Source organism: Pseudomonas sp. FW305-3-2-15-C-LB1 (genome assembly GCF_058787615.1).
This window is the reverse complement of sequence record NZ_JBYSZX010000014.1, coordinates 1-55466: the sequence shown is the minus strand read 5'-3', so window position 1 is coordinate 55466 and position 55466 is coordinate 1. Positions and strand designations below refer to the sequence as shown.

The window sequence follows — 55466 nt, the reverse complement described above, 5'->3', positions numbered from 1 at the left end:
CACAGGAGGCGACGAAAACAGTCACAACATGATCGCCGACAACCAGATCGTCGACATAAGGTCCGACCGCCATGACAACACCGGCCGCTTCATGGCCAATCACCATTGGCAGTGGGCGCGGCCGCACGCCTTCGATCACGGACAGATCGGAATGACAGATGCCTGCGGCAGCGATCTTGATCAATACCTCACCGGGTCCGGGATCGCCCAACTCGATCGTGGTGATGCGCAGGGGTTGGCTTTGGGCAAACGGTGCGGGCAAACCCATCTGGTCCAGCACGGCGGCTCTGATTTGCATGTGAGGTTCCCTCTGAATCGATTGTTTTTGTGGAGTGAGGTTAACCACTCGTATCGTATCACTGTATTACAATCTTACAGCTTCAACAATGCAGTTGTTGCGCAGCGGCTGTGAAAAAATTGCAATACAATAAGCCGATCAATCAATCAGATCGTAGGTGAGCCTCGTGTCACCAGAAGCCACGGAGAAAGGAATGGAAAATGAAGAAATGCCGGTGATGGGCCGGCCGGAAACCTTGCGCGGTCAAGTTGAGACATTTCTGCGTGAAGCGATCATGAATGGCCGATTCGCGCCTGGCGAACGACTTGTCGAGCGTGAACTGTGCGAGCTGTTGCAGGTGAGTCGACCACCTTTGCGTGAAGCCCTGCGTCGACTTGAAGCAGAAAAGTTACTCGTGATAGTGCCTCACAAGGGGCCTGTGGTCGCCAGTCTGGACATCCGTGAGGCCAAAGAGCTCTATGCGTTACGCGCTTTGCTTGAGGGCTTCGCGGTGCATGAATTTGCGCGCCTGGCGGACGCCGCGCAGATCAAAGCGTTGGAGCGGACCGTGAAGGAGCTGCATGCACAGGCGAAGATTCCCAATCGCCGAGCGCTACTGGTCGCCAAGACGAAAATTTACGATGTGCTTTTAGGTGGCAGTGGCAACCGCCTGATCAATGAGGTGCTCCAGGGGCTTCTGTCGCGCATCAACCTGCTGCGCGCTACGTCATTTTCCCGTCCTGAGCGTTTGGCCGAAAGCCTGGCGGAAATTGACGAAATGGTGGCTCGCATCAAGGCCCGCGATGCCGAAGGCGCTCGTGAGGTTGCACAGCAGCACATCAAGAATGCCGAAAATGCGGCGTTAGGCATGCTGGAAAGTAACGACTGATAGGTTTTATGTAAGATTGACATATTGTAAGACAATGCTTAGGGTGTTCTCACAAAGCAGGCCAAGGTATGTGCACGAAGTGGCCAGAGAATAATTCTACAAGCGAGAAACGATATGAATGACGTTAAGCAAGGCACGCGCCCTACGGTCCTGTTCATTGGTTTGGGCATGATGGGGCGCCCGATGGCGAGTCTTATTGCCAAGGCCGGTTATCCCTTGCTGGTAAGCGACACGAATGACCAGGCCGTCACCGACATGTGCGCAGAAGTGGGCGCCCGACGTCTTGAAAGTGCGCAATCGCTGGCCGACGTCCGTATCGTTATCACCATGTTGCCCAACTCTCGCATCGTAAATCAGGTCCTGATGGGCGAGAACGGCGTCGCCAAGCGCCTGGGGCAGGGAGCTTGTGTTATCGACATGAGTTCCTCCGAACCGCTCGAAACCCAGTCATTGGCCAAACAGCTCAATAGGCTCTCGCTGGATTTTCTCGACGCGCCGGTTTCCGGTGGCGTGAAACGCGCGATTTCAGGGACTCTGCAAATCATGGTGGGTGGGGATGCCGATGTGCTTCAGCAGCACAGCGCGCTGCTAGACGTCATTGGCAGTTCAACCCATGTAGGCCCAAATGGCGCAGGCCATGCGGTCAAGGCGTTGAATAATTTCGTGTCTGCCACTGGGCTGTTAGCCACTGTGGAAGCGCTGCATGTGGGCGAAAAGTTCGGTGTGGACCCAGCCGTCATGACCAGCGTGCTCAATAATGCTTCAGGCGGTAACTTCACCACGGCCAACAAGGTCAATCAGTTCATGCTCAGTGGCACGTATGCATCGGGCTTCGCTTTGCAACTGATGGTCAAAGATCTGAAGATCGCCGTCACCCTCGCAGAACAGATGGGTCAGCAGATGAAGCTCGGTCATGAGTGCCTGGCGGTATGGCAGGAGGCGGCGCAAAGCACCACGCCTCATACCGATCACACCGAGATGTATCGCATCATCGACGCTCACGGCTAGTCGACAACTGCATGCTACCTTCCGGGGTGTCATCGCCGCGCTCCGGCTCTTCGTCCAACGCCTGAGTATCTAAACCATGTACATCGCTTGCGCGATTGAGCCTTTTGATGTGTTCGCGGTGAAATATGCCGAGCATCGGCGCACGGCTTCGTCGAACTTTCTCGGCGGCGACCCGCACGATGGGCCGATGCCCATGGATTATTTTATCTGGGTCGCAACCAACAGCACGGGCACTTGGGTGATCGACACCGGTTTCAACCAGACCACTGCGCAACAGCGCGGGCGAGACTTCATTCGCTGCCCTGCTGAATCATTGCTGATGCTCGGTATTGAGGCGGCCGCCGTCGACAACGTGATCATTACCCATCTGCATTACGACCATGTGGGCAACTTCGATCTGTTCCCCGCGGCGACCTATCACCTTCAAGACAGCGAGATGTTGTTTGCGACCGGGCGGCACATGGCGCACAAGTGCGCGCACGAGGCCTATGACGTCGAAAATGTGGTTGGAATGGTGCGGGAGGTCTACCGCGGGCGTGTGCAGTTTCATGACGGCGACGCCACATTGGCGCCAGGTCTGTCTGTTCACCTGGTGGGAGGCCACACCATGGGCTTGCAAATCGTGCGCATATTCACTCGCCGAGGTTGGGTGGTACTCGCGTCCGATGCCAGCCACTACTACCGCAACTTCATTGAGGACCGCCCATTTCCCATCGTCTTCAATGTGGACGATATGCGCAGTGGCTGGGCTCGGATCAGATCGCTGGCCGATTCCGAGCATCATATAGTGCCGGGCCATGATCCCTTGGTGATGAATCTCTATCCGCGCCTTGCTAACGCGTCCGACGGCTCGATCTGTGTACTCCATGATCATCCCGCAGAGCGTTGATTCCTGATCAATATTATTTGTATGAACAAGCAAATCTTATTGTTTTTATTCTTGTCGCCTGCCCGCTACTGTCCAACCCGCGCGTGACCAAGTCTCAGCCTGACTCAGGGCTACCTCGTTCTACGCAATCCACTAATAAAAATGACTCGATAACACTCTGGAGTGCCGATGAACGTCAAACAGAAATTGACCTGGGCGTTTGTTGTCATCGCCTGCTTGCCTGTCTGCCTGATTGCAACACTGGTCGTCATGGATCTGCGCAATGACGCACGCCATGATTTTATTGAAGGCAGCAGTCGCGAAATACGCCAAGTCGATACCGCGATGCAGTTGTACTTTGAAAGCATTCGTCAGAATGTCGATTACCTCGCCTCTCAGCCGATATTGCGCACTGCTGACGGTAGCCTGAAAAACTACAGCGGAGCCGATGCTCCTAGCATTGCGCAAGGCGCATTGGATAAGCGGATCTTCGATTTCTATGCCCATTTGGCCAATAGCCACTCGGCTTATTCCAACATCATCTTCGGTAACAGCGCCGGCGGTTTCGTTTCCTGGCCCGACAATCCCAATCGCGCTAATTACGACCCCCGCGAACGGCCTTGGTATAAGTCTGCGTTAAGCAGCCCAGGCAAGACTCTGCGTACCGATGCTTACTACTACGCCCCTAAAGATGCGGTGTATGTCAGCGTCGTTCGCAGTATCGATACCCAACTGGGTAGCAACAGCGGCGTGATCAGTATCGACGTATCATTGCAGCAACTCACCGAAATCATTAAGCACATCAAACTCGGCGAGAGCGGCTACTTGATGCTGGTCGAGCGCGACGGCAAGGTCTTGGTAGACCCTCAGCAACCTGATCATAACTTCAAGACCTTGACGCAGATCGGCAGCGGCTATGACCAGTTGGCCAAACCTGGGAAAGGCGCGTTTGAAGTTGAGCTCAATGGTGAGCGCTACATGGCTAACGTCTGGCCCTCCGAGCAACTGGGTTGGAGTTTTATTGGGCTGATCAAACAACAGGAGGTCATGAGTTCCGCGACCCACCTTGCCTGGGTGATTGCGATTATTGCGGGCGTACTGGCGCTGGTATTTGCGCTGGTCGGCGCGAGCTTCGCAGGCTTGATCGTACGGCCAATCCGCGGCGTCGCCAGTGGCTTGCAAGGTATCGCCGAGGGTGATGGCGATCTTACGCAAAGCCTGCACGTGCGTGGCAATGATGAAACCGCGCAGTTGGCCCGTTGGTTCAACCAATTCCTGGCGGCCATCCGCAACATGATCAGCAGTATCGGCCAGGCCGCACATAACATTCTGACGACATCCCAGGCCGCTACGCAGGTTTCCAGTGATATGGCCGACGTGGCCGGGCGACAGCGCGAGGCCGTGGACATGGTTTCAACCGCGTTTCATGAAATGGTTGCCACCGCCAACGAGATTGCGCGCTCATGTACCCAGGCCGCGGAGTCGGCTGACAGCGGTTGGATAAAGGCTCGTGAGGGGCAGCAGCAGATAGACGCGGCGGTCAGCAGCGTTGACCAACTGAGTCATGAAATCGAGAAGTCTGCCGAATCGATGCAACAACTGGAGCGTGATAGCAATGATATCCAGTCGATCCTGAGCACCATTCGCTCGATCGCCGAGCAGACCAACCTGCTGGCGTTGAATGCCGCCATTGAGGCGGCGCGTGCGGGCGAGCAGGGGAGGGGGTTTGCCGTCGTGGCTGATGAGGTGCGCGCGCTGGCCAAGCGCACGGCGGACTCCACCGCCGAGATCGACGGCCTGCTGGGCACCTTGGCCAAGCGCACGGGGCTCGTTACACAGCAGATGCGTGCCAGCCTGGACGTTTCGCAACAGTCGGTAAACCGTATCGGAGTGGCGCGTACCAGCTTTGGACTTATTCGTGATTCAGTGGATGTGATTCGAGACATGAATACTCAAATCGCCACAGCAGCCGAAGAACAACACCAGGTGGCAGAAGGCATCAACCTGCACATCAGTCAGATCCATGGGGATGCGCAACGTGTAGCGGAACTGGCCGAATCGGCGCGGCTTAACTCTTCGGGCCTGGCCGGGTTGTCCGCCGAACTGGACAGCCTGGTCCGGCGTTTCCGTACTTGATAGCCGCGCAGGACGAAGGCCAATATCGGCATTGGCCCTCGAGGTGTGACGTTATTGCTTACTCATACCAGGCAGGGGATTTAAGCGCGTTACGCACGAACTCGGTGCTGTGACCGATCCACAGTTGCGAGTGGGTTTGCTTGAGAAAATCCTCCATGGCCTGTCTCGACTCCGGTGTACCGGCATGCTTTTCCTTATCAGGCATGCGGTTCTTCGTGCGTTCTTCGGGGTAGTGATAAAGATCGCCGGAGATCAGGACCCCACCAAATTGCTTGAGCTTCACATACAGTGATTGGTGGCCGGGGGTATGGCCTGGGGTTTGCTTCAAAATGACTGAGCCATCGCCGAACACATCGTGGTCGCCCTTAAACAATTGCTGTGGGTTGTGTTTGAGTGAGGCAAAAGACGCTGCGTTTTCCGGGGTGGCCTGTGCAGTGAACATGAAGTCCTGCTCTGCTTTGGAGGTCAGCCAGGTTGCGCTCGGGAATTCGCTGATGTTACCCACGTGATCGAAATGCGAATGAGATAGCGCAAGGTAGTTGATGTCCGAGGGTGCGACTCCGATGTCGGCCAGCTGGCTGAGCAGTGTTTTGGTGACAATCTGGCCATAGCCATCGATCGTATTTTCATAAACCGGGCGCCCGATCAACCGGTCGGACAGTCCGGTGTCGAACAACAAAACACCGTTGGGGTGTATCACCAGGTAGCAGGTGACGGGCATGTTAGTGTCGACCACTTCCTCACGCGTCAGATTGTAGGACTCCGGATGGTTGTAAATCAGCTGTCCGCAGTCGAGCACATAGACGCGCGGCGTTTTAACAATCGGCAACGGCGCCATTGCGGGCCGATGCTGTGCCGCAGAGGAGGGGAGCGTTTGGGCGTTAGCCCAGCCTCCACTGCATAGCGCCGCTGCCATGCATAGGCTCAACCCAAATTTATTCGTACTCACTACAGTGCGTTCTTTTTTCATCACGTTCTTCTTGTTTTAAGAGGGGAATGATTTCGCGCTCGTTGCATTTTCAGCATTTCCCAACGGTTGGCTGGGGCAGGTCACCTGAGAGCAAGGACGCCTCGCGCAGACAATAGGCGCGCAAAACAATCTAAATAATTGTATTACAATATGTCAATATTATTGTGTTGTGATTTTGGGGGGCGATGTTTGAACCGGGCATGATTTATTACAACTGGGTTCTGATTCGCGCTATTGACCTCGCGCTCACTGCAGACGACATCAGTCAGCTCAATCAAGTCAGCGAGCTTCCTCCCGAATGCCCGGAATGGATGCTTGAAACTCAATGTGCTGATGGTTTGGGCGATAGGGATCTGTGGGATGCCGTGGCGACCCGCTTCTCTTGAGGAGCAAGCCGCCCAAGCCGCCAAAGGCGCGCTGTATATGCCTTTGTACGTGTCTCGAGCGGGTGTAACGTCCGACCCTTACTTCACTGCATATACCTTGCGTACATACACAGCGCTGCTCCACGCACACGGTGCGCCCTTGGCAACAAAAACGGTGTCGCCGGTACCGACTGTGACTGTTGTGTCAGCGTCGTCTTGTAAGGTAACGCTGCCTTCCAGCAGGTACATCAATTCATGCAGTTTGTGCGGCCGCCCATGGCGAGCGTAGGGCGTCGAATCCCATAGGCCGACGCGCAGTTCGGTGCTGGCATCGTCGAACAGGTTGAGCGCGCGGCACTGTGGGGTGGGACCGATCAGGATCTGTGGTTCTGGCGCGGCGGACGGGTTCAGCTGGGTGTGGGGCGCCAGCAAGGTCAGGCCTGGGCGAGCGGGGACATTCGCAAGGTCGACGGCGCAGAAGGCCCATTGGCTGTCGCTGCTTGCCTGAAGGGTGAGGCGCGTACCAAGGCCGATCACTGCGCAGTCTCCTACGCCAAGTTCCAGCGTCAGTGTTGCGCTGTTCAGCACCACTGAACCCGCGTGTACCACTAGCGTTTCACTGTAAGGGTAGGAGTCGATCACGCTGTTGCCGCTGAACGAAACCAGGCCAGCAGATACGCCGTCGTCGCCTTGCCAGGCAATTTGACGCGTTTCACCGAAGGGGTCGAGTTCGCCCAGCGCTGCGCTTTTGAAAGGGGTAGGGACGCGGCTGCCGTCGGCACGCGCCAACAGCAAAATGCGGGGAGATGACATGGTAATGCTCCGGGAGGAAAGTCAGCCAATCGCCTGGGTAATCAGGGCAAACGGGTGGACGCCGCGGCTGGATTGGGGCGGGGTGCCCAGGGCCATCTGCGCAACGGTGTCGATGTTTTTCAGACCGGCCTGTTCGAGCCAGTCACTGAGGCCGCAGGCGACGGGGATGTCGATGCGTACGAAGGCATCTGGCACCTGCGCCAGCAACACGCCGATCAGGTGCTTGGCCTGGTTGATATTCTCGGCCACCACCGGGCCTATGCAGCGCCCACGCCCGAACGGGCGCAACAGGGCGAAGCCTCGGAGTTCACCGTCGCGCTCAATGCCCACAGCGTGTTCTACCTGGAGGTCGCGCAATACGTCGCGACGGTCCAGGCCACTGGCAGCCTTGGCCAGGGCCAGCAAGGCGGCGTGGTCGTTAGTTTGCAGCGGGCGGCAAGTTTCACCCTGACTCAGCTCCGGCAGCGTAGGCACTTTAATCTGGCCCTGGTGCTGCTGCACTCGCCCAAACTCAACAAAGTCCTGGCTTTCATATAACGGCGCGCCCGCTAGCGTCGCGTTGAGCATTGGCGTACGTGTTCCACAGGCGGCGAGAGCCTTTTCCATCAAGCGGCGGCCTACGCCCTGGCCTTGGTAGTCATTGCTGACGATCACCAAACCGATGGTGGCGTAATCGCCCTGAGGGCATGTAAAAGCGCTGCCGATGAGACGCTCGCCATCGAGTACCACGAAGCCGTCGCTGACCCGTTGCAGCATTGCCCAGTCTTCCAGGCGATGGGGCCATTTGAGTTGTACTGACAGTGCGTGAGCGGCAGGCAGATCAGCCTCGGTCATCGGGCGGTAGACATAAGTAGGGTGCGGCAGGGCGGACATGGCGAGTCTCCATAAACGATGTGTTTGCAGCGCGAGAATGCCTGTATCCCACCTGCCCGAAATGCTGGCAAGAGGGTTAGACACATTCGGCAGATTCCATGTGCCGCACACCACAAGACCATAGTTACTACTTAATTGCACCCTGAGGTCAGCAGCAAATGCCAGGCGTTTTTTTCTACGATGGAGGCCTGCGTTTTCGCGCACCGTGACCCTTCTGGAGTACCCCATGGACAGCTTCGACCCTCGCCTTATCGCTGTGCGCAGCGCCCACTTTTTCGGCGGTCAATACCGTGACGCCGGCCCCGGCATGGAAGTGGTGCGCCCCTCGGATGGCGTGGCTTACGCCGAGCTGCCGGTTGCCGATGCCGACGTTGTGGACGAGGCCGTCAACAATGCCTGGCACGCCTTTACCCACAGCGATTGGGCCAGCCGCCCACCCCGTGAGCGAGCGCGGGTGATGCGTCGTTGGGCCGATCTTATTGAGGCCGACGCGGCGGTGCTGGCACCGCTGGAAGCAGTCGGTTCGACGCGGCCACATAAAGATGTGATTGCATGGGACATTCCCTATGTTGCGGAAGGGATCCGTTTCTTTGCCGAGATGGCTGACAAGCATGGCGGCAGTGTGGCGGCGACCCAGACCGATCGTCTCGGGATGCAGATTGCCGAGCCCTATGGCGTGATCGCTGCGATTGCACCGTGGAATTTCCCCCTGAGCATGGCGTCATGGAAAGTCGCCCCGGCGCTGGCAGCGGGGAATGCAGTGGTGCTCAAACCTTCGGAGCTGACGCCCTTCAGCAGCCTGCGGTTTGCCGAGCTGGCGCTGCAGGCCGGGATTCCTGCTGGCATTTTCAACGTGGTGCAGGGCGACGGTCGCACCACCGGCGATGCGCTGTGTCGCCATCCGCGTATCGGTAAGGTGACCTTTACCGGCTCCACCTCCACCGGCTCCAGCATCATGTCCACTTGCGCGCTGATGGGACCTAAGCCGGTGACATTGGAGTTGGGTGGCAAGAGTCCGCAATTGGTGTTTGCCGATGTGCCGGACATCGCCAAGACCGCACGTACCGTGGCACTGGCAATCACCGGCAATGCGGGGCAAGTCTGCGTGTCGGGCTCACGGTTGTTGATCGAGCGATCGATCATGGCCCCCTTCATCGAGCATTTGCGGGGGTATTTCGAGGGGTTGAAGCCGGGGCCGACGTGGGCATCGGAAAGCACCCTGTCGCCGATTATTTCGAGACTGCAGGCCAGCCGTATCGACGGTATCGTGCAACGTGCACGGCAGGCAGGCGCCGAGGTGCTGACTGGGGGTGGTTTGTTTGAAGGGCTGGGAGGCGCCTATTACCGACCGACGTTACTGACCGGGGTAAATGATTCGAATCCTGCCGTGTGTGAAGAGATCTTCGGGCCCGTGTTGACGATCCAGTCGTTCGATACCGAGGATGAAGCGCTGAGCCTCGCTGCGCATGCCACCTACGGGTTGGCAGCGGGGGTGCATACGGCGGATATCAATCGTGCCCTGCGTCTGGTGCGTGGCCTGGAAGTGGGGACGGTGTGGGTCAATCGCTACGGCCGTAGCAACGACTACATCTTGCCGACGGGCGGCTACAAACGTTCGGGTATCGGCAAAGACCTGGGGCGTGAGGCCTTTGAGGCCAACCTGCGCTTCAAAAGCGTACTGATTGATATCGAAGCACTTTGATCTTCGGGAGCGGGCCTGCCCGCTCCCTGTTTGGACCTCCCCCCCGCAATAGCTTGATATTTCCCTGCGCCGCATAAAAAACTGTCTCCACCACACTTTCTGCCGCTTCAAGCGCGCATTCTTAAGCCTGTGCCTCCCAAAAGCTCCCTTAAAGCGCACAAATACGGGCCCTGCCCAAGCCTGGCACGTACCGCAAACTCTGCTGAGGCCTGCCCTCAAAACGGTGGTTTGTATCGAGCGCAGGTCGTTTTAGACGGCATATGCTGATTTCACAGTGGTGTAATGAACCTGTGCTGCAACGAGGCGATCGGGCCACAAGAGCAGCGAACGCAGGCCACACTCAACGAACTTCAGGACCGCACTCAATGAGCTTTCTTCGTCCCAAATTCATTACGTTCGACTGCTACGGTACGCTGACCAACTTTCACATGGGCACGATGACCCGCGAGCTCTTCGCCGATCGCATCAAGCCCGAGCAGATGGATCAGTTCGTCAAAGACTTTTCAGCCTACCGCCTTGACCAGGTCATGGGCGACTGGCGTCCCTATGATGAAATCCTCAAGACCGCCCTGGCACGTACCTGCAAGCGCTGGGGTGTCGACTACCGCGAAGAAGGCCAGCTGTATTACGACGCTGTGCCGACCTGGGGTCCGCATGCCGATGTGCCGGCCGGTTTGTCGAAGATCGCCGACAAGATCCCCCTGGTGATCTTCTCCAACGCAATGGACAGTCAGATCATGTCCAACGTCGACAAGCTCGGCGCGCCTTTCCATAAAGTGTTCACCGCCCAACAAGCCCAGGCCTACAAGCCGCGTCTGGCGGCTTTCGAGTTCATGCTCGACAACCTCGGTTGCGGCCCGGAAGACATCTTGCATGTGTCTTCAAGCTTCCGTTATGACCTGATGTCGGCCCATGACATGAAGATCAAACACAAGGCCTTCGTTGCCCGTGGCCACGAAACGCCCGCTAACGCGTCATTCGGTTACCAGCAGATCACCGACATCGGTGGGCTGCCGGCGCTGGTCGGCCTGTAATCGCATACCTGGGGGTAAGACATGGGCAGTGAATCCTATTGGCTCGACACCGCACCGGCCTTTACCAGTGCCCAGTTGGGTGGCTTGCCCCGGCAGGTCGATGTGGTCGTGGTCGGCGGTGGGTTCACCGGCCTGGCGGCGGCGCGTGCGCTGGCACTCAAGGGTGCCAGCGTGGCAGTACTCGACGCTGGACGGGTGATCGGTGAAGCCTCAGGGCGCAACGGTGGGCAGTGCAACACCGGGGTGGCTCAGGATTACGCCGGATTGCACGCCAGCCTGGGTGCGGCCAAGGCTCGCGCCTACTACCAGGCCTACGAAAGCGCGGTGCACACGGTGGTTTCGCTGGTGGAGCAGGAAGGGATTGCCTGCGACCTGGTACGTAACGGCAAGCTCAAACTGGCGGCCAAGCCGATGCATTACGAAGGCCTGGCCCGCACCTTCGAGCTGATCCGCCAGGAAGTGGATGCCGACGTCGAGTTGCTCAACGCCGAGCAAACCCGCGCCGAAGTCAATTCGACGCAGTTCCATGGTGGCTTGCTGCAACGCAACGGGGTGCAGATGCACGTTGGGCGCTTTGGTGTCGGCCTGGCCGACGCGGCAGCACGGCAAGGTGCGATGATTTATGAGCACACGGCAGTCAAGGACTGGAAACCCCAGGCCAACGGTTACCAAGTCAACACCGCCAAGGGTTCGTTGCACGCCGGGCAAGTGCTGCTCGCTACCGGCGCCTGTCAGCATGGCGACTTGGGCTGGTACCGCCGACGCATCGTGCCGGTGGGCAGTTTTGTGATTGCCACCGAAGTGTTGCCCCAAACCCTGATCGACCAGTTGCTGCCCCGGCATCGGGCCTATGTGACCAGTCGCATGATCGGCAACTACTTCCGCCTCACCCCGGATAATCGCCTGCTGTTTGGCGGACGTGCGCGGTTTGCCATGTCCGACAGCGTTTCCGACGCCAAGAGCGGCAAGGTGTTGCAAGCCGCGATGCTGAACATGTTCCCGCAGCTGGCGCACGTGAAGATCGATTATTGCTGGGGTGGCCTGGTGGACATGACCTCCGACCGTCTGCCTCGCGCCGGCCAGCATGGCGGTGTGTTCCATTCCATGGGCTACAGCGGCCATGGTGTTCAGATGTCCGTGCACATGGGCCAGGTGATGGCTGAGGTCATGGCGGGTAATACGGCAGCCAACCCGTGGGGCGAACTGGACTGGCCCGCAATCCCTGGACACTTTGGCAAGCCTTGGTTCCTGCCTTTTGTGGGCGCTTATTACCGCTTTCAGGATTATCTGCACTGAGTTCTTGCGTCACCGTCGTTTGCGTTTCCAGGACGCTGTGGACATCTGCAGCACTCGATTCTTCCAATTCTCGACAGGTAGCCTTGATATGACTGACAACAAAAAAACTCCCGAGCTTATCTCCGGCCAAGACAGCCTGCGGGTATTCGAAAGCCTCAATCGTGGCATGTCGCGTCGCAACGCCCTGCAGATGCTGGGCGTTGCCGGTGTGGCCGCCGCCGGCGCAGGCAGCCTGTTCGGCGCCGCCGGCAAGTTGTTCGCAGATGAAGCCGCCAGCCCGGGCAAGGGCAAGCCCGGCGGCAAGATTCGCGTCGCCGGCATGTCCAGTTCCACCGCCGATACCCTCGACCCGGCCAAGGGCGCGCTGTCCACCGACTACGTGCGCCATTACATGTTCTACAACGGCCTGACCCGTTTCGATAAGCACTTGGTACCGCAACTGGAACTTGCCGAACGCATCGACAACAGCGACGCTACCCTCTGGACCATCACCCTGCGCAAAGACGTGACGTTCCACAACGGCAAGGGTCTCACAGCCGCCGATGTGGTGTTCTCCCTCAGCCGACATAAAGACCCGCTCACCGGCTCCAAAGTCATGCCGCTGATGGAGCAGTTCAGTGAGATCAAGGCCAGCGGGCCGAATGAAGTACAGATCCGCCTTAGCGCGCCTAATGCCGAGTTGCCGTCGATTCTCGCGGTGTCGCACCTGTTGATCGTTCCCGAAGGTACCACCGACTTCAATAAAGGCATTGGCACCGGCCCGTTCACTGTCGGTGAGTTCAAGCCCGGCGTGCGTTCGATTGCGGTGCGTAACAAGAACTACTGGAAGCCGGGCCTGCCGTACCTCGACGAAATCGAGTTCATTGCCATCGGCGACGAGCCATCACGTGTCAACGCGCTGCTATCCGGCGACGTGCACATGATCAACGAGGTTAACCCGCGCTCCACGACACGCATTGCTGCCAGTACCAAACACCGTGTCGTCGATGCACCCTCGGGCAACTACACTGACTTGATCATCCGCCAGGATCAGATGCCCGGGAAAAGCCCGGAATTCACCCAGGCCATGAAGCTGCTGCTGGACCGTGAACAGGTCAAGTCCGCAGTGTTCCGAGGCTTTGCCGTGGTGGGGAATGACCACCCGATTGCGCCGGGTTCGCGTTACTTCAATGCCGACTTGCCGCAGACCGTCTACGACCCGGAAAAAGCCAAGTTCCTGCTGAAAAAAGCCGGGATGGAAAGCATCACCATGCCCGTGATGGCTTCACCCGCGGCCACCGGTTCGGTGGACATTGCCGTGCTGTTGCAGCAATCGGCCAAGCAGGCCGGGCTAAAACTGGACGTGAACCGTTTACCGAGTGACGGCTACTGGTCCAACCACTGGATGAAGCATCCGCTGAGCTTCGGCAACATCAATCCACGGCCGAATGCCGATGTGATGTTCTCGCAGTTCTTCCAGTCCAAGGCGCCTTGGAACGAGTCCGGCTGGCAGAACGATCAGTTCGACCAGTTGCTGATGCTGGCCCGTGGTGAGACCGACGACGTCAAGCGCGCCAAGATGTACGCCGACATGCAGACCCTGGTGCATGACCACTGCGGTATCGGTGTACCGGTGTTTATCAGCAACATCGACGGTGTCGACCAGCGCATCAAAGGCTACGACTCCAACCCGCTGGGCGGCTTTATGGGCTACATGTTCGCCGAACAGGTGTGGCTGGACGCTTGAACACAGTGAGGGTAGGGCGATGAATAGCAATACGCTGTGGTTGATCGGCCGGCGCCTGGGCGCCGGAGTCGTGACCTTATTGATCGTGTCCATGGTCGTGTTCGCGATCACGGCGGTACTGCCGGGGGACGCGGCGCAACAGTCCCTCGGCCAGTTCGCCACCCCGGAGCAGGTGGCGGCACTGCGTCTGAAACTGGGGTTGGATCAGCCCGGTGTGTTGCGTTACCTACATTGGTTGATGAGCTTGCTCAGCGGTGACATGGGCGTGTCAGTGTCCAATGCCATGCCGGTGGGTGAACTCATGGCTGGGCGTGTGCCCAATACCCTGATGCTGGCGGCCACTACGGCGCTGGTTTCGGTACCGGTGGCACTTGTACTGGGCATCGGCTCAGCCATGGGGCGGGGCGGGCGCATCGACAGCTTCTTGAGCTTTTTCACCCTGGCCATGGTCGCCGTGCCGGAGTTTCTGGTGGCGACGCTGGCAGTGCTGATCTTTGCCGTCAACCTCGGTTGGTTGTCGGCGCTGTCTTATGCCAGCGACATCACCTCGCCGCTGCAATTCCTGCGCACTTATGCGTTGCCGGTGATGACGCTGTGCTGCGTGATCGTCGCGCAAATGGCGCGCATGACCCGAGCCGCCGTGATCGATCAACTTGACAGTGCCTACGTGGAAATGGCCCGCCTCAAAGGCGTCGGTCCGGTGCGCATCGTGTTGCAGCACGCACTGCCCAATGCCATCGGGCCCATTGCCAATGCTATCGCCCTGAGCTTGTCGTACCTATTGGGCGGGGTGGTGATTGTCGAGACGATCTTTAACTACCCCGGCATCGCCAGCTTGATGGTCGATGCGGTGACGAACCGTGATATGGCGCTGGTGCAAGCCTGCACTATGTTGTTCTGCGCAGCTTACTTGGGCCTGGTTTTACTGGCCGACCTGTGCGCGATCTTGTCCAATCCGAGGCTGAGAAACCAATGAACAACCTCATTGTGAAGTCAACGCCTGCTGCCCCTGATCTATCGGCGGGCAAGGTGGCCAGTGGGCCGTCCTGGCTTGGGCTGGTGGGCGCCGGTGTGTGTGTGATCTGGCTGTTAGTGGCGTTGTTCGGGCCGTGGCTGGCGCCGCACCCCGTGGGTGAAGTGGTCTCTGACAACATTTTCGAAGGGCTCAGCGCTGCGTACCCATTCGGCACCGACTACCTGGGCCGCGACATGCTCAGTCGCATCCTCGTGGGTGCACGTTTCACCGTAGGCCTGGCGCTGGTGGCGGCGATCCTGGCCAGCAGCCTGGGCACCGGTTGTGCGTTGCTGTCGGTGGTGTCGCCTAAATGGTTGGATGAAATCATCAGCCGCCTGATGGACGCCTTTATCTCGATCCCGAGCAAGATGCTTGCGTTAATCATGGTCTCGGCGTTCGGCTCCTCGGTAACCCTGCTGATCTGCACCGCCGTGCTCAGTTTCAGCCCCGGCGCGTTTCGCATTGCCCGCAGCATGGCGGTGAATATCGAAGCCTTGGAGTATGTGCAGGTGGCCCGCACCCGTGGCGAGCGCCGGTTGTACATCGCCTGTGTGGAAATCCTGCCAAACATGCTCAACCCGGTGCTCACCGACCTGGGCCTGCGCTTTGGTTTCATCGTGCTGCTGCTCAGCGGCATGAGCTTCCTCGGCCTCGGCGTACAACCGCCGGATGCCGACCTGGGCTCGCTGGTGCGTGAAAATATTGGCGGCCTCGGCCAGGGCGCACCGGCCATTGTGCTGCCAGCGCTGGCCATCGGCACGCTGACCATTGGCGTCAATTTGTTTATCGACAGACTGTCGTCCCGACGTAGTCGACGCACGGGAGGCCATTGAAATGACTGAATTGATTCGCGTCGAAGACCTGCGCGTAGTCGCCTGTGGCGAGCGCGGCGAGGTAGAAATCGTCAAAGGGGTGAGCTTTTCCCTGCAAAAAGGTGAAGTGCTGGCGCTGATCGGAGAGTCCGGTTCGGGCAAAACCACCATCGCCTTGGCCTTACTCGGTTACGCCCGGCGTGGCTGTCGCTTGTCCGGTGGGGTGGTGCAGGTCGGAGAGCACGACATGCTCGCTCTCAGCGAAAAACAACTGCTGGGGCTGCGTGGCAACCGCGTGTCTTACATTGCTCAAAGCGCTGCCGCAGCGTTCAACCCGGCCAAGAAACTTATCGACCAAGTGGTGGAGGGCGCCCTGATCCACGGCCTTGGCACTCGCGTCGACCTGCAAGCCAAAGCCATCGGCCTGTTCCGTGACCTGGCTCTGCCGGATCCAGAGCGAATCGGTCAACGCTACCCGCATCAGGTGTCGGGTGGGCAGCTGCAACGGGTGATGGCAGCGATGGCGCTGATCAGCGATCCATTGTTGGTGGTACTCGACGAACCGACTACCGCGCTTGACGTGACCACCCAGATTGACGTGCTGCGTGCCTTCAAACGCGTCGTACGCGAACGGGGTGCGACGGCAGTGTACGTGTCCCATGACCTGGCGGTTGTGGCGCAGATGGCCGACCAGATCGTCGTGCTGAATGGCGGCCAGATCCTTGAACAAAGCGCCACTGCACCACTACTCAAGGCTCCGGCCCACGAATATACCCGCAGCTTGTTAGCGGCTGCGCGCCCCGATACCGCTATTCGTCCGCCCTGCGGCATCGCCGAAGAGGTGCCATTGCTGACTATCAGCGCTCTTACTGCCGGTTACGGCAGCAAGAATCAGCAAGGCATGCCGTTGATCCGCGTGTTGGAAGACATCGATCTCACCGTGCACCGTGGTCAGGCCATTGGCGTGATTGGCGAGTCGGGTTCCGGTAAATCCACTCTGGCCCGTGTGGTCGCTGGTTTGTTAACTCCGGCCTTGGGTGGCCTGACGTTTGATGGACAACCTCTGGGAGGCAGTCTGTCCGAACGTACCCCGGAGCAGTTCCGTAGAATCCAGATGGTGTTCCAGAACGCCGACACGGCGCTTAACCCAATGCACAGTGTGGCGACTATCCTCAGTCGCCCGCTGAAGATGTACTTCGGCCTCAAAGGCGCTGCCCTGCAGGCTCGTATCGGTGAACTGCTCGACCTCGTGCGCCTTCCGCGCAGCATGGCCGAACGTCGTCCGAACGAGCTGTCCGGTGGTCAAAAGCAACGGGTCAACCTGGCGAGGGCCCTGGCGGCCAAACCTGACCTGATCCTGTGCGATGAAGTGACTTCAGCCCTCGACACCGTGGTGGGTGCGGCGATCCTTGAACTGCTACGCGACCTGCGCCAGCAATTGGGGGTGTCCTACCTGTTTATCAGCCACGACATTTCTACCGTGCGTGCGCTGTGCGATGACATTGTCGTGATGTACAGCGGCAATAAGGTGCAGGCTGGCAGTCGCCAGTCGTTTGCTGAGGCGCCGTTTCATCCTTACACCGATCTGCTGATCCATTCGGTTCCCGAGCTGCGCCAGGGTTGGCTAGAGAACTGCGGCACCACGTGCGGCACGCTGCCGCCGATTGGCGAGCGAGCCAACGTGCCGCAACTGTGCACCTTTCTCAACCGTTGCCCGGTGCGCATCGACGGCCTGTGCAACCTGACCGCGCCGAACCGCCGCACCTTGGAAAACGGTGGCGAAATCCTCTGCCACCACGACGGCGCTCAACTGCTCAAAACCCAGCAGGGCGCCACTACCATGACCTTGGGAGCCTATGCATGAAGGGGCGTTTTGTAAGGCTGGCTGAACAGGGCCGGCCGACGGTTAACCTGACCGTGGACGGCACACTCATCGAAGCCCTGCAGGGCGATACGCTGATGGTCGCACTGCTGACCCAGGGTAACGCGCTGCGCCAATCAGAATTCGACAGTGGGCGCCGCGCCGGTTTTTGCCTGATGGGCGCGTGCCAGGACTGTTGGGTTTGGACGCGCAGCGGCGAACGACTGCGTGCCTGTTCCAATGAAGTGCGCGAGGGGCTGGATATTGTCACCACACAACCGGAGGCGATATGGCCACTACACGGGTAGTCATCATTGGTGCGGGACCGGCCGGTGTCCGTTGCGCCGAAACCCTGTTGGCGGCCGGTATCAAGCCGATCTTGATCGATGAAAACCGTCGCGACGGCGGGCAGATCTATCGTCGCCAGCCCGAAGGTTTTACCCGAGATTACGCCACTTTGTACGGCAGTGAAGCCGCGAAGGCCCAAGACCTGCACCAGAGTTTCGACCGCTTGCGCGGCGCCATTGACTACCGCCCCGACACGTTGGTGTGGAACCTCACGCCGGGGCAATTGTGCTGTGTGAGCCAGGGCCGTCACAGTGTGGTGGATTACGACGCGCTGATTCTCTGCACGGGCGCCACAGACCGCTTGATGCCGATTGAGGGCTGGCAACTGGCGGGCACCTATAGCCTGGGCGGGGCGCAGATCGCACTGAAAAATCAGGCGGTATCTATCGGCCATCGCGTGGTGTTCATGGGCAGTGGGCCGTTGCTGTACCTGGTAGCCAGCCAATACGTGAAGGCCGGTGCCAGCGTTGCAGCGGTGCTGGATACATCGCCCCTGAGCTTGCGCATCAAGGCGTTGCCCAAACTGCTGGCGCGGCCTGCAGTGTTGTTCACGGGTCTTAAGCTGTTGGCACAGTTGTACCGCGCGAAGGTTGCGGTGCACCTGGGCATCCAACCGCAGCAAGTCTTGGGTGATGCTGACAATGGCGTGATGGGTGTGCGCTTTACGCAAGGCAGCGGGCATATTGAAACGGTGCAGGCCGATGCGGTTGCGCTGGGTTATCACCTGCGGCCCGAGACTCAACTGGGGGATTTGGCGGGTTGCGCCATGGCGTTTGACCAAGCCTCAAGCCAGTGGTGGCTGTCTACGGACGACCTTGGGCGCACCTCGGTCAAGGGCGTCTACGCGGCCGGTGACGGTTCGAAAATTCGCGGTGCCGATGCCGCCGAACACGCCGGGCGCCTGGTGGCAATGGCGTTGTTGGAAGATTTGAAGTTATCGGTGAACGCTGGCTTGCGTGACGAACAACAGCAAGCTCTGGCCGTGATGGATCAATTCCGACTCGGCCTGGCCCAGGCATTCCCGTGGCCGAGCGATCAGGCCAAGGCCTTACCCGACAGCGCCATCGTGTGCCGCTGCGAAATGATCAGCGCTGGTGAACTACGCCGCACGGTTAACGAGAAAGGCGCCTGCGAGGTCAACCGTGCCAAGGCGTTCAGTCGCGTGGGCATGGGCCGTTGCCAGGGGCGTTATTGCTCCCAGGCGGGCGCCGAAGTGATCGCCGCGTGTGCCGGTGTCCCGGTGCAGGAAGTCGGCCGCCAGCGCGGCCAAGCGCCGGTCAAACCGTTGTCGATGCTCACCGAAGAGGTCGCGCCATGAGTGTGCAAAAAGCAGATGTAGTAATTGTCGGTGGCGGCCTGATGGGGGCAGCGACGGCGTTTTTCCTGCGCAGACGTGGGCAATCGGTGATCCTGCTGGAACGCGACCAAATCGGCCAGTACGCCAGCGGCGTCAACTTCGGCAATGTGCGTCGGCAAGGGCGATTTTTGGGGCAACTGGCCTTGGCCAACCGTTCCTGGGCGCTGTGGAAACGCCTGCCGGAGTTGATCGACGATGACCTGGAATTCATCCCCAGCGGGCATATGCGAGTGTGTTATCGCGAAGACGAAATCGCAGAGCTCGAAACCTACGCCGCCGCACCGGAAGCTGCGCAACTGGACTTGAAGATCTATCGCGGTGCTGAGCTGCATCAACGTTTCGGCTTTCTCGGTCCGGATGTGAAAGGGGGGTCCTACGCGCCTCACGACGGTCATGCCAACCCGCGGCTAGCTGCACCTGCGTTTGCCCGTGCGGCTATTCGCCTGGGCGCACAGATCGAAGAGCGCACCGAAGTGGCTGAAGTGCAGAAAGTGGGCGGTGATTTCCAGGTTACCACCATCGACGGCCGTCAATTCCACGCCGCACAATTGTTGATCACCGCGGGCGCATGGGGCCAGAAGCTCTCGGCGCAGTTCGGTGAACCGGTGCCTTTGGACACCCACGGTCCGCAAATGGCGGTGACCGAACCGGTGCCCTACGCGCTGCCAACCGTGATCGGCGTGTACACCAAGATCCCCGAGGAAGTGATCTACTTTCGCCAGATCCCTCGGGGCAATATCGTCATCGGCGGCGGTTACCGCAGCAAGCCGGACATGCTCAACCGGCGCGCCTACGTCGAACCACGCAGTATCCTCAACCAGATCAGCCAGATGCGCCGTCTGCTGCCGGGTGTTGGCAACCTGAACATCATCCGCGTGTGGAGCGGCATCGAAGGCTATCTGCCCGACTCGTTGCCGATCATGGGGCCCAGTGGCACGGTCGACGGGTTGTTCTACGCGTTCGGCTTCTGCGGCCACGGATTCCAGCTTGGCCCTGGCGTCGGCGATGTGATGGCCGAACTGCTGAGTACCGGCGTCACCAGTACGCCCATCGCGCCGTTTTCTATCACGCGTTTTGCCCTTCCAGACGTACAACGGAGCCAGGCCTCATGACCCCCCGCGTTCTCGACATTCTCAAACACCTGATGGCCTTCGATACTGTGTCGTCGGAGTCCAATCTGGCCCTGATCGACTATGTGCGTGATCTGCTGTTGACCACAGGCATCGAGTCTCTGATCGTCAAAGATGAAAGCGGCAAGAAAGCCAATCTCTTTGCCAGCACCGGGCCTAAGGAACAACCCGGCGTATTGCTGTCCGGGCATACCGATGTGGTGCCGGCGGCGGGGCAGGCGTGGACCTTTCCCGCGTTCGCCGCCACTGTTCAAGACGGGCGTATCTATGGCCGTGGCAGTTGCGACATGAAGGGCTTTATTGCCCTGGCTATCGACGCCATGCTTGAGGCCGCCGACCATCACTTGATGCGACCGCTGCAGCTTGCCCTGTCGCATGATGAAGAGATCGGTTGCGTCGGCGTACGTCGACTGCTGGACGTGCTGCACCTGGCACCGGTGCGCCCTTTCCTGTGCCTGATCGGTGAGCCCACCAATATGCAGTTCGTGCTCGGCCATAAGGGCAAGGGCTCCTACCGTACTTACTGCCGTGGCCTGGAAGCACACTCGTCCCTGGCGCCACGTTCGGTCAACGCCATCCATGTGGCGTGTGATTTTATCGCCGCTCTGCGCGAGAGCCAGCAGCAACTGCAAAAGCACGGCGCCCAGGATAGCGACTACGACGTGCCCTATAGCACAGTGCATGTGGGCCAGATTGTCGGCGGTAAGGCGCTGAACATCGTGCCCAACCTGTGCACCCTGGATTTCGAAGTGCGTAACCTGCCGGCGGATAATCTGGACCAGTTCCTGGAGCAAATGCGCGAGCGCGCCGAAGTCATCGTGCGAGAGGCGCAGAAACTCTCCAGCGTGGCGGCTATCGAGATCGAAACCCTCAATGTCTATCCAGGCCTGGATACCCACCCGAGCGTCGAGGCGGTACGGTTCCTCAAGCAGTTCGCTGCACCGGATACCGGTACGTCGAAGGTCTCTTTCGGCACCGAAGGCGGTCTGTTCAATCAGCGCTTGGATGTGCCGGTGGTGGTCTGCGGGCCGGGCTCGATTGAGCAAGCTCACAAACCCAACGAGTTTATCGAGATCAGCCAGATGGACGCCGGCGCGCACTTCCTGCAAGGTTTGCTCGGTTCGTTGAAGGCGTAGCAGAGCCTGCCGTCCAGCTGTGAATTTCAGCAGGCCGCGCTGCTGTAACCACGCTTTCGGCATCCTCCTCCGTGGCCGCTCCCTAGACTGGAGTTTGTCTCGGAACAGGACTCGACCATGCTCAAGAATCGCTTGCAAGACCCCAGCCTGCTGGCTGAACTCGGCTACGTAGATGGCCAGTGGATCGCTGCCGACAGCGGCGCCACCCTGGACATCCGCGACCCAGCCACTGGCCAAGTGTTGGCTCAGGTCCCGGCCATGGATGCCTTGGACACCCGTCGCGCCATCGAAGCCGCCGAGCGCGCCTGGCCTGCCTGGCGCGCACGCCCGGCAGCAGAACGTGCATCGTTGTTGGAGCGCTGGTTCCACGCGATGATCGACAACCTCGATGACCTCGCGCTGATCATGACCAGCGAGCAGGGCAAGCCCCTCAACGAGGCCAAAGGCGAAGTGCGCTACGGTGCCGGTTTCGTCAAGTGGTTTGCCGAAGAAGCGCGGCGGATCTACGGTGAAACCATGCAGGCCCCCAGTGGTGATCGTCGTCTGTTGACGTTGAAGCAACCGGTGGGTGTGTGTGCGGCCATTACCCCGTGGAATTTCCCCAATGCGATGATCACCCGAAAATGCGCGCCGGCATTGGCTGCTGGTTGTCCGATTATCGTCAAACCATCGGACCTCACGCCGTTGTCAGCCCTGGCCCTGGCGGTGCTGGCCGAGCGCGTCGGCATTCCTGCTGGCGTGTTCAACGTGATCACGGGGCTGCCTGCCGGCATTGGTGAAGAACTGACCGGCAACCCGACGGTACGCAAGATTTCCTTCACCGGCTCAACTGCCGTTGGCCGCCTGCTGATGCGCCAGAGTGCCGAGCACATCAAGCGGCTAAGCCTGGAACTGGGGGGCAATGCGCCGTTTATCGTGTTCGATGATGCCGACCTGGAGCAGGCAGTGGCCGGGGTGATGATCAGTAAATTCCGCAACGCCGGGCAAACCTGCGTGTGCGCCAACCGCATCCTCGTGCAAGACGGCATCTATGACCGCTTCGCCGCGAGACTGGTGGAAGAGGTGGGCAAGCTCAAGGTCGGCAACGGCCTGGAGGAGGGTGTGACCATTGGCCCGCTGATCAACCCCGCTGCGGTGAACAAGGTGGCGCGGCATATCGACGATGCCCTGAGCCAGGGTGCGAAGCTGTTGTGCGGCGCGATCCCCAGCGGCGATAGCCAGTTTGTGCAGCCTACGGTATTGGGCGATGCACACGCCGGGATGCTGTTGGCTAACGAAGAAACTTTCGGTCCGGTGGCGCCGCTGATGCGCTTTACCTCTGAGGCCGAAGCGCTGGCGCTGGCCAATGCCACCCCTTACGGCCTTGGTGCCTATTATTTCACCCAGGACTTGCAGCGCTCCTGGCGGTTTGGCGAGGCGCTGGAGTTCGGCATGGTGGGACTCAATACCGGGATCATCTCGATGGAAGTCGCGCCGTTTGGTGGGATAAAGCAATCGGGCCTTGGCCGTGAAGGCAGCAAATACGGCCTTGACGAATACCTTGAGGTCAAAGCGTTCCACATCGGCGGCTTGAACTGACAATTAATGGGGTGTGCTCAATGAGCAAGGTATTCAGAATCGCCGCGATTGCCGGCGATGGCATTGGCAAGGAAGTACTGCCCGAAGGGCTGCGGGTATTGGAACAGGCTGCAAAAACCTGGGACCTCAACCTGAGTATCGAGGTCCTCGATTGGGCCCACTGCGATTATTACCTGGAACACGGGCAGATGATGCCCGACAACTGGTTTGAGCAGCTCAAGGGTTTCGACGCCATCTACTTCGGTGCCGTGGGCTGGCCGGACAAGGTGCCGGACCATATCTCCCTGTGGGGTTCGCTGCTTAAGTTTCGTCGCGATTTCGACCAATACGTCAACATCCGCCCGGTGCGGCTATTTCCCGGCGTACCCTGCCCATTGGCCGGGCGCGAGCCGGGGGATATCGACTTTGTAGTGATCCGCGAAAACACCGAGGGCGAATATTCGTCGGTGGGTGGCAAGATGTTTGAAGGCACCGAGCACGAGTTCGTGTTGCAGGAGTCGGTGTTCACCCGGCGTGGTGTGGACCGCATCCTCAAGTTCGCCTTCGACTTGGCCCAGACCCGCCTGCGCAAGCGTTTGACGGCGGCCACCAAGTCCAACGGGATCTCCATCAGCATGCCGTACTGGGATGAGCGCACGGCGCTGATGGCGTCTAACTATCCTGAGGTGGCGTGGGACAAGCAGCACATCGATATCTTGTGTGCACGGTTTGTACTGCAGCCGGATCGCTTTGATGTGGTGGTGGCGTCGAATCTGTTTGGTGACATCCTGTCTGACCTTGGGCCTGCATGCGCGGGGACCATCGGAATTGCGCCCTCGGCGAACCTGGACCCGGAGCGGCGGTTTCCGTCGTTGTTCGAGCCGGTGCACGGTTCTGCGCCCGATATTTATGGGCAGAACACTGCGAATCCGATTGCGATGATCTGGTCAGGGGCGTTGATGCTCGATTTCCTCGGGAATGGAGATGAGCGGTATCGGGCTGCCCATGATGGGATTTTGCGAGCGATTGAAGCGGTCATCGCTGAGGGGCCGATTACGCCGGATCTGGGCGGCAAAGGCTCGACTCAGGAGGTAGGACTGGCGATTGCTGCCAGGCTGTAGCTCGCTCAAAAGAGGGGGAGAGCAATACACCCCCCTCTTTTGTATTGTTGTGCATCAGTAGCCCAGTGAACGATCTATCTCACCGACCATTGGCTCATCGCGCTCGAACCGACGGATGTTTTCCAATAGCACGCCAAACGCACTGTGCGGCTGGGTCATCGCGGCAATATGCGGCGTCAGGATAATCTGCGGATGTTTCCAAAACGGATGAGTCGCCGGGGCTGGCTCTTCCTGTAGTACATCCAGCACGGCGCCACTCAAATGCCCAGTGTCCAGCGCCTCCAACAAGTCTGCTTCAACCAGGTGCCCGCCGCGGCCCATATTGATCAACGCTGCGCCCCGGGGCAGTTGGGAAAACAGTCGTCGGTCCAGAATTCCCTGGGTCTGCTCGGTCAACGGCAATACACACAGCAAAATGTCACACTGGCGCAAGAACGCCGACAGTTGTTCCTTGCCCGCGTAACACGTTACACCCGGCACCTGATGCGCACTGCGTGCCCACCCCGACAACGCAAACCCCATTGGCGCCAACGTCGCCAGAATCTGCTGTGCCTGTGCTCCCAGTCCCATTACGCCAACCCGCCGATTCACCGCTGGCTGTAACAGGTGCGCCTGCCAGCACCGCGCAACCTGTTGTTGACGGTATTTCAGCATGTCCCGGTGCAGGCTGAGCACGGCCCAGCTCGCGTACTCGCACATACCCTGGGTGATGCCTGGATCGAGCAGGCGTATCACCGGCAGCTGGGGCGGCAGGCGCGACAGGTCCAACTGATCCACGCCGGCCGACAGGGCAAACAGCACCTTTAGGTTGGGCAGCAAATTTGCCACATCCTCAGGCGCACTCCAGGCGGCGAGGTATTCAATGTCTGCTGGGTTGCCAATGTGTGGCCAGGCGCGCCATTCGATATCCGGTGCATGTTCGGCGAACAGTGCCTGCCAGTGTTCGCCGCGTATCGGGTCAGCTTTGTAGAGCAAGGCCATGGGCATTTCCTGCTGGATAAAGGTAGCGATCATCATCTCCCAAGCCCGGCGCAGGATCTGTTGAAAGGCGGGGTTAAAACAGTCGATCCGAATTTCTCACGGGGCAAGTTCGGCGTAGTGCGTTGCTCACACACCGTAATCTGAACAGCATCGCAACCACCTCCAGGTTGCCGGAATCACAATGGGAAATGCCATGAATAGCAAAGTCGACGAAACCCCTCATTTGCTCCGTCAGCGCGAGCAGTTCGTGCCCCGTGGGCTGGTCACCGCGCATCCGCTGGTGATTGACCGTGCCCAGGGCGCCGAGTTGTGGGATGTGGATGGCAAACGTTATCTGGACTTCGTCGGCGGCATCGGCGTGCTCAATATCGGTCACAACCACCCCAAGGTAGTCGCCGCTGTGCAGGCTCAACTGCAGAAGGTTTCCCACGCGTGTTTCCAGGTGGTGGCCTATAAGCCATACCTCGACCTTGCACAGCGCCTATGTGAAATGGTCGGTGGTAAGGAGGCCTATAAAGCGGCGTTCTTCACCTCTGGTGCAGAGGCCGTGGAAAATGCTGTAAAGATCGCCCGTGCCCATACAAATCGTTCGGCGGTGATTGCCTTTCGCGGTGGGTTCCATGGACGTACCTTGCTGGGCACTACGCTCACGGGGATGAGCCAACCCTACAAACAGAACTTCGGGCCATTCGCGCCAGAAGTGTTCCACACGCCGTATCCGAATGCCTATCGCGGCGTCACCAGCGAGGTGGCACTCAGTGCCCTGGATGAGCTGCTGGCAACCCAGGTTGCACCGGAGCGAGTGGCGGCGATGATCATCGAGCCTGTTCAGGGCGACGGTGGTTTCCTCACGGCGCCGCCTGAGTTCCTCAAGGCATTGCGTGCATTAGCTGATAAGCACGGCATCGTACTGATTCTGGACGAGATCCAGACCGGTTTCGGTCGCACCGGCACGTGGTTCGGTTTCCAGCATGCGGGCATCCAGCCCGACTTGGTCACTGTGGCGAAGAGTTTGGCCGGGGGGGTGCCGCTGTCAGGCGTGGTGGGTAAAGCGCAGATTATGGATGCGCCACTGCCTGGCGGTCTTGGCGGCACCTACGGTGGTAATGCGCTGGCTTGCGCCGCAGCACTCGCGGTCATCGAGGCTTTCGAGCAAGAGCAATTGCTGGCTCGCAGCCAAGTACTGGGTGAGCGCTTGCGCCAAGGTTTGCTTAGCTTGCAGGCGCGCTACCCGAACATCGGCGATGTGCGTGGTACCGGCTTCATGTTGGCGATCGAGTTGATCAAAAAGGACGCCGCGCGCACCCCGGACGCAGACCTTAACCAACAGGTCATCGATGCTGCGCGGGCCGGTGGCTTGCTGGTGATCAAATGCGGCGTGCACCGCAATGTGCTGCGTTTCCTGGCGCCGTTGGTGGCCACTGAAGCCCAGGTTGACGAAGCCCTGGAAATTCTCGACAAGGCCTTGGCACGGGTCTTGAACTGAGGCAGTGCCCGCTACGGGTGAAACGCATCAAGGAGGCTAGACCCACCATGGGGCTGACAGATTATCGAACGTTGCTGATTGATTGCGATGAAGTTCTGGTAGACCGGGATTCGGGGGTGTGGGCGGCATTGCAACCGTTGCTCGACAACCGTGGTGGGCAGCCGTCCAGGGAGCAGGTGCTGACGGAATTCAACGCGATGGTGGCGAGCCTATACCCTCGCTTTGCTGAGCTAGGCTTCAGTGGTGTGTTGTGTTTTGCCCATCGCCAATTGGCTGAAAGCTGGGACCTTCAAGCCAGTTGGGAGGAGGGTATGAGTTTTGCCCGTTCGGCGAGCAACTGGTCATTGTTCGAGGACTCGCCAGGGGCGATGCTGTACTTACGTAAGTTCTATTGCCTCCTGGTGCGCGGAGATCGCGATGCCGAGGACCGTAGTGGGTTGTGCGAGCGGCTGGGGATTGCACCGGAAGATTTCATCTCGCTGGCCGAAGACCCACAATGGCTCAGCCGACAAGGCGTAGATGAACTGCCGATTCTGCATGTCACGCGACCGTCGGTCGGCGCGCAAGTAGCGTTGGACCGTTGTTTGATCGGCCGCAACCGAGCTCGGCAGCCTTCGCCTTGCGCGGCAGACTATTGCATCAGCAGCATGGCGGATTTGGTTGCGCAGCATCAGCTGTCTTTACGGCGCTGATTTTGCTAGAAGATTGTCTTACAAATGGCAGTCAAGAGGTACGCAATGGAAGGGCTAGTCAAGCTGGACCGGATCGACATCAGCATTTTGGTTGAACTGCAAAAGGACGGCCGGATGACCAATGTCAGCCTCGCCGACGCTGTGGGCCTGTCTGCCAGCCCTTGCCTGCAACGGGTCAAACGGCTGGAATCGGCGGGGTATATCTCCAGCTACAAGGCCCACTTGAACCTCGCCAAGATCACCGACTCGGTCACCGTCTTTACCGAGATCACCCTCAGCGACCACAAACGTGAAGACTTTGCCAAATTCGAATCCAATATTCGGCTGGTGGATGAGGTGCTTGAGTGTCACTTGATCAGTGGGGGATATGACTACCTGGTACGCTTCATGACGCGCAGCATTCAGCACTATCAGGAAGTGGTTGAGAGTTTGTTGGACAAGAATATCGGTATATCCAAGTACTTCAGCTACATCGTTATCAAGTCCCCCGTGCTGAAGGAGGGGGTGCCATTGCGCAAGCTGTTGCGCCATTGAGGGCAAACTCGGTTCTTTCCGGTATGGCGCTTTGGCGCACGGAAAATCCCAATCGCCGGCCAGGTCGAGGAAGGCCAGTATTTTCCTCTTGAACACTCCAAATACTTAACGCATTACGGGTGCAATTGTTTAGCCTCCCGGTACTGGCCTGGCGAGGCGCCAAACCATCGCAGGCAGGCTTTATGAAAGCTGCTGAGCTCACGAAAACCCACGGTGAGGGCTATGTATTTAAGGCTTCGCGAGGAGTGCAGCAGTAGCGCGCGGGCTAGCAGCCGGCGACAGTCGTCCTGGAGATGAGTGAAATTCGTACCTTCTTTTTCCAATGCATTCTGAAGGCTTCGTGCACTCCTACCGATATGAGCCGCCGCCATTTCCAATGTATATAGCTATCCTCGCAGCATGGTATCTGACAAGTATCGACGTATTTGCACTTCGGGTGAGCCATTGATCGCCCTCAACTGTGCATCGGCGTAATGGCAATGTATGAGTTCCAGCACGGGGTCTGCGGTTATCAAGGGCAGATCCAGAATGTCACTGCTGAAGATGAGCATGACATGAGGGGCGTTGAAATTCAGGTCGGGGCCAAACGTTTCGAGAATCGACGAACGCAACATGGTGATCGCGAGTGCCTCGGAAGAGCAAGCTCAGGTTGCCCGCGAAGTGGACCGAAATCTGGTTCGCATTCGCGATCTGTCGATCCAGACATCGGCTGGAGCTGAGCAAACGCATTCGGCGAGTCAGGAACTGTCGAAGCTTGCGGGTGACCTGAGCACATTAGTCAGGCAGTTTCGAGTTTGATGGACAGGTGCTCATACCGCTAACCCAATTGCGCGTCTTGGATGGAAACAGTCATTTTCGGACATATCTGAGTTCTTCGCATTGCTCTAAAGTTTCTTGCTCATTCAGACATCCTGGCGCATATGAATCTCTGGTTTCGGCTTCTATTCCTGCTTTTTCGTAGACCCTGGCGTAGACCTGTCGACGGGTTGGCAACGACCGTAACCCGCATGCGGGTCTGGCCTCTGGATCTGGATTTCAATCGGCACGTCACCAATGGTCGATATTTCACGTTGGCCGATGTAGCTCGCATGGATTATGTACTGCGCAGCGGTGCATTTCGGGTCGCGTTGCGTGCAAAAGCGCTTCCTATCGTTGGGGACACATGGGGTAAGTTTCGTCGTGAACTGAAGCTTTTCGAGCCTTTCGAAATTCATACGAGGATGCTTGGCTGGGACGCAAAGTGGAGCTACATCGAGCATCGATTTATCAGTCGTAGACGCGTGGTTGCCGTTGTTGTGATGCGCGGCTTATTTCGCTCTGCAGAAGGCACTATTTCACCTTCTGCCTTTTGCCAGGAATTGGGTTTGCCAGAGGATTCGCCAGGTATGCCGCAATGGCTCATGGATTGGTCGAAAGCCTGTGATGAAATGAGCCAACAACTGCGAAGCGAAGAGGCATTGTGACGTTCCTGAAAGGCTCTTCGCCCTGATTTGAGTCCTGCTTTAAGGATTTGCGAACGACCAAATCACTTCTAAACATCAAGTCGACGCTATTGGTCCGCAGAGCCAGTCGCGCTGACTTGTGCTGGTTTGTAAGCGTCCGGGCATCCCGTCTTGCGCGGCTAAGCCGGTTGCCAACGATGCGGCAACAACTCCCCAATTTCACTCGCCCGCTGCGTCGGCAGGCGATTAAGAACGTCCTTCAGATAAGCATACGCATCATGCCCGTTGAGCTTGGCCGACTGGATCAAACTCATCAACGCCGCCGCACGTTGACCGCTGCGTAGGGAGCCGGCGAACAGCCAGTTTTTTCTTCCAAGAGCCCAAGGTCGAACTTGCTGCTCGATATGGTTGTTGTCTATCGGCACCGTGCCGTCGTCCAGGTAACGGCGCAACGCAGCCCAACGTTTTAGGCTGTAATCCAAGGCTTTGGTAATCCCTAAACCTTCATGCACAAGCTCGCGCTGGGCAATCATCCAGGCATGAAACGCGTCCATCAGGGGCGCTGCTTTTTCCTGACGTATTCGTCGCCGGACATCAGGTTCCAAATCGCGAACTTCGCGTTCAACTTCATATAAAGCCGCGATGTACCGCAACGCTTGCTCGGCAAGCACGCTTTTATTGGTGATGTGCAGGTCGTAAAACTTGCGGCGAGCGTGGGTCATGCAGCCGATTTCGGTGACTCCAAGTGCAAAACTGGCTTTGTAACCGCTGTAATCGTCACAGACCAACTTACCTTTCCAGTCGCCCAGAAAGTTGCGGGCATATTCGCCCGAACGACCAGGATTGAAGTCGTACACCACCGCGCTGATTTCAGCGAACGCGGTCGTGGCATAGCCCCAAACATAAGCACGGTGGGTTTTCTTCTCGCCCGGCGCGAGCATCTGCACCGGCGTTTCATCGGCATGCACCACGTTGTGCTCAAGCACGACTTCGCGCAGGGCATCCACCAGTGGCTGCAATTGCACGCCGCAAGCACCGACCCAACTGGCCAGCGTTGAACGAGGAATCGCGAGACCGGCACGCCCGAAGATTTGTTCTTGGCGGTACAGCGGCAAATGATCGGCGTATTTCGCAATCATTACTTGGGCCAGTAGCCCGGCAGTTGGGATGCCTTTGTCGATGACCTGCGCCGGCACCGGCTCTTGAATCAAGGTTTCGCAGTTGTTACAGACCCATTTGCCACGAATATGCCGTTCAACGCGAAACACGCCCGGCGTGTAGTCGAGCTTTTCGCTGACGTCTTCGCCGATACGCTTGAGGGCGCAGCCGCATTGGCATTGAGTATTTTCGGGATCGTGATTAATCAGTGTGCGAGGAAACTCGGCAGGCAACGCAGTGCGTTTGGGTTGCTGGCGGACTGCTACTTGCGCTGGCTTTGGTGCCAGGATTTCAAGCTCTGCTTCGATGGCGGCCAGGTCGGTCTCAATCAGGTCGTCGAGCAAGCTGGCCTGATCAGGGCTGAACGACTCGGAGCGTTTGGCGAAGCGGTGGCGTTTGAGCTGGGCTATTTCGTGAATGAGTTGCTGGTTGCGGGTCTTCTGATGAAGCACCTCTTTGTCGAGGCTCGCCAGCTGCGAATCTAGATGCTCAACGCGTTTGAGCAACTGCGCAGCGAGGCTGCGCAGTTGTTCGGTGTCGAGCTGATCGAGAGGAGGAGTAGGAATCATGGCGATGACTCTGCCCGATCTGCTGATCGATGTATGTCATCCATGTCTCTTAATGGTTACGGATGGCTCCGTCAGACCCAAGCCGTTGCCAGGGAAGACCGACCACCAGTGCCTGAAGCTGCTCAGTATTTAGCTCCATTTGGTCACCATGTCGATTGCTCGGCCAGGAAAACTTCCCCTGATGCAGACGGCGCGCCGCCAACCAAACGCCCAGGCCGTCGTGAACCAGCACCTTCATACGGTTGCCCCGGCGATTGGCAAAGAGATAAGCGCAGTGCGGCTGCGCCGCACCGAAGACCGCCACGACCCGGGCGAGCGCTTTCTCGGTGCCGGAGCGCATATCCATCGGTTCGGTGGCCAGCCAAATTGCGTCGATGCGGATCACGAAGCAAGTCCACGGACAAATCGGACGCATCCCTCGGGATCGGAAGCTGGCCATTTTACCGTGAAGATTTGCTCGCCAAATGGCAGCTCGATGATCACAGATGACTCGGCCTGCCTTTTCGGGGCGACCTTTACCGGAACGAACGCCGGCAGGGTTGCGGGTGGTTGATCTCGGTAAAGTGGCAGCCACTTACGGATTACGTTGGCATTGATGCCGTGGCTGATGGCAACGCTGGAGATGGAGGCGCCGGGTTGCAGGCATTCCTGAACAACCTGGGCTTTGAACGACTTGGGGTAAGAGCTTCGTTGGCGCATTTAAGGGCTATCGCGTCCGCTTAAAAATAGGCGGACACCATCGCCCTTAATTTGGGAGGCCGGTAGGTGTGTTCACCGTGCGCTTACGCTGGTTTGCATAACCCACCCGGTTATTGCTCCCCAGACTTGATACACCTTTTAAAGCAACCGCAGCAGTTCTTCACGCTCCACCGTTCATCCCTAATTGCTTGAGTGGATGAAAATACAAGTACAACATAGAGTATTGTCACGGTACCAAGAAATTCAAAATTATATATAAAACAATGAGTAAGCCGCCCAGTGCACGTCTCGTTTCCCGCTCCAAACACAAAAAAAAGCCACTCTAACGAGTGGCTTTTTTTTGCCTGCAATTTACTGGGTGGGCGCTTCGTCCTCTTTTTTCGTGACTTTGATTTTTATCGACGTGCACGGGCAAATGGACTCATTTGGTGCAGAGTTGTGTCCGCCATTCGGCCAGTCTCGATTGCCGATTGTTAGCACAGCTCAACGGTCAACGCCTGAAAGCATGCCTCTTGGCCACCGAGACCATCATCAGCGCCGGCAGCAACAACGCCAGCGCTACCCAGGGAATAGCGCTTGCCCCCCAGGTTTCCAAGAGAACGCCACCGATCACACCGCTGCCTGCAAACGCCAGGTTGAAGACGGTGACCAGCATCGATTGCGCAATGTCAGCGCCGTCTCCGGCAACTTCAGCCAAGGCGGTTTGCAGTAAGGTTGGCGCGCCACCGAAGCTCATCCCCCACAAGACCATGCTGATGTAGATCGCACTGGCGGGCAGGTCACCCAGCCCAAGGACAAACGACACCAGGGTGAATGCTGTCAGGCTGAGCAGTACCAGGCTACGAAGCCTGCCATGAATCAGCGTGCCGATCATCCATAGACCGAACAAGGCCGCAATACCGAATGCAAGGAGGCCCTGATCAACCTGATCGGCCAAGCCAACAGAAGCCAGGAACGCAGCAATATAGGTATAGAAGGTGTAATGGGCCAGGATCCAGACCATGACCACCGCCAGTACCGGCCGCACCCCCGGGGTTTGCAAGACCCTGCGCAGCGGCAGGCGTCGATCGGCGCGTTGTCCGGGGTAATCAGGCACTTTCAGATAGATCCAGGCCATCAGCAAAAGGCTGAGTCCTGAGAGCGTCCCGAACACGCATCGCCATCCCAGCAGTTTGCCGAGCCAGGCACCCAGCGGTACGCCCAGGGCAAGTGCCAGAGGGATGCCGAGCATGGCCAGCGCCATAGCGCGACCTTGCAGTGGTGGGGTGACCAACCGTCTGGCGTAGCCGGCCAGCAGGCTCCAGGCCAGACCGGTTGCAATACCCACCATGAAGCGAGCCGCCAGCGTCAATGCAAACCAGGGCGACAGGGCGGTCACCGCATTGCAGGCGCAAAACACCCCGACCGCCAGTAACAGCACCCCGCGCCGACGCCAACCCTGCAACGCGAGCGTCAAAGGAATAGCCGCCAACCCTGAGCCCAGTGCACACAGTGTCACCATCTGACCGGCCCATGCTTGCGACACACCAAATGCTTCGGCGATTTGCGGCAAAAGTCCTGCCGGCACCGTTTCGTTGGCGGTGGCGATAAAGCTACCCAATGTCAGCGCCAACAGGGCCGTCAGTGGGAGACCCTCGGTAGTGAGGTGTTCGATATTGCTCGATGTTGTGAAAGAGCCATTTTCAACCTGTGATTTGCCGGTCATGACTTGTGCTCAATGGGAGAGGAGGCATGAGTGTGATGAATTGCCTACGATTTGATAATTGGCTTAACATTTGATGAGCTATCAAATTTGAATTGAATATGGCCACTGACCGATTGGGTGATATGCGTTTGTTTGTCGAGGCGGCAGCACTCGGCAGCCTGTCTGCCGCAGGGCGCAAACTGGCGCTGTCGCCAGCCGCGGCCAGCGCGCGCCTTATCAAGCTTGAGGCGGCGCTGCGCACCAAATTGTTTGATCGCACAACGCGTCAGTTGCGCCTTACGGAAGAAGGTCGGTTTTACTTGCAGCAGTGCTGGGTCGCATTGCGGGCTATTGATGAGGCGGAAGCGGGGCTTCAAGCCAGTCAAACTGAGGTGCGTGGCAAGGTACGGATATCCGCGTCTGCCGATTTTGGCCGCAATCTTTTGAATGACTGGCTTGAGGCATTCAGTAAGTTGCACCCGGAACTGTCCGTTGCGCTGACGTTGTCGGATTCGGTGTCGAATCTGCTGCAGGACGATATTGATCTGGCAATCCGGTTTGGGCAGCCACATGAAAGCTCGATGATCGCCAGGCAGTTGGCGCCCAACTGGCGAGTACTGTGCGCTTCGCCTGACTATCTGGCGCGATACGGCGAACCGCAGACCCCTGCTGACCTGGTGAACCACAAGTTCATCGTGCTGGTGACTGGCGCAGGGCCCTTGAACACCTTTCACTTTGTGGTGGACGGTCAGGCATGGAACTACACCGTACCTATGAGCCAGGCATGGGAAACCAATGATGGCGCACTCGCGCGCGCATGGGCGTTGGCCGGGCATGGCATTGCACGCAAGACCATCTGGGATGCGGCAGCCGATATCTGTGCTGGACGACTGAACGTCCTGTTGCCTGACTTTTGTGTCCCAGAGGCCGGCGTCTACGCGGTGCTACATGGCAACCGTTACCGGGTTTCCCGCGTGCGTGTATTGCTGGACTTCCTTATCGAACAGTTCGATTGCGCAACCGATCAGTTGTTGTCAGGCCTTGAAATGCCTGATGCCAGGAGGCTGTAAGCCACGCGATCTTATGAAGAGGGATTGAGGGGGAGAACAGGGAGTTGATGTGCGGATAACTGATTGATGTACCACCGGGTGTCTACCCTTGCTTTTTGCTCTTGTTCCGAATTTTTGCACGGACTGCTTATTTTTCAAGGTGACCGGATTGTTTATAAAACTATTCCTTGGTGCCTCTTCACATGACGCACACAACAAGGCGCTAAATTAAATTCAGTTGAAGTTTTTCTTAGGCTGACTTCGCATTTTTTTAACGCATGTTCAGCGAATGTTCAGAATGCCACGGCGAGTTGCCGGGTTGAATGAATACAGTGTGCGGCCTTTACAACTCTTCACTTTTCCAATCTGGAACGCCTGAAAAGCAAAGTGCTAGTCTGCGCTTTTTTCAGGGACGGCAAGGTCGCATGAATAAGCTAAAGGAAGTGGCTGTAAAAAAGCCCTGTTCATTTATTTTTGTGGTCGCGTTTATTGTATTGGCTGTCCTGCAATACAAGCCCGCCGTGCTCAATTACACCACGCGCTTTGTCGACTTTGCCCAATATATGCTTGCGCACGGCGTCACGCTGTTTCCAATCGCCGAAGATCTGCAGCCTTACCCCGATTACACGGTGATCAATACACTCCTGGTTTATCTGGTGTCCTTGCCGTTTGGCCGTGTCTCCATTCTGTCGATGGGCGTGCCTTTTTGCGTCGCTGCCGCGTTGATGTTGGTGTTCATTTATAAATTGGGGGCTTTGCATGAGAAGAAGTGGGGCGCCTACGGGGTGGTGTTTGCGCTGTTCACCTGGTCATTTCTGGACGGCGTGAACTCCCTGGCGCTGGATGTGTACCCGGCACTTTTTACGGTGGTGTGCTTTTACCTGGCCTACGCGGGCGAGGTGCACCAACAGCGTTATCGGTTGCCGCTGGTACTCGCGGGCCTGGCGCTGGGCTTTGCGTTTCGTGGCCCGATCGGCCTGATCGGACCTGCCAGTGTCGTCGCCTCTTATTACCTGTTGAGCCGGCAGTGGCGCATGCTGGTGGTGTTCTCATTATTGGCGGGCCTGGTCCTGGCCACGGGTATCGCGGTGCTGACCTGGGCGGCCTATGTGCAGGGCGGCGATGCTTTTCTGCAAGAGGTTTTGATCATGCAAGGACTCGGGCGGTTCGGCAGTGATCACGCGCCCCGTTATTACTTCTACTTTTCGGCAGGCTTGCTGACCTACGGTTTCACCGCCTTGATTGCAGTGAGTGTGATCATCAGAAAGGGCAAACACTTTTTCGACAGTACGCCTCATGCCGCCACGAACATGCTCCTGTACCTCACCGGCTGGCTCCTTATGATCATTGTGCTGTTCACGATTCCAAGTTCGAAAAAGGCGCGTTACATACTGTCGATCACACCAGCTATTTCGTTGTTGGCGGCCTATGTCTTCGTGGACCGCAGTGAAATGTTTGCAAACACCCGGAAAAAACTGCTTGGGTTCTGCCTGGAGTTGCCGCTGATAGGCCTCGTGATGCTGTTACTTGCCTATGGGTACAGTTTGTATGCGGTGACCCCGCTGCAGCCCAACTACCTCGGTGCCTGCCTGGGTCTGATTACGCTAGTCGCCGTGCGGCCCTGGTTGGAATCACGTTTTCACGGGCATCCCCATCGTGAGTTCGTCATCTTTTCTTTCGGGGCTGTCACCTTTCTCATACTGGATATGTTTTTCTTCAATTGCGTTACTTACCATCTGGAGTTGGCCCATGAGCCGACGCCTAAATTCCTGCCTTATTGGTTCTGGTGAACAGTGGGCATGCAAAACATCGGCAACCGCTCCAGCATCCACGTCAACAATTCCTGAGCGGGCGCCGCAAGCGGTCTTGAGGCCTTCACCAACAGCTTGGCCTCCACCCCCAGCAACAGCGGATGGTCGATCAGCACCGACGCCAGCTCGCCGTTTTCAATTTCTCGATAGGCCGCGAACTCCCCGGCCAGCGAGGCAAAGCCGCCAGTGGCAACCAGGCGCTTGAGTGCCGCCAGGGAGTTGCTGACCAGGGTCGGGCGTACTTCGATCTTCTCGGCGTATTCCAGCAGGGTGATGGCATGGCCAATACCAAATGTGGTCGGCGTCAGCACCAATGGGCATTCCAACACCTCCGTCACGGTCGCCATGGTGCCACGCACCGCCAGTGGATGGTCCGGGCGCACCAGCAACATCACCGGCTGCAGCGAGGCGGCGCGGTAGTCGATGTGTGGATGGGGCGGCGGGTTATAGGCCAGGCCGATATGCGCACGGTTTTCGGCGACTTCGTTGAGCACATCGTCCACCGGCAGGATGTCCAGGGTGACTTCAAGCCTGGGGTATTGCTTGCTGAAAGGCGCGAGCACGTTGTCGACCAGCGCATCCACATAGCCTTCGCTGATCACCACCCGCACATGGCCTTGCTGCAGGCCCTTGATGGCTTGCAACTGGTCTTCGAGTTTTTCCTGGTGCGAGCGATAGCCGCGCCAGAACTCCAGTAGATGCGCCGCCGCCTCGGTGGGCTGAACGCCACGGGCCTGGCGCTCGAACAGCTTGGCGCCCAATTCCTCTTCCAGCAGCTTGATCTGGCGGGTGATCACCGAGGGCGAGGTGTTGATGCTGTCCGCCGCTCCCCTGATCGAACCGTGCACCAGCACTTCGTGGAAGTAGCGAAGACGTTGTTGATTGATCTCACGCATGAAGGATGACCCGCTCCAGAAGTTGTGTTGCCTGCAGAGCAACGCTAAGTGAACTTAGTTGCTCTTGCTGCTTATCGTGGGCCGGCGCACCCTGAATTGGCAAGTACGCAGACCCACAAAAACAACTGGAGACTCGTATGCCAACCTCCCTGGCACCGGCAGAAAGTGCAGCCATTTCTGCCCTCTACCACAAGCTCAACTGGCGGCTGTTGCCGCTGTTGTTCATCGGCTATGTCTTTGCGTACCTGGACCGCATCAACGTGGGCTTTGCCAAGCTGCAGATGCAAAGCGACCTGGGCTTGTCCGATGCTGCCTACGGCGCCGGCGCGGGGATTTTCTTTATCGGCTACGTGCTGTTCGAACTGCCCAGCACCCTGATGCTGCCCCGCATCGGTGCGCGTAAAACCTTTAGCAGGATCCTTGTGCTGTGGGGCATTACCTCGGCGTGCATGTTGTTTGTACGGGACGTGCCGACGTTCTATGCGATGCGTTTTCTGCTCGGCGTATTCGAAGCCGGGTTCGCTCCCGGCATGATCTATTACCTGTCGCGTTGGTACGGCCCGAACCGCATGGCGCGGGCGATTGCCATTGTGTTTATCGCCGGTCCCATGGGCGGCATTCTGGGCGGACCCTTGTCGGCCTGGCTCATCACCACGCTTGCCGGTGTCGGCGGTCTGGCCGGCTGGCAATGGATGTTTTTGATTGAAGGCTTGCCCTGTGTATTGCTCGGCGTGCTCATGTACGTCGTGCTGTCCGACCGGCCCGCCGATGCGCCTTGGCTGAATGAGGCGGAAAAACAGCTGTTGGAAACCGAACTGGGCACGGCGAATGCCCGCAGCCATTCGTTCCGTGCGGTACTGCGCGACCCTAAGCTGTATGTCCTGGCCTCGGCGTACTTCTGCATCATCTTCTCGATCTACGCCATGAGTTTCTGGCTGCCGGCGATCATCAAGACCCTGGGCCTGCAAGACACCCAGCAAGTGGGCTGGTATGCCGCCATGCCCTATGTCGGGGCGGCACTGGGCATGTACTGGATCGGGCGCCGCTCGGACCGCCTGGGCGAGCGCCGGCTGCACTGCGCCGTCCCGGCGGCCACCGGTGCGCTCCTGCTGATGCTCTATCCCCTGGCGGGCGGCCACCTGGTGGGGTCGATGATCGTGCTGACCCTGTCGATCAGCATGATGTTCATGGCCTACACCGTGTTGTGGGCGATGCCCTCCGAGCACATCAAGGGCGACGCGGCCGCAGGCGGCATTGCCTTGATCAACACCATCGGCCTGTCCGGTGGTTTCTGGGGCCCGGCCATGATCGGCTGGGCCAAAACCGCCACGGGCAGCTTGAACACGGGGGTCGTTGCCGTGGGCTGCGTGTTCCTGTGCGCGGCGTTCGTGATCATCGCGACCAAACCGCGAACGCGCACCGGCTCGGCGGGCGAATACAGCGCGGGTCGAGTGGCCCGCCATCATTGAAAACCCTGAGGAACCCAAGATGCTTCTATACCTGTCGACCTGGGCCGAGATCGGCCACTTTCTCGAGCGCAGCCGCACCATCGTCATCCCCATCGGCTCCAACGAACAGCACGGGCCGACCGGGCTGCTCGGCACCGACTGGATGTGCCCCGAGATCATTGCGTGCCAGGCGCAAAAAAGCGCCGATATCCTGATCGCGCCGACCTTCAATATCGGCATGGCCCAGCACCATATCGGCTTCCCCGGCACGATCTCATTGCGGCCCTCGACGTTCATTGCCGCGATCAGCGATTGGGTGCATTCGCTGGCGGCCCATGGCTTTGAAAAGATCCTGTTTCTCAATGGCCATGGCGGCAACGTCGCGTCCATTGAAGCGGCGTTTTCCGAGCTGTATGCCGAAGCCAGCTTTGCCCGTCGCCCGGCGGGGTTCGCCCTGAAGTTATGCAACTGGTGGGACCTGGAAGGCGTGGGCGAACTGGCCAAGGCGCAGTTCCCCACCGGCCACGGCATCCATGCCACGCCGTCCGAGATCGCCGTGACCCAATGGGCCTACCCGGACTCGATCAAAACCGCCGACTACTCACCCCGGATCGCGCCGTGGGGGCCGATCCGCGAGGCCTTCGACTTCCGCGCCCGCCACGTCGACGGGCGCATGGGCTCGGACCCGGCGCAGGCCTCGCCGGAGAAAGGGCGAGACCTGGTGATGATGGCGGCACAGGGCTTGATTCGCGAAGTCGAGGCGTTCAGTCGCGAGCCAATAGCTCAATGAGCGATACCTGAGTCCTTGCCGGGCACCATGTCCCTGGCCTGCACCCACAACACCGCATCCTGCGACAGCGGCTTGCCCTTGTGGGTCTTGGTCGCGCCGATGTCGAGCGCGGCAATGCCCCACCAACCGGCGCGGGGCAGGCCCAGGGTCACGATGCCCTGGGCGTCCGCGTAGGTGCTCTGAGCGTTGAATGAAGCTTGCGGCGCGGTGACGTAGGCTGCCTGGCCGAAGCTATTCTGCTCGATATCGACGGCATGGTTGAGGTATTCGATTTCGACTTCGGCGAACGGCACCGGTTTTCCATCGGCCAGTACCACGGCGCGGAACACGCCACCCGTCCAGTTTGCGTAGGGTTTGCTCAGCGGCTGGATCTCCACCGGCAAGCCCTGCGGCTCGGCCCAGTCGCCGGGGACGCCGCCGACGTTGACGATCAGCTTGGTGAACTGTTGGATGTACAGGCCTTCCTCGGCTTCCAGGTAAGGTTCGGGTTCGAGGACGAAAATATGGTCGCCCAGCGAGCGCATCAACTCCCGCGGGATTGAAGCACGATAGGCCGTCGCCCGGTTGTCGCGGCTCTGCCACTGCACCGGCCGCAGGTATTGGCGCAGGTCGATGGTCTTGCTGCCGTGGGCGCTCACCTGGCTGAACGCCCGGGGCTTGTCCATCACCAGGGTGGGGCCGCCGGAAAAGGGGTGGGTGAACACCAGCGCAAACTCCAGCTTATCGCCGCGCTGTGGCGCCGTGTCTTCGACGTAGAGCATCTGGAAGTGGGCCTGGGCGGCACAGGCCACGCAGCCGAAAGTGGCGCCGGCGAGGGTTTGGAACAGTCGTCGTGTGAAGGTCATGGTCTGTTTCACCTGGAAATGTCGGCGGACTGGATCGTCGCGTCATGGTTGTCGCCACCCAGGAACAACACGGTGTAGTCGCCTGCGGGGGCCTGGAACGTATAGGTGTTGTCCGCGCCGATGCTGCCTTCGAGCAGCAGCTTGTTGCGGGCATCCTGGACACGGATTTTTCTCCCGACGGCGGAGCTGCCGTCGGTGTAGCCGGCCTCGCATTTCACCTGGTCATCGTGTTCGAGGTAGCAGTCGAACACCGGGCCATGGGCGAAGGCTGCCTGGCAGCAGGACAGGGCTGCTGTCATCAGTATCAAACGGGTTGGACCCAAGGGTTTCATGAGCGCTCCACAGTCAAGGGTGTTGCAGGGGGGCGAAGGCCGCCAGCAGGGCGTCCAGGTTCGAACTCAGCAGGGCCTCGTAGCCGTTGCTTGCATCGGCGCCGGTGTCCAGGAGCACCAGGCGTGCGCCACCGTCTTCGATGGCCTTGGCGATCCTGGTGTCCGGCGCCCACTTGTGCACGACGACGCGAATGTCACGCTCGCGCAGGTAGCGGGTCAGCGCAGCACAGTCAGCGTCGCTCCAATCGATGTCCTGCCGCACGAACCAGCCGTCGACATAAATGCCGAACTCGCCGAACAGGTAGATGAATTCGTCGGCCAACGACAGCACGCGCAGGTCCGGCACCGCCAGCAGCCGGGCGCCGTAGTCGGCCTTCAGTCGGCGCAAGCGGCTGTCGAGTGCGGTGAGGTTGCGCTCTATGCGTGGCGCGTCGACGGGAGACAAGCGTTCCAGGTCGGCCGCGATCAGCGCCGACATGCGCATGGCGTTGACGGGGCCGAGCCAGGCATAGGGTGACAGGCCGTCGTCGGCCACTTGCGCGCCCGCCCAGGGCACGTCGTTTGGCGGCACGCGGGCCACGGCCACGCCGGGCTTGATGGCGCCCCAGGAATGTGACGCGTCGATCTCGACGATCCGCAGGTTGTGGCGACGGGCTGCGGCATACAAAGGATCGGCACGCCACAGGCTGCTCAAGGTGACCACCGCCGTCGCCTGCTCGAACACACTGGCGTCCAGGCGTGACAGCGCATTGGCCTGGCTTTGCAGGGACACCGCCGCATCGGGCGGCACACGCACCACCTCAAGGCGAGTGCCGTCGCCGAGTGCCGAGGTGAGTGCATACAGCGCCGGCAACGCCACCAGCACCTGGTCCGCCTGGGCCAGCAACGGGCTGCCCAGCAGTACCGCCAACAGCGCCAGTCTTGGGCGGCACGTAGCATTCAGCCATTTCATACGCTGGCCCCTCTGAACCGGGCCGTGGTCGCCCGAATGACGGTGGTGACGACGAACACCAGTGCCGCAACGATCACGATGGCGCCGCCCGTGGGCACGGGAATGTGGAACTGCATCGGCGCCAGGATGCCGACCACGCAGGAAAACGTCGCGATCAACACGGCGCGGGTTACCAGTGCCGGCAGTGAATGGCTGATGTTGCGGGCCGCCGCTGCCGGTATCAGCAACAGCGCTTCGACGAGCACGGCGCCGATGATTTTCAGGCAGGCCACTGTGACCAGGGTGACCAGCACCACGAACAGGTAGTCGACGCTGCGCACCCGCACGCCGCGCGCATGGGCCAGGCTTGGGTTGAGGCTGGCCAGCAGCATGCCGTTGTACAGCGGCAGCCCGATCAGCGCGCAGATCGCGGTGACTACCAGCAACACGTTCATGTCGGTGTGGTCCACCGCCAGGATGGAGCCGAACAGCACGCTCTCCATCACATGGGTGTTGATCTTCGCCGATACGAACAGCAGCAGCGAGGCGCCCATTGCCAGCGAGATCGACAGGAACACGCCGATCAGCGTGTCATTGGCCAGCGTGGTGCGATGCTGGGTGTACTTGAGCGTCAGGGCGAACAGCAGGCAGAAGCCGAACATCGAAAAGTAAGGCGAGGTGTAGGACTCGCCGATCAGCACGCCAATGGCCACGCCGGTCATCGCTGCGTTGCCCACCGATTGGCTGAAGAACGCCATGCGCTTGATCATTACCATCGAGCCGAGCACGCCCAGCAGCGGCCCGATCAGCACCGCGCAGAGCAATGCGTTGATCACGAACTCGTACTCGAAGGGTTGCGGCAGCACGCCCGTCGCAGCGAGCGCCTGGAGGTGCTCGCGAATGAAGTCGTACAGCGCGTTCATCGCACGTTCTCCCATTGGGCGGGGCTGCCATGGAACGACACCCGTTGATTGATCACCGTGACCGATTGCGCAATGCGCCTCACTTGTTCCAGGTCGTGGTTGATCCACAGGATGGTGACGCCTCGGTCGTGCAGTTCGGCGACCAACGCCTCCACCAGGCGCACGCCGGGTTCATCGATGCCGGCGGTCGGCTCGTCGAGGATCAACAGCCAGGGCACCGGGCTGATCGCCTGGGCCAGCAACACACGCTGGCGCTGGCCTCCGGACAGACTGCCGAAGGGTTTCGCGCCCATCGCCGCCACGCCGGTACGCGCGAGGGCCGCAGCCCTGAGTGCCTTGGCTGCGCGGCTGGAACCCAGGAAGGCCGGTCGGCGTTGGCCGAGCAAGGCCATCACGTCGTTGACGGTCATCGGCACATTGCGGTCGAAGTCCAGCAGCTGCGGGACATAGCCCAGTGGCGTGGTGATCTCGCCCTCCAGCCGTACCGACCCCGAATGCGGCATCTGGCCCAGCAGTGTGCGCACCAGTGAAGTCTTGCCGCCGCCGTTGGGGCCGACCAGGCAATGCAGGGCGCCTGCCTCGACCCGGAAACTCACGGCATCGAGCACCCGGGTGCCGCCCAGTTGCAGGGACACGTTGTCAAACACGATGGCAGGTCCACGCATCACGGGGTGCTCCTGGCTGGCTGGGTGAACTCAATGGCCTGGGCCAGGGTTTCGAGGTTCTCGGCCATGGCCACCTCGAACTCGTCCGCGCTATAGGCGTTGCCGGTGATGTGCGACAGCGCGAAGACCTTCACGCCGGTGGCGGCTTCGATCGGCTTGGCCAGGTCGAGGGAGAAGTTCTTCTCGGCAAACAGTACGCGCACGTTGGCGCGCTTGATGGCCTCGATGGTGTTGGCCAACTGGCGTGCCGTCGGGGCCACGCCATGGCGTGGTTCAATCACCGCGCTGACGAACAGGCCGAACTCCTGCATCAGGTAGTCGTAGCCGGCATGGGTGGTCGCGCAACGGAACGCCGAGAGGTCCAGCGCGGCGAAGCGGGTCATGAAGCGCGCGCGCAACTCGCGGATCCGCGCGGCATACGCCAGGGCATTGTGGCGGTACGTCGCTGCGTTGTCCGGGTCCAGTTCGCCCAGCCGGCGGGCGATCTCGAACACCTGCTGGATCGCCGCGGTGGTGGACACGAACGTGTGTGGGTTGACCACCTTGACCCCGCTCTGGTCGCCCGCGATGGGAATCAGGGCCACCGATGCATTGGCCTGGATGATCGGCAACGTCGCCGTGCGCCCGGCGGCCTTTACGATCTGGAAAGCCCATTCATCGTGGCCGATGCCGTTGACCACCAGCACATCCAGGTTCATCGCCCGGGTGATGTCGTCGGGTTGCGGCTGGTAGTTGTGCGGGTTCGCCTCGGGCGGGATCAGCGCAATGACCTGCGCCCGGTCACCGACGATGTTCGCCACGAAACTGTAGTAGGGGTGGAGCGTGACGCCGATCCTGAGCGGTTTGCCCGAGGCGGTCGCGGTGCCTGCGAGTGCAACCACAGGCATCAGCATCAACAGCGCAAGGCATCTGCGCCACCGTGACGGGCGTTGGGTAGCGGTAGTCATGGCTGGGTTCCTTTGACACGTTCGACTTCGCTGGCGCCGTCGTATGGAATGACCTGGCGCCAGCCATCGCCGACCAGCGACTCGGGCTTGACGATGCCAGGGTAGGGCACGTTCGGGTCGGGATGGACCCAGATCGTCGCTTGGTTGGCCCACATCACACCGGCGTGGGCGTGACCGATGACCAGCAGGTAGGCGCTCTGGCCCGTGGCGCGGCCGCCAGCGCCGTAGTACACCGTGGCACCCTGGCCCTGGGTGGCTTGCGACACCTGGTTGGCGCTCGGATCCGCCGGTGCATGGGCGTCGCCGGAAAGCCCGTGGGCCTGGTGGGTACCCGGCAAAATCAACTGCCATTGCACCTCGCCATGGGTCTTCCAGAAACCATCGCGGTAGAAGGGCGGCAACAGCAGCTTTTGCGCATGCTCCAAGGTGATCCAGCCGCCCGTGTCGTTGTTGAACCAGATGATTTCCTCGCCGGCCGGCAACAGCGCGCTATGGATCGCCTGGTCGACTGCGCCCAGACCGTCGAAGGAGCGCACCTGCCAGCTCAAGGGGATGGGCGGGCCGGCTTTCTGCGGGCGCAGGGCCACATAGCCGGCCACGCCGGCGATCACGGCCAGGGTCGCCAGCAGCAGCGCCAGCGACTCCCAGCGCCCGGAGCGCGGGCGCACCACCGTGATTGCATCGCTCAGGCTGGCCATCAGAGAAACGCAATCCAGCGACCGAGGAAAATCACCCCTGCCCACAGCGCCAGTGAACTGAAACCCGCCACGCGTGCCTGGCTGGGCGGCGGTAGTGTGGTGTCCCATTCGCCGATGCGGCGAAAGGCGCCCAGGTGGAACGCCCCCATGTTCAGCCCGGCCAGCACCAGCAGGCCCATCTTCCACAGGAACGCAGTGTTCTGCACATAGGTCGTGCCATTGGCGCAGAACATCAGCAGGCCGGTCATCACGCACACCACGAACGCGATCCAGGTGTAGGGCAGCAGATCCTGGATCAGCTTCAGCGCACTGCGCCGATGGGAGGCCACGCCCAGCAGGCGCAGGTCCACCACGGCGATGGTGCCGTAGACGATGGCGATGCCGATCACATGCACCGATTCAAGCAATGGGAAGACCGAGCCCGACTCACGGATGAACGCGGCGACGGGAGTGTCCTGGAGGGTTTGCAGCAGCGGTTGGATGTCCATGGCGAGTACCTCAAGGCTTGGGTTGAAAACGCTTAGATCGTGTAGGCGATCCAGCGACCGCAAATGATCACCGCGCACCACAGGCCGATCGACAGCCAGGCCAGTGCCTTGATGGGGCGCGTTTCGCGTTCATCGGGGGCTCGCAGCAGTGGGCGCCGCAGGAGTAACGTCAGGGTGAACGCCGTCACCACCAGGACCATCTTCAGCCAGAACGTGGTGTTGACGAGTACCCGGTCGGGCTCGGCGATGATCATGATCAGCCCGGTGAAGAGCAGGACCATGAGGGCGTTGCGCATCCACGGGTAGTAGCGGCGCACCACACCCCGCAAGGGCTCGTCCGTGGCGAGCACCCCGGCCAGGCGCAGGTCGCTGACCAGCGCCGAGCCGAACAGCACGGTGATGGCGATGATATGAATGCTCTGGACCGTGGGGATGACCCAGAGGACGTCACGGATGGCGGTGCTCAAGGGCGTCGCATAGAGCCAGGCAATGATGAGTGACGATGACATCGGCGTACCTTCCTCGTGGGGTTAGAAGTCTTGGGGCGTGGCGATCGGGCGCAGGCCCGCCGCATCGTCTGGAAGCAGGTAGCCTTCCTTGACCGACTGGGCCTTGGCCTCTTCGAATTTCTGGGCGTAGCGGTTGAAGTTTCCATAGCGCCGGCCAAGCACGTCCTTCGCATAAGGCACCTTGGTGTCGTAGATCAGCCCGCAGCCGGTCTCCTGGTCGGTGAGGTAAGTCGCGCTGGGCACCTGCACCCACGGCGGGCGCACGCCGCCCAGCAGGTTGCCGGTGGAGGGCGCGCGCGCAGCGGCTTTGCCGTCACGCACCACCCGGGACGCACGGGGCATGGGGGTGCCCTCGCGCACCCATTGATCCATGCGCTCGAACAGCGCCGACACCACCAGTTCCACCGGTTCGTCGTACAGCGTCTGGCAACGTGGGTCGTCGCCCTTGCCGACATCGGCGGCGAACCGTTCGGTATGCTGCGTGCCGAGGTCGGCCAGGCGCAGGTGGGGCATGCCGGTGACTTCGTAGTAGCGCACCTGCGGGCTGTCGGTGTCCGGCGGCAGGGGGATGCCTTCGAGCACGTCATGCATCAGTTCGGACTGGCTGTAGACGGTCACGAACGGCACGCCCTCGGGCATCCGGCGTGGCAGCCGGATCACGTCGCCACCGACTTCGCCATAGGCCATGCGGCCGGTCATGTAGGCATCGATCAGTGGTGTGTCGTCGGGCATGCGCCATTGCTGGTGGCGGCCCTGGTCGAGGTAGTCCATCCAGACCTGGGCGGTCACCGCCCAGCTGTTCACATACACGCGCTGTACGGCGAAGCCGGCCAGTGGACCTTGTGTCGCCGGGGTCTTGAGCAGCAACGCGAGTTGCGCGCCGATGCCCTGGGATTGCGGCACGAACGGGTCGGGCGCGTTGCCCCGGGTGAAACGTTGCGGGTCGTAATAGGTACCCAGCGGTGCGTACCGTGCGAAGTCGAAGCGGCGCATGAACTCGAAGTTCACGATCCGCCCGTACTGGGTAATCCCATCGGCCTCGGCCGCCGGGGTGTCCGCGATGAACTTCGGATCAACGGCCGGCTGGTTGAGGTTCAGGGTGTACCCGACAAACGCATAGCCGCGCCGCAGCAGGTAGTCACGGGTCAGGATCCAGCCGGCACCGCGCTCGCCGAACCAACTGAACGGCTCGATCACCACGGTGCCGTTGAACCGCGCCGGGTCCGTTGGCTTACGCACCAGGATGCGCGTGGTGTAAGGCGCCTCCAGCAGGGTTTGACCCGCTGCGGTAATGGCCGGGGCGACGCCTTGCAGGTAAAACTCTTCCTCGGTGTAGCCGTACCTGTCGAGGTCGCTGTATTCGGTGCCGGGACGCCTGGCCGACGACAGCGGCAACTGGCCCGACGGCGGGATGGCAATCGCCGTGGGCATGCGTGGCACTTCTGCCCACGCGTTTGCCGTGAGGGCCAGCGATAGCAGCATGCCGCCGAGGATTATCGAGCGTTCCATGCGGTCAACCTCACTCAAGGCTGAGGGACGCCTTGCCCTCGCTGTCGATCACGATCTGGTTGTTTTCGCAGACGTACTCCTGGATGGCGTAGCTGGAGCGTTTGTACTCGAAGGTGAAGCGATAGGGCGTGGCAAGCACCTGCGGGTCTTCGATCAGCACCTGGTCTTCCAGGCGGTCCGGCCCGCGCAGGCGGATGCGTTCGGTGATCTTCATGTCCGGGCCGTGGGGCACGTCATAGAACCGCACATCCGTACGCACCCGCTGGGTCTCCACCACCAGGGTGTCGCCTTCCCAGTGCCCACGGGAATGGCCCTGGTAGAGCGGGTCGAGCTTTTCCTTGGGCGGCATGGCCTGGTTCAAGCGGATGCGGCGGACCTGTTGCAGGTACTCGCCGAGCACGATCACGTCCTGGTCGTCGTGGATGATCTGGATCGGGAACAGCGCCGCCATCAGTGTCGGCATGCCCTCGGGCAGGCACCGCGAGCTGGTGGTGGCCAGCGGCGTCCCGGCTTCGTTGGCCGCCGCCTGTTTCTTCTTGAGTGCGGCGTATTCGGCGGCGTAGGGCGCCTTGAGGTCCATCGGCCCGCCCGGGTGCACAGGGTCGTCCGGGTTCTCGCCGAACCAGTCGTCCGGGGTTCTTTCCCAGGTGCCGCTGATGTCGGGGCGGTGTTTATTCGGTGTTGTCGCGGCGTTGCCGATGCCGGCGCAGGTCACAAGGACCACGGCCAGGGCGAGCAAGGTTCGTGTCGGTTTCATGGGGTGTCTCCACGCGGCGGATCGATGCAGTTCGGATGTCGTGGCGCAGGGCAGGGGCGATCTATCCGCCGCCCGAGAGCACCACGTCGCCGATCTTGATCTCGACAAGGAGCCCGCCGGGTTCACCGTTTTTCAGGGGCTTGAAGGACACCTCGGCAATGTCGCCGGCCTTGATCGAGTCCGCGCTCCAGCCGGTGCGTTGCAAGGCGTTGACGCTGCCGGTCTCGATCTTGTAGCGCTGGGGCGGTGGCCCGTCGGCATCGAGGTAAAGGGTGATGTGGGGGTTGGTCCAGGCGAAGCGCTCCACCACGCCCTTGACCGTGACCGTGCGGGTCTGGTCGAACAAGGCGAACGAATGGTGGGCGGTGGCGACCGACGACAGCACGCTGCAGGCAGTGAGAGTCAGCAGACACAGCGCCTGACGGAACAGCGGGGAGGGGGATGAAACGCTCATGACGGGTGCCTCGGTTTTTTTATGGTTCTTATGGGCCCAGCATAGGGGGATGGCGTTCTCGGGCCGTAGCCCAAAACGGCAACCAATGAGGGAGGAGGGGGGAATGTTTTGAGCAGCCTCGCACATGCTGATTTGGGTTACCGCCTGCACGCCGCAATCGGAACACTCGTGTCTCGCCTCATAAATATAAAAACAGGAGAGACGTCATGCGCACACCCCCCTATGCCCCCCTGCTTTCGCTGGTTGCACTCTGTGCCTTCGAGCCGCAGGCCCACGCCTACACGCTCTATAACGAAGACGACGGCGGCACGCTGTTGAACGCGGAACTGGGCGCCGGCTTTGGCTGGTTCGGCAGCACCCGCAACTACCTCGGCGACCCGCAGAAGGCGCCCGGCAGCATGCGTTGGCAGGAAGGCTATGCCAAATATGGCCTCAACGGCTCGACGGACAAGCTCATCGCCGGGTCGGTCTACGGCGGGTTCAGCCTGCTCAGCTCCGGCACCTGGGGCGATGGCGACACCGGTGCGATCACTGCCGGCAACGAGCGCCGCACCGCGGTGGAAGATGCCTTCCTGGGCTGGCGCTCAGGTGACCTGGTGCCCGCCCTGGGCCAGGACGGCGTCGACTTTTCCTTCGGCCGCCAGCTGGTGACGGTGGACGGTTTCCTGATCACCGACGATGGCTTCAACCCCGGCAATGCCTTCAGTCCCATCGAGGGGGTGCGTGACGGGCGCTTCAACCGTGGCGGCGCGTTCTACCTGGGCCAGCGCCTGGCGTTCGGCAACACGGCGGTGCTCAAGTTGGGTGGCAAGGATGGCCTTCACGGCAGCCTGATCTGGCTGAAATCGGATAACCCCGGACAGTCCAAGACCGAAGTGGCGGCCGCCACGGTTGACTACACCACACCCCTCGGCTCCATCGGCTCTACCTACGTTCGCGGTCTGGATGTGGAGGAGCGCTACGCCTTCGGTGATCGGCTCGAGCGCAAGGGCATGAACATCTACAGCCTGCGCGGGCAGGGTAATGCCGGGATCGAGAATGCCGACTTCGCCTTCGAAGTGGCGCGCCAGGAAAAACGTTCCGGCTCGCAGCGGGCGATGTTCTTCGACGCGGGCTATACCTTCGCCGACGTCAAATGGCAGCCGACCGTGAGTTATCGCTATTCGCGTTATTCCGAAGGCTGGGATTTCCTGTTCCAGGGTGGCTACCGCAAACGCTACCAAGGTGAGATAGCGACGAATTACGCCGGTTCCGTGACCTCGAACATGCGGATCAACGATGTGCTGCTCTCCGTCCGGCCCACCGATAAATTGACCCTCAATGCGATGGCCTTCGATTACCACCAGCTTTCCCGCAAGCAGGACCGGGATTTCAGCGCCCGCGAGGTCGACCTGTTCCTGGACTGGATGGTGACGGATAACATCACGCTGTCACCGCTGATCGGCTTCTACAAACCCGAGAAGTGGTTGGGCAATGGCGGTCTGCAAAGTGGCAGTGCGTCGACCAACACCTACATGCAGTTCATTGTCTGGGTGACGTTCTAGAAGGGAAGGGCGTCGGCGCCTGGCGCCGACGCCTGGTTGTTTCAGAGCATGCGGCGCAGCACGTCGTTGCGCGGGTCTTTGTCGTAGAAGCGGTGCTTGAGCGCCCCTGCGATGTGCAACACGATCAGCACCAGCAGGGTATAGGCGAGTGTTTTGTGCAGCCATTGGAACACCACGAACCAGTCGTCATTCTTCGGCAACAACTCGGGCAGGTTGACCCCGAAAAAGAACACACCGTCGCTCATGGTGAAGGTGCTCGACATGGAGTAGCCCATCAGCGGCACGATCACCAGCAGCGCATACATCGCACGTTGGGTCAGCCGGGATAACACCTGTTCGTAGCGTTCCAGGGTTTGCAGCGGTTGCGGAATATTCGGAGTGCGCAAGCGCACGGCGATCTGGGTCAACACCAGCAGGAACGCCAGCACCCCAAAGGATTTGTGCCAGGGGTAATAGAGCTCGAATTTGCTCGCCACTTCATCATTCATACCGGTCATGTGCCAGCCGGCCCACAGCAGGCCGACGACGAGCACAGCGCGCACCCAGTGCAGCAGGCGCAGGGATGTTGGATAACGATCGATTATGGTCGGGTTTTCTGGGTTCATCACGGTCTCTCCAACGATCATCAAAATGCACCTTTGAGTGAGCCACCCTGGCGATATCGAGGGTGGCTCGCTCAGTGCGCTGGCTCAGCCGGGCATCAGTACGGTGATCACCTTCTCTTCGGTGTAGGCCAGCGCGCCACTGAAGCCGCCTTCACGTCCGATCCCGCTGGTCTTGACGCCGCCCCAGGGCAGGTTGGCGTCCAGCGGGCTCCAGCAGTTGATGCCCACCGCGCCGGCTTTCACCGCTGCGGCGACACGGTGCGCACGCACCAGGTCGGTGGTCCACACCGTGGCGGCGAGGCCATAGGTGGAGTCGTTGGCCAGCGCGATGGCCTCGTCTTCCGTGTCGAAGGGGATCAGCGTGCCCACCGGGCCGAAGATCTCGTCCTGGGCAATCGCCATGTCGTTGCGGGCGTTGGCGAAGATCGTCGGGCGCACGAACCAGCCGCGTGCAGGGGTGGACACGCCGCCGGCCAGCAGCGTAGCACCCTGGTCGATGCCCAGCTGGATGTAGCGGTTGACGCGATCGAACTGCGCTTTCTTGGCCACCGGCCCCATCTGTACGCCGGGCTGGCGCGGGTCGCCCACGTTGACCGCCTGGGCCGCTTCGGCCAGCGCCGCGCCGAAGCGCTCGGCGAGGCTGCGCTGGACGAGGATGCGCGAACCGGCCGCACACACCTGGCCCTGGTTGGCGAACAGGCCAAGGGCACAACCGCGCAAGGCGTCATCGAAGGAGGCGTCGTCGAAGACAATCTGCGGGCTCTTGCCGCCCAGTTCCAGGGCCACGCGCTTGAACAGCACGCCGGCAGTGCGCTGGATCTCGCGGCCGGCCTCGGGGCTGCCGGTGAAGCTGATCTTGGCGACGTGTGGGTGTTCGCACAGGGCGCGGCCCACTTCGGCGCCGTAGCCTGTGACCACATTGATCACACCGTCCGGGAAACCTGCTTCCTGCGCCAGCGCCGCCAGGTGCAGGGCCGACTGCGGGGTCTCTTCCGATGGCTTGACCACCACGGTGCAGCCTGCCGCCAGCAACGCGGCGAGCTTCCAGACCGTGATCATCAATGGCGAGTTCCACGGCACGATGGCGCCGACCACCCCCACCGGCTCGCGTACGGTGTACGAGAGGGTGCGGGTGCCGAAGTAGCCGCCGGTGGGGATGGTGCGTCCTTCGAGCTGGTTGGCCCAGCCGGCAGCGGCGCGCAGGTGGGCGATCGCATTGGGCAGGTCCATGCGGCGCGGCTCGATGGGGGAGCGGCCGATGGCGTTGGCGTCAAGGTCGGCGAGCCGTTCGCTGTCGCGCTCTACCAGATCCGCCAGTTTCGACAGCAGCCGGCCACGCTGGGCGCCGTCGAGTTGGCTCCAGGCGCCCCGTTCGAGTTGCTCGAGCGCAGCACCCACGGCGCGGTTGACGTCGTCGGCCGTGCCGCGTGCCGAACGGGCGTAGACCTGTTCCGTGACCGGATCGATAAGGTCGATGCGGCGTCCATCGGAGGCTTCAAGCGACGCGCCGGCGATGAAGTGATTCAAGTGTTCAGTCATGTTGCGCTCCATGAGTCATGCCTTGAGGGCGGCCAGGGCGTCGCCGAAGATGTCCAGTGCCTTGAAGAACAGCGAACGGGAGATGGTCAGCGACGGCATCACGCGCATCACGTTGCTGTAGCGACCGCAGGGAATCATCAGCACGCCGTGGTTGAGCAGGTAGCCCATGAGCTGGCCGATCTTTTCACCCGCCAGGGGCGCCTTGGTGACTGGGTCTTCGACCAATTCGATACCGATCATCAGGCCGCGCCCGCGCACTTCGCCGACCAGTGGGTTGTTGAAGCCGCGAATATAGGCCTGGGCTTCCAGGCCCAGCGCGTGGGCACGGTTGAGCAGGTCCAGTTCCGGGTCCTGCAGGATGCTGATGTTGGTCAGCGCCACGGCCGCCGACAGCGAGTTGGCGGCGAACGTGTTGGGCATCGAGCCATCGGGAATCTTTGCCGCCAGGTCCGAGCGCATGATCAGGCCGGCCATCGGCAGATCGCTGCCGATGCCTTTGCCGAAGGTGAGCATGTCCGGTTTCACGCCCGAGTGTTCCACCGCCCACATCTTGCCGGTGCGCCCGGCGCCGGATTGCACTTCATCGACGATCAGCAAGGTGCCGCTGCGGTCGCAGGCCTTGCGCAGCAGTTGCAGGAACTCCGGCGAAGGCGGCACGTAGCCGCCTTCGCCCTGTACCGGTTCCACGATCACTGCGGCCACATCATCGGCGGCGGTGTAGGGCGTGTTCAGCAGGTAGTCCACGTAGTCGCCGGCGATCTGCTCGGCGCTCTTGTGGGTGGTGTCGAACGGGAAGCGGTAGGCATACGGGTAGGGCGCGTGAATCACACCGCCCATCTGCGCGCCGTAGCCTTTGCGGTAGGCAGTGCCGGTGGTCAGCGCGCCCGACGCGTTCCACACGCCGTGGTAGCCGCCGTGGAAAGCAATGATCTGGTGCCGCCCGGTGATGCGCTTGGCGAACTTGATCGCGGCTTCCAGTGCATCGCTGCCGCTTTGGGTGAAAAAGGTGATGCAGTCGCCACGCAAGCCGTCCGGCGCGATCTCGGACATCTTGGCGGCCAGCTCGGTGCGCCGGGTGCTGTTGATTTCCAGGGCATGCATCAGCACTTCGGACTGTTCGCGGATGGCCTGCACCACTTTGGGGTGGCAACGGCCCACGCTGCTGACGCCGACACCGGCGGACAGGTCAATGTAGGTATTGCCGTCCGGGTCCTTGAAGGTTGCGCCGAACGCACGGTCCATGGCCACCGGCATGCGCCCGCCGCCACGGGCCATCGACTCGGTGCGCGCCGACAACGCCAGGGCTTCGCTGGCCTTGGGGCCGGGCAGGGCGCTGGAGAGGATGCGCGGGGCATCCGCGAAGTGCAGGGATTCTAGTGTGGCTTCACTCATGACGGTCTCTCTGACAGGTCGATTTACGTGTGCCGATCATCTCCGGTGCGCGTTCCAGACCGGTATCCCGAATCGGCACCTATACACGTGCCTGCTCCAGCCCGCCGGCTGTCCCATAAACGATTTGCAGGACGTGTGCTATGTGCGACTATCGAGCGCAGCGGCGATCAAAAAACAAGAATTTCTGGCAGAGGCTTGCGACTCCATGAAAAATCAGACGATCAGCCATTTTCGCGATATCCATGTGCATGCAGCCACCGTCCAGCAGTGGAGCCAGGACTACAGCCAGCTGACCGCCGGCTCCGCCGAAAGCACACTGATGCAGCTGACGACCGCCGGCTGCCACTTGTTCCTCGAACAGATCAACCAGCGTGTGGTGCAGAACGGCGTGGCCCCTCGGGGCAAGATGTGCTTCGCGGTGCCGATCAACGTGCCCGGTTCGATCCGCATGCAGGGGCGCGACGTGGACGACAGCAGCCTGTTCTTCCTGCACGGTGGCGAGGAGTTCATGTTCCACATGCCGATGGGCATGGAGCTGCTGTCCATCACCTTCGAGCGTGAGCTGTTCGAGCAGGCGCTGGAGCAGACCGCGTCGGCGAAGGAACTCAACCTGCTGCTGCGCCAGCCGGTGATCAAGGTGTCGCCCCAGCGTTTCGCCCAGGCTCGCCGCCGATTGCTCGCGTTGTTCTCCCAGGCCCTGGCCGACGATGACCTCGACAGCACGCGCGATCGGGAGCGAGAGATGGTGCTGGAACAGGCGATGCTCGGTGAGCTGCTGCAACTGATGACCGACCCGGCCTGTGACAAGCAGCAGCGCAGCCCCAGCTCTACGCGCAGTTTCATTGTCGAGAAATGCCACCGCCTGACCACCACGGAAATGATCAACGTGCCCAGCGTGATCGAGTTGTGCCAGCGGCTCCAGGTGAGTCGGCGCACCGTGCAGAACAGCTTCCGTGCGGTGGCCGAGACCACGCCGCTGAACTACCTGCGCTCGGTGCGGCTCAACGGCGTGCGCCGGGCCTTGATGTCGACCCGTGCCTGCGACCTCTCCATCGGCGATGCCGCTGCCCAGTGGGGTTTTTACCACCTGAGCCATTTTGCCGCGGAGTACCAGGAGCTGTTCGCCGAGCTGCCGTCCCAGACGGCCCGCGCCGCCATCAGCGGTTTTGCGCGCGGCTGAACCTTCACCGATTTTGAACGACCTGAGAGCACCTTCGCTGCTTGCGCAAGGTGAGGACGTGCGTGACCGATTTGGGCTACCGCGACGTTCGTTGGCAGGCATAGGATCGATTCCAGCGTGCAACAACAACGATAAGCGACTCGGTGACGGTGAGCGGTTGACTGCGCCGATCCAACAGCGACTGCCTCATACAATAAGGTCAACAACATGAGCGTATCTCTCCCGGTCACCCCCTCCACGGAGCTCAAGCGTGGCGCCCTGGGCGTGGGCTTCATCATTTTCTTTGTGGTTTCGGCGGCGAGCCCGTTGAGCGTGATCGCCGGTGGCTTCCCGATTGGCATCATGCTTGGCAACGGCGCCGGTACCCCGGCATTGCTGATCCTGGCCCTGCTGGTGCTGCTGGCGTTCTCGGTGGGTTACACCACCATGTCCAAGCACCTGACCAATGCAGGCGGCTTTTATGCCTTTACCTCCCGTGGCCTGGGTGGCTTGGCCGGCGGGGCGGCGGGGGTGCTGGCGATGTTTGCCTACAACATCCTGCAGGTCGGCTTGTATGGCATGTTCGGCGGGGTGGTCAGCGGCACCATGGCCAGTGTGTTCGGCCTGGAGTTGCCG

General features: G+C 60.3%; 54 protein-coding genes and 3 pseudogenes (1 of these 57 running past the window's edge). 31 read left to right on the top strand and 26 right to left on the bottom strand.

Annotation, left to right across the window (positions count from 1 at the left end):
• Positions 1–298: the beginning of a zinc-dependent alcohol dehydrogenase family protein gene (locus AC3WP7_RS23270; protein ID WP_102592128.1), read on the bottom strand. The gene continues 830 nt to the left of window position 1, outside the view; 298 of the gene's 1128 nt are visible here — the first part of the coding sequence; the start codon lies at positions 296–298; the stop codon falls past the left edge of the window.
• Between the two features lie 193 nt (positions 299–491).
• On the opposite strand from AC3WP7_RS23270, the gene AC3WP7_RS23265 reads away from it, so the two are divergent.
• The 5 genes and pseudogenes from AC3WP7_RS23265 to AC3WP7_RS23245 all read left to right on the top strand — a co-directional run bounded on the left by AC3WP7_RS23265 (position 492) and on the right by AC3WP7_RS23245 (position 5178).
• Positions 492–1166 (top strand): GntR family transcriptional regulator, encoded by a 675-nt coding sequence (locus AC3WP7_RS23265; RefSeq protein WP_102592129.1) that lies wholly within the window; start codon positions 492–494, stop codon positions 1164–1166.
• A gap of 114 nt (positions 1167–1280) precedes the next feature.
• Complete coding sequence (locus tag AC3WP7_RS23260) at positions 1281–2174, top strand: NAD(P)-dependent oxidoreductase (RefSeq protein WP_102592130.1); 894 nt, start codon at positions 1281–1283, stop codon at positions 2172–2174.
• Positions 2175–2250: 76 nt separating this feature from the next.
• A complete protein-coding gene (locus AC3WP7_RS23255) occupies positions 2251–3063 on the top strand; it encodes an N-acyl homoserine lactonase family protein (RefSeq protein WP_102592131.1) in 813 nt (270 codons plus the stop codon).
• Between the two features lie 168 nt (positions 3064–3231).
• Positions 3232–4320: pseudogene (locus AC3WP7_RS23250) on the top strand (cache domain-containing protein); the annotation flags it as partial.
• Between the two features lie 15 nt (positions 4321–4335).
• A complete protein-coding gene (locus tag AC3WP7_RS23245) occupies positions 4336–5178 on the top strand; it encodes a methyl-accepting chemotaxis protein (protein WP_371918790.1) in 843 nt (280 codons plus the stop codon).
• A 58-nt stretch (positions 5179–5236) separates the two neighbouring features.
• On the opposite strand, the gene AC3WP7_RS23240 is transcribed toward AC3WP7_RS23245, so the two are convergent.
• A complete protein-coding gene (locus AC3WP7_RS23240; RefSeq protein ID WP_102592133.1) occupies positions 5237–6148 on the bottom strand; it encodes an N-acyl homoserine lactonase family protein in 912 nt (303 codons plus the stop codon).
• 200 nt (positions 6149–6348) lie between these two features.
• Here AC3WP7_RS23240 and AC3WP7_RS23235 point away from each other — a divergent pair, with 200 nt between their 5' ends.
• Positions 6349–6534 carry a hypothetical protein gene (locus tag AC3WP7_RS23235; RefSeq protein ID WP_102592134.1) on the top strand — a complete coding sequence of 62 codons (186 nt, stop codon included), beginning with the start codon at positions 6349–6351 and terminating at the stop codon, positions 6532–6534.
• A gap of 78 nt (positions 6535–6612) precedes the next feature.
• Here the strand turns inward: AC3WP7_RS23235 and AC3WP7_RS23230 are convergent, their stop codons facing one another.
• Positions 6613–7326, bottom strand: coding sequence for a cupin domain-containing protein (locus tag AC3WP7_RS23230; protein ID WP_102592135.1), 714 nt, complete (start codon positions 7324–7326; stop codon positions 6613–6615).
• Between the two features lie 21 nt (positions 7327–7347).
• Entirely contained in the window at positions 7348–8199 is an 852-nt protein-coding gene (locus AC3WP7_RS23225) for a GNAT family N-acetyltransferase (protein WP_102592136.1), read from the bottom strand.
• Positions 8200–8425: 226 nt separating this feature from the next.
• Here AC3WP7_RS23225 and AC3WP7_RS23220 point away from each other — a divergent pair, with 226 nt between their 5' ends.
• The 13 genes from AC3WP7_RS23220 to AC3WP7_RS23160 all read left to right on the top strand — a co-directional run bounded on the left by AC3WP7_RS23220 (position 8426) and on the right by AC3WP7_RS23160 (position 24294).
• Positions 8426–9901 carry an aldehyde dehydrogenase family protein gene (locus AC3WP7_RS23220; RefSeq protein WP_102592137.1) on the top strand — a complete coding sequence of 492 codons (1476 nt, stop codon included), beginning with the start codon at positions 8426–8428 and terminating at the stop codon, positions 9899–9901.
• Between the two features lie 365 nt (positions 9902–10266).
• Positions 10267–10935 carry a haloacid dehalogenase type II gene (locus AC3WP7_RS23215; protein WP_102592138.1) on the top strand — a complete coding sequence of 223 codons (669 nt, stop codon included), beginning with the start codon at positions 10267–10269 and terminating at the stop codon, positions 10933–10935.
• A 21-nt stretch (positions 10936–10956) separates the two neighbouring features.
• Positions 10957–12231, top strand: a complete 1275-nt coding sequence (locus tag AC3WP7_RS23210) for an NAD(P)/FAD-dependent oxidoreductase (protein ID WP_102592139.1) — start codon at positions 10957–10959, stop codon at positions 12229–12231.
• Between the two features lie 88 nt (positions 12232–12319).
• Positions 12320–13957, top strand: a complete 1638-nt coding sequence (locus AC3WP7_RS23205; protein WP_102592140.1) for an ABC transporter substrate-binding protein — start codon at positions 12320–12322, stop codon at positions 13955–13957.
• 19 nt (positions 13958–13976) lie between these two features.
• Positions 13977–14933 carry an ABC transporter permease gene (locus AC3WP7_RS23200; RefSeq protein ID WP_102592141.1) on the top strand — a complete coding sequence of 319 codons (957 nt, stop codon included), beginning with the start codon at positions 13977–13979 and terminating at the stop codon, positions 14931–14933.
• Positions 14930–15805: an ABC transporter permease gene (locus AC3WP7_RS23195; RefSeq protein WP_102592142.1), complete on the top strand. Its 876-nt coding sequence runs from the start codon at positions 14930–14932 to the stop codon at positions 15803–15805. Before AC3WP7_RS23200 ends, AC3WP7_RS23195 begins: the two co-directional genes overlap by 4 nt.
• Before the next feature lies 1 nt (position 15806).
• Entirely contained in the window at positions 15807–17648 is a 1842-nt protein-coding gene (locus AC3WP7_RS23190) for an ABC transporter ATP-binding protein (protein ID WP_102592143.1), read from the top strand.
• Positions 17645–17953 (top strand): (2Fe-2S)-binding protein, encoded by a 309-nt coding sequence (locus tag AC3WP7_RS23185; protein ID WP_102592144.1) that lies wholly within the window; start codon positions 17645–17647, stop codon positions 17951–17953. Before AC3WP7_RS23190 ends, AC3WP7_RS23185 begins: the two co-directional genes overlap by 4 nt.
• Entirely contained in the window at positions 17935–19311 is a 1377-nt protein-coding gene (locus tag AC3WP7_RS23180; RefSeq protein WP_102592145.1) for an FAD/NAD(P)-dependent oxidoreductase, read from the top strand. The genes AC3WP7_RS23185 and AC3WP7_RS23180 overlap by 19 nt, the downstream gene beginning before the upstream one ends.
• Positions 19308–20462 (top strand): NAD(P)/FAD-dependent oxidoreductase, encoded by a 1155-nt coding sequence (locus tag AC3WP7_RS23175; protein ID WP_102592146.1) that lies wholly within the window; start codon positions 19308–19310, stop codon positions 20460–20462. Before AC3WP7_RS23180 ends, AC3WP7_RS23175 begins: the two co-directional genes overlap by 4 nt.
• Positions 20459–21616 carry an acetylornithine deacetylase gene (argE, locus tag AC3WP7_RS23170; protein WP_102592147.1) on the top strand — a complete coding sequence of 386 codons (1158 nt, stop codon included), beginning with the start codon at positions 20459–20461 and terminating at the stop codon, positions 21614–21616. Before AC3WP7_RS23175 ends, argE begins: the two co-directional genes overlap by 4 nt.
• 117 nt (positions 21617–21733) lie before the next feature.
• Entirely contained in the window at positions 21734–23194 is a 1461-nt protein-coding gene (locus AC3WP7_RS23165) for an NAD-dependent succinate-semialdehyde dehydrogenase (protein ID WP_102642501.1), read from the top strand.
• Between the two features lie 20 nt (positions 23195–23214).
• The gene (locus AC3WP7_RS23160; RefSeq protein WP_102592149.1) at positions 23215–24294 is read left to right on the top strand and encodes a tartrate dehydrogenase; all 1080 of its coding nucleotides are present in this window, start codon (positions 23215–23217) and stop codon (positions 24292–24294) included.
• A 54-nt stretch (positions 24295–24348) separates the two neighbouring features.
• Here the strand turns inward: AC3WP7_RS23160 and AC3WP7_RS23155 are convergent, their stop codons facing one another.
• On the bottom strand, positions 24349–25275 hold the full coding sequence (locus AC3WP7_RS23155) for a 2-hydroxyacid dehydrogenase (protein ID WP_102592150.1): 927 nt from the start codon (positions 25273–25275) through the stop codon (positions 24349–24351).
• A gap of 193 nt (positions 25276–25468) precedes the next feature.
• Here AC3WP7_RS23155 and gabT point away from each other — a divergent pair, with 193 nt between their 5' ends.
• Genes gabT through AC3WP7_RS23140 form a run of 3 tightly spaced genes read left to right on the top strand, consistent with a single transcriptional unit; the run spans position 25469 to position 27987 of the window.
• The gene (gene gabT / locus AC3WP7_RS23150) at positions 25469–26761 is read left to right on the top strand and encodes a 4-aminobutyrate--2-oxoglutarate transaminase (protein WP_102592151.1); all 1293 of its coding nucleotides are present in this window, start codon (positions 25469–25471) and stop codon (positions 26759–26761) included.
• Positions 26762–26808: 47 nt separating this feature from the next.
• On the top strand, positions 26809–27453 hold the full coding sequence (locus AC3WP7_RS23145) for an HAD family hydrolase (RefSeq protein WP_102592152.1): 645 nt from the start codon (positions 26809–26811) through the stop codon (positions 27451–27453).
• Between the two features lie 45 nt (positions 27454–27498).
• Positions 27499–27987 (top strand): Lrp/AsnC family transcriptional regulator, encoded by a 489-nt coding sequence (locus tag AC3WP7_RS23140; RefSeq protein WP_102592153.1) that lies wholly within the window; start codon positions 27499–27501, stop codon positions 27985–27987.
• 113 nt (positions 27988–28100) lie between these two features.
• Here the strand turns inward: AC3WP7_RS23140 and AC3WP7_RS23135 are convergent, their stop codons facing one another.
• Positions 28101–28358, bottom strand: a complete 258-nt coding sequence (locus AC3WP7_RS23135) for a helix-turn-helix domain-containing protein (protein WP_102592154.1) — start codon at positions 28356–28358, stop codon at positions 28101–28103.
• Between the two features lie 217 nt (positions 28359–28575).
• On the opposite strand from AC3WP7_RS23135, the pseudogene AC3WP7_RS23130 reads away from it, so the two are divergent.
• Both AC3WP7_RS23130 and AC3WP7_RS23125 read left to right on the top strand, forming a co-directional pair.
• A pseudogene (locus AC3WP7_RS23130) lies at positions 28576–28785 on the top strand (methyl-accepting chemotaxis protein); the annotation flags it as partial.
• 122 nt (positions 28786–28907) lie between these two features.
• A complete protein-coding gene (locus AC3WP7_RS23125; protein ID WP_102592155.1) occupies positions 28908–29450 on the top strand; it encodes an acyl-CoA thioesterase in 543 nt (180 codons plus the stop codon).
• Positions 29451–29608: 158 nt separating this feature from the next.
• Here the strand turns inward: AC3WP7_RS23125 and tnpC are convergent, their stop codons facing one another.
• From tnpC to AC3WP7_RS23105, 4 genes are all read right to left on the bottom strand, one after another.
• Positions 29609–31156 (bottom strand): IS66 family transposase, encoded by a 1548-nt coding sequence (tnpC, locus tag AC3WP7_RS23120; RefSeq protein WP_102592156.1) that lies wholly within the window; start codon positions 31154–31156, stop codon positions 29609–29611.
• A gap of 49 nt (positions 31157–31205) precedes the next feature.
• On the bottom strand, positions 31206–31541 hold the full coding sequence (gene tnpB / locus AC3WP7_RS23115) for an IS66 family insertion sequence element accessory protein TnpB (RefSeq protein ID WP_102592157.1): 336 nt from the start codon (positions 31539–31541) through the stop codon (positions 31206–31208).
• Positions 31538–31855, bottom strand: a complete 318-nt coding sequence (gene tnpA / locus AC3WP7_RS23110; protein WP_102592158.1) for an IS66-like element accessory protein TnpA — start codon at positions 31853–31855, stop codon at positions 31538–31540. The genes tnpB and tnpA overlap by 4 nt, the downstream gene beginning before the upstream one ends.
• Positions 31856–32345: 490 nt before the next feature.
• The gene (locus tag AC3WP7_RS23105) at positions 32346–33560 is read right to left on the bottom strand and encodes an MFS transporter (RefSeq protein ID WP_092249791.1); all 1215 of its coding nucleotides are present in this window, start codon (positions 33558–33560) and stop codon (positions 32346–32348) included.
• Between the two features lie 98 nt (positions 33561–33658).
• On the opposite strand from AC3WP7_RS23105, the gene AC3WP7_RS23100 reads away from it, so the two are divergent.
• The gene (locus AC3WP7_RS23100; RefSeq protein WP_093127834.1) at positions 33659–34609 is read left to right on the top strand and encodes a LysR family transcriptional regulator; all 951 of its coding nucleotides are present in this window, start codon (positions 33659–33661) and stop codon (positions 34607–34609) included.
• A 404-nt stretch (positions 34610–35013) separates the two neighbouring features.
• A complete protein-coding gene (locus AC3WP7_RS23095; RefSeq protein ID WP_092249797.1) occupies positions 35014–36378 on the top strand; it encodes an ArnT family glycosyltransferase in 1365 nt (454 codons plus the stop codon).
• Here the strand turns inward: AC3WP7_RS23095 and AC3WP7_RS23090 are convergent.
• Positions 36363–37295 carry a LysR family transcriptional regulator gene (locus AC3WP7_RS23090; RefSeq protein ID WP_093513778.1) on the bottom strand — a complete coding sequence of 311 codons (933 nt, stop codon included), beginning with the start codon at positions 37293–37295 and terminating at the stop codon, positions 36363–36365. The genes AC3WP7_RS23095 and AC3WP7_RS23090 overlap by 16 nt on opposite strands.
• A gap of 137 nt (positions 37296–37432) precedes the next feature.
• On the opposite strand from AC3WP7_RS23090, the gene AC3WP7_RS23085 reads away from it, so the two are divergent.
• Positions 37433–38764, top strand: coding sequence for an MFS transporter (locus AC3WP7_RS23085; protein WP_092249803.1), 1332 nt, complete (start codon positions 37433–37435; stop codon positions 38762–38764).
• A 19-nt stretch (positions 38765–38783) separates the two neighbouring features.
• Positions 38784–39533, top strand: a complete 750-nt coding sequence (locus AC3WP7_RS23080) for a creatininase family protein (protein ID WP_071489628.1) — start codon at positions 38784–38786, stop codon at positions 39531–39533.
• Here the strand turns inward: AC3WP7_RS23080 and AC3WP7_RS23075 are convergent.
• The 12 genes from AC3WP7_RS23075 to AC3WP7_RS23020 all read right to left on the bottom strand — a co-directional run bounded on the left by AC3WP7_RS23075 (position 39527) and on the right by AC3WP7_RS23020 (position 48591).
• Positions 39527–40378 carry a DUF4198 domain-containing protein gene (locus AC3WP7_RS23075; RefSeq protein WP_092249808.1) on the bottom strand — a complete coding sequence of 284 codons (852 nt, stop codon included), beginning with the start codon at positions 40376–40378 and terminating at the stop codon, positions 39527–39529. The two genes, AC3WP7_RS23080 and AC3WP7_RS23075, sit on opposite strands and share 7 nt — an antisense overlap.
• Positions 40379–40386: 8 nt before the next feature.
• Positions 40387–40710 carry a hypothetical protein gene (locus tag AC3WP7_RS23070; RefSeq protein ID WP_071489626.1) on the bottom strand — a complete coding sequence of 108 codons (324 nt, stop codon included), beginning with the start codon at positions 40708–40710 and terminating at the stop codon, positions 40387–40389.
• Positions 40711–40723: 13 nt separating this feature from the next.
• A complete protein-coding gene (locus tag AC3WP7_RS23065; RefSeq protein ID WP_256579922.1) occupies positions 40724–41662 on the bottom strand; it encodes a metal ABC transporter solute-binding protein, Zn/Mn family in 939 nt (312 codons plus the stop codon).
• Positions 41659–42564, bottom strand: coding sequence for a metal ABC transporter permease (locus AC3WP7_RS23060; RefSeq protein ID WP_092249810.1), 906 nt, complete (start codon positions 42562–42564; stop codon positions 41659–41661). Before AC3WP7_RS23060 ends, AC3WP7_RS23065 begins: the two co-directional genes overlap by 4 nt.
• Entirely contained in the window at positions 42561–43229 is a 669-nt protein-coding gene (locus AC3WP7_RS23055; RefSeq protein ID WP_102592159.1) for a metal ABC transporter ATP-binding protein, read from the bottom strand. Before AC3WP7_RS23055 ends, AC3WP7_RS23060 begins: the two co-directional genes overlap by 4 nt.
• Entirely contained in the window at positions 43229–44176 is a 948-nt protein-coding gene (locus AC3WP7_RS23050; RefSeq protein ID WP_071489623.1) for a metal ABC transporter solute-binding protein, Zn/Mn family, read from the bottom strand. The genes AC3WP7_RS23055 and AC3WP7_RS23050 overlap by 1 nt, the downstream gene beginning before the upstream one ends.
• A complete protein-coding gene (locus AC3WP7_RS23045; protein WP_102592160.1) occupies positions 44173–44874 on the bottom strand; it encodes a DUF6162 family protein in 702 nt (233 codons plus the stop codon). Before AC3WP7_RS23045 ends, AC3WP7_RS23050 begins: the two co-directional genes overlap by 4 nt.
• On the bottom strand, positions 44874–45362 hold the full coding sequence (locus AC3WP7_RS23040) for a DUF6644 family protein (RefSeq protein WP_102592161.1): 489 nt from the start codon (positions 45360–45362) through the stop codon (positions 44874–44876). Before AC3WP7_RS23040 ends, AC3WP7_RS23045 begins: the two co-directional genes overlap by 1 nt.
• A 32-nt stretch (positions 45363–45394) precedes the next feature.
• Positions 45395–45871, bottom strand: coding sequence for a DUF6644 family protein (locus tag AC3WP7_RS23035; protein ID WP_092249822.1), 477 nt, complete (start codon positions 45869–45871; stop codon positions 45395–45397).
• A gap of 21 nt (positions 45872–45892) precedes the next feature.
• Entirely contained in the window at positions 45893–47380 is a 1488-nt protein-coding gene (locus AC3WP7_RS23030) for an alpha/beta hydrolase domain-containing protein (protein WP_092249825.1), read from the bottom strand.
• A 10-nt stretch (positions 47381–47390) separates the two neighbouring features.
• Complete coding sequence (locus AC3WP7_RS23025; RefSeq protein ID WP_071489619.1) at positions 47391–48137, bottom strand: hypothetical protein; 747 nt, start codon at positions 48135–48137, stop codon at positions 47391–47393.
• A gap of 61 nt (positions 48138–48198) precedes the next feature.
• Positions 48199–48591 (bottom strand): DUF6152 family protein, encoded by a 393-nt coding sequence (locus AC3WP7_RS23020; RefSeq protein ID WP_071489618.1) that lies wholly within the window; start codon positions 48589–48591, stop codon positions 48199–48201.
• 206 nt (positions 48592–48797) lie between these two features.
• On the opposite strand from AC3WP7_RS23020, the gene AC3WP7_RS23015 reads away from it, so the two are divergent.
• Complete coding sequence (locus AC3WP7_RS23015; protein ID WP_092249828.1) at positions 48798–50135, top strand: alginate export family protein; 1338 nt, start codon at positions 48798–48800, stop codon at positions 50133–50135.
• A 41-nt stretch (positions 50136–50176) separates the two neighbouring features.
• Here AC3WP7_RS23015 and AC3WP7_RS23010 read toward each other — a convergent pair whose 3' ends face one another.
• The 3 genes from AC3WP7_RS23010 to AC3WP7_RS23000 all read right to left on the bottom strand — a co-directional run bounded on the left by AC3WP7_RS23010 (position 50177) and on the right by AC3WP7_RS23000 (position 53671).
• Positions 50177–50740 (bottom strand): cytochrome b, encoded by a 564-nt coding sequence (locus tag AC3WP7_RS23010; protein ID WP_092249831.1) that lies wholly within the window; start codon positions 50738–50740, stop codon positions 50177–50179.
• An 84-nt stretch (positions 50741–50824) separates the two neighbouring features.
• Positions 50825–52279: an aldehyde dehydrogenase family protein gene (locus AC3WP7_RS23005; RefSeq protein ID WP_092249855.1), complete on the bottom strand. Its 1455-nt coding sequence runs from the start codon at positions 52277–52279 to the stop codon at positions 50825–50827.
• Between the two features lie 15 nt (positions 52280–52294).
• A complete protein-coding gene (locus tag AC3WP7_RS23000; RefSeq protein WP_092249834.1) occupies positions 52295–53671 on the bottom strand; it encodes an aspartate aminotransferase family protein in 1377 nt (458 codons plus the stop codon).
• A 205-nt stretch (positions 53672–53876) separates the two neighbouring features.
• Between AC3WP7_RS23000 and AC3WP7_RS22995 the strand changes: the two genes are divergently transcribed.
• Positions 53877–54851, top strand: coding sequence for a helix-turn-helix domain-containing protein (locus AC3WP7_RS22995; protein ID WP_071489614.1), 975 nt, complete (start codon positions 53877–53879; stop codon positions 54849–54851).
• Between the two features lie 207 nt (positions 54852–55058).
• A pseudogene (locus AC3WP7_RS22990) lies at positions 55059–55466 on the top strand (amino acid permease); the annotation flags it as partial.

What these genes read in the sequence shown, in the direction of transcription:
- AC3WP7_RS23265 (WP_102592129.1), top strand. Translation starts at nt 492, where the DNA reads ATGGAAAATGAAGAAATGCCGGTGATGGGCCGGCCGGAAACCTTGCGC.
- AC3WP7_RS23260 (WP_102592130.1), top strand. Translation starts at nt 1,281, where the DNA reads ATGAATGACGTTAAGCAAGGCACGCGCCCTACGGTCCTGTTCATTGGT.
- AC3WP7_RS23255 (WP_102592131.1), top strand. Translation starts at nt 2,251, where the DNA reads ATGTACATCGCTTGCGCGATTGAGCCTTTTGATGTGTTCGCGGTGAAA.
- AC3WP7_RS23245 (WP_371918790.1), top strand. Translation starts at nt 4,336, where the DNA reads ATGATCAGCAGTATCGGCCAGGCCGCACATAACATTCTGACGACATCC.
- AC3WP7_RS23240 (WP_102592133.1), bottom strand. Translation starts at nt 6,148, where the DNA reads ATGAAAAAAGAACGCACTGTAGTGAGTACGAATAAATTTGGGTTGAGC.
- AC3WP7_RS23235 (WP_102592134.1), top strand. Translation starts at nt 6,349, where the DNA reads ATGATTTATTACAACTGGGTTCTGATTCGCGCTATTGACCTCGCGCTC.
- AC3WP7_RS23230 (WP_102592135.1), bottom strand. Translation starts at nt 7,326, where the DNA reads ATGTCATCTCCCCGCATTTTGCTGTTGGCGCGTGCCGACGGCAGCCGC.
- AC3WP7_RS23225 (WP_102592136.1), bottom strand. Translation starts at nt 8,199, where the DNA reads ATGTCCGCCCTGCCGCACCCTACTTATGTCTACCGCCCGATGACCGAG.
- AC3WP7_RS23220 (WP_102592137.1), top strand. Translation starts at nt 8,426, where the DNA reads ATGGACAGCTTCGACCCTCGCCTTATCGCTGTGCGCAGCGCCCACTTT.
- AC3WP7_RS23215 (WP_102592138.1), top strand. Translation starts at nt 10,267, where the DNA reads ATGAGCTTTCTTCGTCCCAAATTCATTACGTTCGACTGCTACGGTACG.
- AC3WP7_RS23210 (WP_102592139.1), top strand. Translation starts at nt 10,957, where the DNA reads ATGGGCAGTGAATCCTATTGGCTCGACACCGCACCGGCCTTTACCAGT.
- AC3WP7_RS23205 (WP_102592140.1), top strand. Translation starts at nt 12,320, where the DNA reads ATGACTGACAACAAAAAAACTCCCGAGCTTATCTCCGGCCAAGACAGC.
- AC3WP7_RS23200 (WP_102592141.1), top strand. Translation starts at nt 13,977, where the DNA reads ATGAATAGCAATACGCTGTGGTTGATCGGCCGGCGCCTGGGCGCCGGA.
- AC3WP7_RS23195 (WP_102592142.1), top strand. Translation starts at nt 14,930, where the DNA reads ATGAACAACCTCATTGTGAAGTCAACGCCTGCTGCCCCTGATCTATCG.
- AC3WP7_RS23190 (WP_102592143.1), top strand. Translation starts at nt 15,807, where the DNA reads ATGACTGAATTGATTCGCGTCGAAGACCTGCGCGTAGTCGCCTGTGGC.
- AC3WP7_RS23185 (WP_102592144.1), top strand. Translation starts at nt 17,645, where the DNA reads ATGAAGGGGCGTTTTGTAAGGCTGGCTGAACAGGGCCGGCCGACGGTT.
- AC3WP7_RS23180 (WP_102592145.1), top strand. Translation starts at nt 17,935, where the DNA reads ATGGCCACTACACGGGTAGTCATCATTGGTGCGGGACCGGCCGGTGTC.
- AC3WP7_RS23175 (WP_102592146.1), top strand. Translation starts at nt 19,308, where the DNA reads ATGAGTGTGCAAAAAGCAGATGTAGTAATTGTCGGTGGCGGCCTGATG.
- argE (WP_102592147.1), top strand. Translation starts at nt 20,459, where the DNA reads ATGACCCCCCGCGTTCTCGACATTCTCAAACACCTGATGGCCTTCGAT.
- AC3WP7_RS23165 (WP_102642501.1), top strand. Translation starts at nt 21,734, where the DNA reads ATGCTCAAGAATCGCTTGCAAGACCCCAGCCTGCTGGCTGAACTCGGC.
- AC3WP7_RS23160 (WP_102592149.1), top strand. Translation starts at nt 23,215, where the DNA reads ATGAGCAAGGTATTCAGAATCGCCGCGATTGCCGGCGATGGCATTGGC.
- AC3WP7_RS23155 (WP_102592150.1), bottom strand. Translation starts at nt 25,275, where the DNA reads ATGGCCTTGCTCTACAAAGCTGACCCGATACGCGGCGAACACTGGCAG.
- gabT (WP_102592151.1), top strand. Translation starts at nt 25,469, where the DNA reads ATGAATAGCAAAGTCGACGAAACCCCTCATTTGCTCCGTCAGCGCGAG.
- AC3WP7_RS23145 (WP_102592152.1), top strand. Translation starts at nt 26,809, where the DNA reads ATGGGGCTGACAGATTATCGAACGTTGCTGATTGATTGCGATGAAGTT.
- AC3WP7_RS23140 (WP_102592153.1), top strand. Translation starts at nt 27,499, where the DNA reads ATGGAAGGGCTAGTCAAGCTGGACCGGATCGACATCAGCATTTTGGTT.
- AC3WP7_RS23135 (WP_102592154.1), bottom strand. Translation starts at nt 28,358, where the DNA reads ATGGCGGCGGCTCATATCGGTAGGAGTGCACGAAGCCTTCAGAATGCA.
- AC3WP7_RS23125 (WP_102592155.1), top strand. Translation starts at nt 28,908, where the DNA reads ATGAATCTCTGGTTTCGGCTTCTATTCCTGCTTTTTCGTAGACCCTGG.
- tnpC (WP_102592156.1), bottom strand. Translation starts at nt 31,156, where the DNA reads ATGATTCCTACTCCTCCTCTCGATCAGCTCGACACCGAACAACTGCGC.
- tnpA (WP_102592158.1), bottom strand. Translation starts at nt 31,855, where the DNA reads ATGCGCCAACGAAGCTCTTACCCCAAGTCGTTCAAAGCCCAGGTTGTT.
- AC3WP7_RS23105 (WP_092249791.1), bottom strand. Translation starts at nt 33,560, where the DNA reads ATGACCGGCAAATCACAGGTTGAAAATGGCTCTTTCACAACATCGAGC.
- AC3WP7_RS23100 (WP_093127834.1), top strand. Translation starts at nt 33,659, where the DNA reads ATGGCCACTGACCGATTGGGTGATATGCGTTTGTTTGTCGAGGCGGCA.
- AC3WP7_RS23095 (WP_092249797.1), top strand. Translation starts at nt 35,014, where the DNA reads ATGAATAAGCTAAAGGAAGTGGCTGTAAAAAAGCCCTGTTCATTTATT.
- AC3WP7_RS23090 (WP_093513778.1), bottom strand. Translation starts at nt 37,295, where the DNA reads ATGCGTGAGATCAATCAACAACGTCTTCGCTACTTCCACGAAGTGCTG.
- AC3WP7_RS23085 (WP_092249803.1), top strand. Translation starts at nt 37,433, where the DNA reads ATGCCAACCTCCCTGGCACCGGCAGAAAGTGCAGCCATTTCTGCCCTC.
- AC3WP7_RS23080 (WP_071489628.1), top strand. Translation starts at nt 38,784, where the DNA reads ATGCTTCTATACCTGTCGACCTGGGCCGAGATCGGCCACTTTCTCGAG.
- AC3WP7_RS23075 (WP_092249808.1), bottom strand. Translation starts at nt 40,378, where the DNA reads ATGACCTTCACACGACGACTGTTCCAAACCCTCGCCGGCGCCACTTTC.
- AC3WP7_RS23070 (WP_071489626.1), bottom strand. Translation starts at nt 40,710, where the DNA reads ATGAAACCCTTGGGTCCAACCCGTTTGATACTGATGACAGCAGCCCTG.
- AC3WP7_RS23065 (WP_256579922.1), bottom strand. Translation starts at nt 41,662, where the DNA reads ATGAAATGGCTGAATGCTACGTGCCGCCCAAGACTGGCGCTGTTGGCG.
- AC3WP7_RS23060 (WP_092249810.1), bottom strand. Translation starts at nt 42,564, where the DNA reads ATGAACGCGCTGTACGACTTCATTCGCGAGCACCTCCAGGCGCTCGCT.
- AC3WP7_RS23055 (WP_102592159.1), bottom strand. Translation starts at nt 43,229, where the DNA reads ATGCGTGGACCTGCCATCGTGTTTGACAACGTGTCCCTGCAACTGGGC.
- AC3WP7_RS23050 (WP_071489623.1), bottom strand. Translation starts at nt 44,176, where the DNA reads ATGACTACCGCTACCCAACGCCCGTCACGGTGGCGCAGATGCCTTGCG.
- AC3WP7_RS23045 (WP_102592160.1), bottom strand. Translation starts at nt 44,874, where the DNA reads ATGGCCAGCCTGAGCGATGCAATCACGGTGGTGCGCCCGCGCTCCGGG.
- AC3WP7_RS23040 (WP_102592161.1), bottom strand. Translation starts at nt 45,362, where the DNA reads ATGGACATCCAACCGCTGCTGCAAACCCTCCAGGACACTCCCGTCGCC.
- AC3WP7_RS23035 (WP_092249822.1), bottom strand. Translation starts at nt 45,871, where the DNA reads ATGTCATCGTCACTCATCATTGCCTGGCTCTATGCGACGCCCTTGAGC.
- AC3WP7_RS23030 (WP_092249825.1), bottom strand. Translation starts at nt 47,380, where the DNA reads ATGGAACGCTCGATAATCCTCGGCGGCATGCTGCTATCGCTGGCCCTC.
- AC3WP7_RS23025 (WP_071489619.1), bottom strand. Translation starts at nt 48,137, where the DNA reads ATGAAACCGACACGAACCTTGCTCGCCCTGGCCGTGGTCCTTGTGACC.
- AC3WP7_RS23020 (WP_071489618.1), bottom strand. Translation starts at nt 48,591, where the DNA reads ATGAGCGTTTCATCCCCCTCCCCGCTGTTCCGTCAGGCGCTGTGTCTG.
- AC3WP7_RS23015 (WP_092249828.1), top strand. Translation starts at nt 48,798, where the DNA reads ATGCGCACACCCCCCTATGCCCCCCTGCTTTCGCTGGTTGCACTCTGT.
- AC3WP7_RS23010 (WP_092249831.1), bottom strand. Translation starts at nt 50,740, where the DNA reads ATGAACCCAGAAAACCCGACCATAATCGATCGTTATCCAACATCCCTG.
- AC3WP7_RS23005 (WP_092249855.1), bottom strand. Translation starts at nt 52,279, where the DNA reads ATGACTGAACACTTGAATCACTTCATCGCCGGCGCGTCGCTTGAAGCC.
- AC3WP7_RS23000 (WP_092249834.1), bottom strand. Translation starts at nt 53,671, where the DNA reads ATGAGTGAAGCCACACTAGAATCCCTGCACTTCGCGGATGCCCCGCGC.
- AC3WP7_RS22995 (WP_071489614.1), top strand. Translation starts at nt 53,877, where the DNA reads ATGAAAAATCAGACGATCAGCCATTTTCGCGATATCCATGTGCATGCA.